Here is a 56,673-nt window from a genome sequence, read left to right as displayed (position 1 = left end):
AAGACTTTGCGACATGCCCTAAAAAATATATAGCCTAGCGAGTGAGTATCGCCGGCGGCCGGCGATCCACCTGCTGCCTCCAAGGCAATATTTCTGGCTGCGTGGGAATCCGCTCGGAAATGGCATCGCAAAAGGAAATCGCGGAACGGGCGAAAACGTCTTTGAAAACGGTTTCGCGCGTCATAAACGGCGATCCGCTCGTCAACGCCAGGACGCGTGCACGCATCGAGGCAATCATCGCCGAAATTGGCTATGAGCCATCGCAAGCCGCGCGCATGATGCGTTCGCAGAAGAGCAATATCATCGGCTTTCTCGCGGCCGGCGTCGCAACCACCTCGTCGTCGATCGAACTCATCCGGGGTGCACAGGATGTCGCTTGGGAACGCGGCAAGCAGATGATGCTGTTCAATATCGAGCGCGACAGTGCCACCGCGTCCCTGGCGCAGAGCCAGCTGGCAGCCTTCCGGGCCGAAGCGGTGATCTATGCCGCCATCTACCATCAGGAAGTGAGGGTTTCGCCGAGCAGCATTCCGCATGTGCTGTTGAACTGCTTCGATGCGGATGGGCGCCTGCCGTCGGTCATACCCGATGACCGCAAGCTTGGCTTCGATCTTGCCACAATAATCTTCGACAAGGGCTACCGCCGCCCGGCCTTTCTCAACCTGGCTGGCCACCTTGTCGCCAGTTCGTTGCGGGCCCAGGGCTTTATCGAGGCGGCGGCGGCCCGCGGGCTGGATGTCAAGCGCTCGATCCAGTCGGCCGCCAAGCCCGGCTACGACGACCAGCCGAGATATATCTCCGACCAGATCCTTCCGCGGCTGTTTTCCGGTCCTGAGCGGCCGGATCTCATCCTCTGCGGACAGGATACCCTCGCAATGGATGTCTATTCGGTGCTGTCCGAGATGGGGCTGAGGGTAGGCCGTGACGTCGCCGTCGCCAGTTTCGACAATCTCGAGCCGATCGCCAGCCTGCTGCGCCCGGGCCTTTCGACCATGGAACTGCCCTATTATGAGATGGGACGGCGCGCGATGATGCATGCCATCGACAGGCCGGGCGATGCCTTGACCCTCCGCCTTGCGGGCCATTTCATCGAGCGCGCATCCATGTAAAGCCGGCTACGTCGCGACAAAACGTCCTTGAAAACACCAATTGACAACGTGAGACAACTCTGACACTCAATTGTCTCACGTTGTCAATGGACGGCGGTCACTGGGGAGGTTCGTGATGAAACGCATTCTTTTTGCGGGCGTGGCTCTTGCCGCCTGCCTTTCGGCTTCGCATGCCTTTGCAGGCAAGATCACCGTCTGGGTGATCGATGGCGATACCGAAAAGCCCTATTTCCAGCAGCTCAAGGATATGTTCAACGCCAAATTCAAGGCTGAGGACGTGAGCGCCGATGTCGTGCCGGTGCCGAATATCAACAACGCGATCCAATCGGCCACGCAATCCGGCGACCTGCCCGACGTGGTCCTGATCGATGGGCCCAACATGGCGAGCATGGCCTGGGCCGGAACGCTTCAGCCAATCGGCTCGCTCATCGATCCCTCAGTGCTCGCCGATCTCCTGCCCTCCGTCAGGGAACAAGGGACCTACGCGCCGACCAACGCGCTCTACAGCATCAGCCCGTATGACTCCTCCGTCATCCTGTGGGGCAACAAGTCGATGCTCGAAAAAGCGGGCGTACGCATTCCCACCACGCCGGACAATGCCTGGAGCCGGGACGAATTCCGTGACGCGCTGGCCAAGCTCGCGACCGTGCCCGGTGTCCGCTGGCCCCTCGATCTGAAGCTCAACTACGGTGCCGGCGAATGGATGACCTATGGCTTCCTTCCGTTTGTGGAGTCCAATGGCGGCGATCTCGTCGACCGCAAGACCTGGGTCGCGGAAGGGACGATCAATTCCAAGGCCAATGTCGATGCTCTTTCCGAAGTCCAATCCTGGGTGAAGAAGGGATGGGTCGTTCCGGCCAGCGCCGGCGACAACACATTCTACGGCGACAAGACCTCGGCGCTCTCCTGGGTCGGCAACTGGATGTGGCCGGCCTATGCCAAGGGACTCGGCAAAGACCTGGTGCTGATTCCGGCGCCGAAATTCGGCCCTGACGGCGTGAAGTCGCCGAATGGCGGCTGGAGCTGGGCTGTTCCAGCCAAGGCGCAGGACCTGAAGGATATCAAGCTTTTCCTCAACTACGCCATGTCGACGGAACAGGTGGCCGCCTATGCCAACATTACCGGCTATGCGCCGTCGCGCACTTCGGCACTGCCCCTGACGGAGAATTTCAAGAAGGGTGCCCCGGGAGAGCTGTTTGCCGAGCAGGGCGCCTGCTGCGCAATGGTCCGACCCGTGCATCCGGCCTATCCGGTGATGACGTCGAGCTGGTCGCAAGCCATTGTCAACATCCTGACCGGCAATGCCGACGTCAAGGCCGAGCTCGACCGCGCCGCCAAGGCGATCGACCAGGATATCGCCGACAACAGTGGCTATCCGCCCTTCGGCAAGCAGTAATTCAGAATAGTCCGACCGGCGAGCGTGGTTCCCGCGCCCGCCGGTCCCGCCGAACGGAACCGAGGTCGTAATGTCTCTCAAATCCCGCAGCCAGCGACAGGAATGGGCAATGCTTCTGCCAGGATTCATCCTGCTGGTGGTCCTGGTGATCGTTCCCTTCCTGCTGTCCTTCTGGTTCTCCTTCACCGATCAACGCATCATGCCGCGACCGATCCCCACCAAATTCGTCGGGCTCGGCAATTATGGGCGCGTGCTGGTCGACCCTCTGTTCTGGCAGGCGATCGGCAATACCGTGCTGTTCGCGCTGCTCGTCGTGCCGCTCCAGCTGGCCATGTCGCTTGGCACCGCGCTGATCCTGAACAGCGCCATTCCGTTTCGCGCCTTTTTCCGCGCCGTGGCGATCCTGCCGCTATTGTTGCCGATGACGGTGATCGCGGCGATCTGGGCCGTGCTCTATCGCATCCCCAACGGCCCGTTCAACACGATCGTCCAATGGTTTGCCGGCGACAGCGCGTTTGTCGATTTCCTCGGCAATTCCACGACCGCCATGGGGGCAATCGTGCTTCTGTCGGCCTGGGCGACCTTTCCCTACCAGATGCTGATCTATCTCGCCGGCCTTCAGGATATACCGGAAGAACAGTATGAGGCCGCCCGCATCGATGGCGCCAATGCCTGGCATCGGTTTCGCTTCGTCACCTGGCCGGGCCTGCGCAACGTCAACATCTTCCTGCTGATCATCACCACGGTAGGCGCGCTGAAACTCTTCACCCAGGTGAACATCCTGACCAAAGGCGGTCCGAACGGCGCCACGACGACGATCATCCAATATCTCTATACCCAAGGCTTCGCCCAGCAAAAGGTCGGCTATGCCTCCTCCGTCGCCGTGATGTTCTTCCTCGCCGTGTCGGCGATTGCACTCCTCCAGCGCCGCTTGATCAGGAATGAGGGAGAAGCCTGATGTCCGTCGCCCGCCGTCGTCTCACGATGCCGTTCCTTTTCGCCTGTGCCCTTGCCGTCAGCGTCTTGCTGCCACTGATGATGGCCGTGACTATCAGCCTCAATCCCGACGAGCAGGATATTCTCGTGTCGATGGGCCGGCTCAGATCCTTTATTCCCGAAGTGGTCTCGCTCACCAACTATATCCAGGTCTGGACCGATCCGGTTCATCCCTTCGCCCGCTATCTTGCCAATACGGCGCTGATCGCCTTTTCGACACTGACCCTCTCCATCCTGCTCAACTCGATGGCCGCCTTCGTACTCGCGCAGGGAACCATCCGCCTGCGCCGGCCCCTGATGGTCATCATCCTGGCGACACTTGCCATTCCGTGGGAGAGCTTGGCTTTGCCGCAACTGATGATGGCGGGCTGGGCGCATCTGATCGATGGCTACACGGTCCAGATCGTGCCGGGCGTCGCCAATGCCATGTCGATCTTCCTGTTCTACCAGTTCTTCACCCGCTTTCCGAAAGAATTGATCGAGGCGGCGCGGATCGACGGCTTTTCCTTCTTCCAGATCTACCGCTATGTCGCCATGCCGCTTTCCCGGCCGGTCATCTCGGCCATTGCCGTGCTGCAGTTCCTGGAGATCTGGAACTCCTATCTCTGGCCGGTCATGGTGACGCGCGGCCCCGAACATCGGCCGCTATCGGTTGCGATGTCTGCTTATTACGGCACCAACCAGGCCTATTGGGGCAACATCATGGCTTTCGCCGTCTGCATGGCCGTGCCTGTCGTCCTGTTCTTTCTGATCATGCAACGCCAGTTCATCGCCTCGGTCATGGGCTCGGGCGTCAAGGGGTAATCCATGGACATTGCCGAGAAATACCGCCCTCGCCTGCATTTTTCGCCGGCGAGCGGTTGGATGAACGATCCCAATGGGTTGATCGTCGTCGACGGCCGATATCATCTGTTCTATCAGCACGATCCGCACAGCGTCAGCCATGGCCCGATGCATTGGGGGCATGCGTCCAGCGAAAACCTGGTCGATTGGCTGGAACACGCGGTCGCCCTTCGGCCCGACGCAGATGACGCCTGCTGGTCCGGCTCTGCCATCGAGACGGCTGAAAAAGAGGTCAAGCTCTTCTATACCGCGCACCGGCAGATGGCGGACGGACGCGATGTCGAGAGCCAGCGCCTCGTACATGCCGACCGGTCGCTTCAGACCTTCGCCGTCGATCCCGGAAATCCGGTCCTGGCCAATCCCGGCCTCGAGGTTTTCCGTGATCCCAAGGTGATCTGGCATGCCGAGAGCGCGCAATGGGTCATGCTGGTGACCATGGGCGAGACGATCGGTTTCTATGGGTCGACCAACCTGGTTGACTGGGAACCGTTGAGCACTTTCGGCGACCATGACGGCTGCCACGGCGGGGGGCCATGGGAGTGTCCCGACCTGATCAGGCTTGCCGCTCCCGACGGGTCCGAGCATTGGGCGCTGATCGTCGGCATAGGTGGCGGCGCTTATGCCGGAGGTTCCGGCACGCAGTATTTCATCGGCGCCTTCGACGGCAGGACCTTCAGCAACGCCAATCTGCCTTCCACCATTCTCTGGCTCGACCATGGCCGTGACTGCTACGCCGCCCAGACCTTCTTCGATGCCGAGGCGGGGCGGCCTCTCGCGCTCGCCTGGGCGAGCAACTGGCTTTATGCACGGGCGACGCCGACCACGGCATTTCGCGGCGTCATGACGCTACCGCGCGAAATCAGGCTGGTTGGCGACGCGGCACGCCTGCGCCTGGCCATGCACGTGCCGACCATGGTTCACCGCCGCTTTGCCTGTTACCGTCCGGATATCGCGAACGGAACCTACCGTTGGGAGGCGCTTGTCCGCCTCGAACCGGGCGAGGAGCAAGCCATCGCCTTGTTCGGCGAAGCGGCGCCGCATCTCACCCTCATCCGGGATACACATGCGCACGGCCGCATCCGCTCAAGCCGCGACGCGACGCATGCAATACCGGATTTCGCCCACGACTATGAAGTGGAGATCGACTGGCCGGAAGGCGGTCTCGATCTGACGCTCTATGTCGACCAGGGGGTGGTGGAGCTCTGCGCCGATCGGGGACGGGTCTGGATCACCAATCTCTTCTACCCCGAAGAGCCGGCAGGCGCGCTTTCCGTCACCCTTCGCGAGGCGGCCAGGCTCAAGGATGTCGCCTGAACCGCAGCCGCGACGCGGGCGCAAAACAACAGGAGGACAGAATGGCTGATGTCAATTTCAGATCCGTCGCCAAGCGATTTGGCGCTCATACGGTCATCCCGGAGCTCGACCTGACGATAGGCGACGGTTCCTTTACCGTCCTGGTCGGTCCGTCCGGCTGCGGCAAGTCGACATTGCTCCGAATGATTGCCGGGCTGGAGGAGGTGTCCTCCGGCTCGATTTCCATCGGCGGCGAGAACGTCACCGACCGGGATCCCTCCGAACGCGGCATCGCCATGGTTTTCCAGTCCTACGCGCTCTACCCGCATATGAGCGTCGCCGACAATATCGGCTTCGGGCTCAAACTGGCAGGACTGGCGAAAGTCGAGCTCGACGCGCGGGTGACCGAAGCCGCTTCGATCCTGCAACTGACATCGCTTCTCGACCGCAAGCCTCGCCAGCTCTCGGGCGGCCAGCGCCAACGCGTGGCCATCGGCCGTGCCATCGTTCGCAAACCCAAGGTCTTCCTGTTTGATGAGCCGCTGTCCAATCTCGACGCGGCCTTGCGTTCCCAGATGCGGGTCGAACTGGCCGAACTGCATGAGCGCCTGGGGGCGACCATGGTCTATGTCACCCACGACCAAGTGGAAGCGATGACCATGGCGGATCAGATCGTCGTGCTGAACGGCGGCCGGATCGAGCAGGTCGGTCCGCCGATGGATCTCTATTCCCGCCCGGCCACAGCATTCGTCGCCGGCTTCATCGGCTCACCAAAGATGAATTTCATTGAGGGGCCGGAGGCAGAGGTGCTTGGCGCCAAGCTGATCGGCATCCGCCCCGAACACCTGAAGATCGGTGGCGACGGCCGCTGGCACGGCAGTATCCGCCATGTCGAGCATCTAGGGTCGGAAACGCTGCTCTATGTCGAAACGGCCTCGGTCGGGACGCTAACCATCAAAATGGATGGCAATCACGACGTTCGCATCGGAAGCGTGACCGCGATCTGGTTCGACGACGCTAACCTGCATCGCTTCAATGACGAATCTCGCCTGGCATAGGGCTGGGTTGGAAATGGGCGTTTGCAACCCTAAACGTTTCCGCCTGCACAACCGACGTCAGGAGACGAGGCTTTTCGCTAAACAAGTCCAAGTTCGCGCTTGGCGGTCATGAAGCCGCGGGCATCGTTGATGCAGTCGACGGCGATCAGGTTGCCGGCGCGGAAATAGGAGACACGCAGACTATCCTCCGCCGGACCCGTGGCAGCCTCGGTGTGATCGAAGCCGCGGTTGAGGCCGGCGATCTGCAGTTTCGTCGCATATTGATCCGACCAGAACCATGGTCGCGGACGATAAGGACAATTCTCGCCGAGAATGTTGCAGGCGACCTGTTCGGCTTGCGCGATCGCATGCGGAACGGATTCGAGACGAATCCAATCGCCATCATGCAGGAAGCATGCGCAATCCCCTGCAGCCCAGATATGAGGATCCGATGTCCGGCCACTCGCGTCGACCATGACACCATTGCCAATCGTCAGCCCAGCACGCTCGGCGAGACCGCTATTGGGGCGAACACCAATCCCCACCACGACCGCATCGACGGATAGGCGCGTGCCGTCCGTCAACGCGGCCATGATCGCCGGCCCGTCCACGATCAGCGTGTCGAGACCGACCGCCTCGCGAATCGTGACGCCCTGGGAGGCATGAAGTTCGCGCAAATGTCTGGCCGTGGGCTCCGCAGCCACGCGGCCAAGGATGCGATCTGCCATTTCGATGAGCGTCACGGTCGCACCCGCCTGACGCCCGGCCGCAGCCACTTCGAGGCCGACATAGCCGCCACCGACAACGAGAATACGCGCTCCGTCATGCAGCATTGGCCGCAACCGGTCCGCATCGGCCATCGTTCGGAGATGGAACACCTTTGCCACGTCGCCGCGTATCCGAGCCGGGAGTTCGATCGGGCTCGCGCCTGTTGCCAGAACGAGGTGATCGTAAGGCAAACGACCCGCCTTGGTCACGACAAGCCGCAATTCCCGGTCGATTGCCAGGACCGGTTCGTTGACGCGGAGGTCGATCGCCACGCTCACGAAAAAATCGGACGCGCGGAAGGCCATGCGTTCCGGCTCGAGCTTGCCGAGCAGATAGGCCTTGCTCAGCGGCGGACGCTGATAGGGCACGACACCCTCATCGCCGAACAGCGTGATTGCTCCCGAAAAACCCTGCTGCCGCAGTTTCGCAGCGCAGGCAAATCCCGCCTGGCCGGCACCAACGATGACGACGCGATCAACCATGGCTCAACCGGCGGCGGGGATGGTGATCAGGCTGCCGTCGAGGCGGCCATCCACCCGGATCTGGCAGCTCAGGCGACTGCCGGCCTGTCGCGGCGCCTCGGTGAAATCGAGCATGTCGTTCTCGTGCTCGCTGATCGGGTCGAGCGCGGCGGAGAGATGATCATCGACGACGACATGGCAGGTGGCACAGGCCGCAGAACCGTTACATTCGGCGATGATGCCGGGAATGGAGTTCTGCAGCGCGACTTCCATCAGGCTTAGACCCTCCCTGGCCGTGCAGGACTGTTCCTTCCCATTGGGAAGGGCGAATGTAATCATCATCATCGTGATCTCCTCTCAGCAGTCCCAGACGACCGGAAGCGTTGTCGGGCCGCGGAAGACCCAGCCTTGGATGCGCACCGCATCCGGGTTCCGGAGCCGCAGGTTCGGCAGCCTCTCGAACAGTTTCGGCACGACGAGCCGGCCGACCATGTGCCGCGCGACCCAGGTGCCAGCGCAGAAATGCGCACCGGCGCCGAAGGCCAGATGCGACTTCTTCTCGCGGAACACATCGAAGCGGTCGGGCGCGTCGAAACGGTTCGGATCCCGATTGGCGGCGCCGACGCAGAGGCCGACCTGGTCGCCGGCCCGCAATTGCACGCCTGAGAATGCGATGTCGCGGGTCACGCGCCGCGGATACATGCCGATCGGCGAAATCCAGCGCACGGATTCTTCGAAGGCGGTGGGCCAAAGATTGGCATCCGCCATAATGCGCCCAAGCTGGTCAGGATTCTGCAACAGTCCGAGAACCATGGTCAGAATGGAATCGCGCGGCTCGTTCAGCCCGCCGCCGACGGCGACTTTGATATTGGCGTAGATCTGCTCGATCGTATGCGGCTGATCAGCATGAATCATCGACGCCAGGACGGATGTGTTGGGATTGTCGCGATGATAGGGCAAAGCGTGATCGACGGCTGCCTCGACCCCTTTCGCGGCCTCAGCCGCCTTGCGGGAAATGTCAGCGTCGCCGGAATAATTACCCGCGCCATCGATCAGGCACTGCGACCAGAGCGCCATGGTCTGCCAGTCGACATCGAGAAAGCCAAGCACTTCGGCCAATGCCCTGCCGGCCATGGGCGCTGCCAGCACATCGAAGAGATCGGCCTCGCCCTCCCTTTCGAACCCGGCCATGATCTCGTCGAAGATCGCCTCGAGCCGTGGCGCCCAGCAGGATTTGACCGCACCCGGCCGCAGGGCAGGCTCGACGGCCTTGCGCTCAATGGCATGGGCCTCGCCATCCTTGCGCATCATGGTGTGACCCATGACCTTGTTGACCAGGGACTGGGGATTTTCCGAAGAGAAAGTCTCGGGGTCGCGCTCCATTGCCATGATGTCGTCGTAGCGCGTCGCGACCATGATGTTGGCCGCCTCGATCCTGACCACCGCGGCCATGTCGCGGGCGCGCTCGAATGTCGGATATGGGTCTTTCAACAGGTCGGCAAAGGACACGTCCGAGATCACCGGAACGGCGCGCACGATTTCTGCCTGGGCTAAAGTTTCTCCCATTGCTTCCTCCAAAGCAAATTTCATGGATGGAGCGTAGCGTGAGGCTTCCCTTCTGCCAATTGGATGGATACGATGGAGGTCATCGACTTTTTCGATGACCTGGGACTATCGATGCTGCCTGAGGAACTGGGGCAAATTGATCTGCGTACGCTGCATATACTGGTGACAGTGTCGGATTGCGGCTCGTTTTCCGCCGCATCGGCCATGCTCGATGTCAGCCAGTCGACCGTCAGTTATACGATCGACCGGCTGCGCCGCGCCTTTAGCGATCCGCTGTTCGTCCGCCAGGGCAACCGTGTCGCAGAAACCGAGAAATGCCGCGATCTCGTGTCGCAGGCGCGCGAGATCGTCAATCGGATGCATGCGATCGCCGCGCCGAGCGATTTCGATCCGTCAACCGCGGAAGGCGCAGTCACGCTCTCCTGCAATCATCATGAGCGTTTTCTGCTGGTGCCGCCCTATCTCGCCGCGCTCCGTCGGAACGCGCCGCGCGTAGTCCTCCATCTCCTGGAATCGGCAGTCAACGGCAAGCGGCAATTGAAGGACAATAGTGCGGATATCGTCCTTGGCCCGGTGCAGATCCTGGGGGAAGGTTATTTCCGTCGGCATATCGTTTCGGATCACTATTCCTGCCTGATGGACCGCGCCAATCCACTTGCAGACGGTGAACTGACACTCGAGCGCTATCAAACGGCGGCGCATGTCGCGGTCACCTACAATGGCCAATGGCAGGCACTTTATTTCGAGGCGCTGCGCCTCCGCGACATCGCGCTCAAGCCGCAGCTGACGCTGCCGGGCCATGACAGCCTCGACCTGATGATCGCCGGCACCGACCTGATTGCGACCATTCCCAATCGCATGGCGAGCGCCTATCGGGATCGCCTGGCGGTTCGGCCCTTTCCGATCCACATCCCGATCGAGATCGACATGTACTGGACCGAGCGCACGCATCGCTCCGGCCTGCATCGCTGGGCGCGGCAGCTTTTGGCTGATATTGCGAGAACGCTGTCCCCCGAAGCAGAACCTGCCGAGTAGCAGATATCACACGACTAGCCGGGTGTCTTGAGCTCCCGCGTCAGTGTTGCCCTGGCCGAACCATGGCGCGAGCTGATCCAATAGAGTTGCGACTCCACCATCGTCTTCTGCCAGCCCGAAGACCACGCGATCGGGACGCACCAGGACAGCACGTGCGCCGAGGCCGGCAAGCCAGTTGCGCAGGACGCCGTCTGCTTCCGTCAGACCTTCGCCATCACTGCCGAATTCGAAGACGGCAATTTCAAGCCGGCTCGCCCGCTGACGATTGGTCTCGCCGATATCGAAGCCGTCGATCAGCAGTGCGAAACCATGACCGACAAGATCATCCAGCAGAACCGAACCATCCTCGACGCATATACGCGGCTGTGGGCAGGCCTCGCCGGCCCCTCGCATTGGTTCACTCGTCGAACGGCGCGCGATCAGACCATCTGCAATCGGCGGAAACAGATCCTGCCGCACCTGGGTGCCCTTGCCATCGCGGACAAGCGTCTTCATCTTCTCATCGCGCAGCCTGGCCTTGTCTTCGTCGGTCTCGCAGATCACCTCGCCCAGCCCCTTGGTGATCGCAATCACCTTGCGCACCAGCGGCCGCCGTTCCTGCTCGTAGGTGTCGAGCAGCAGAGATGATGCGCCGCCCAGGACATGCGCCAGCTTCCAGCCCAGATTGGCGGCATCCTTGATGCCCTGGACCATGCCCTGCGCCAGGAAGGGCGGCGTCATGTGGCAAGCGTCGCCGGCGAGGAAGACATTGCCGATACGCCAGCGCTCCGCCACCAGTGCGTGGAACCGGTAGGTGGCCGAGCGCCAGATCTCCGCCTGCCCCGGCTTGATAAAAGGCGAAAGCAGCTCCCAGATGCGCTCCGGCTGACTGATCTCCTCCGGCTCTTCCCCGGGGAGCATCATGAACTCCCAGCGTCTCAGATTGCCCGGCAGCACGACGAATGTATGCGGTCGTGCCGGATGGCAGAACTGCACATTGGTTTCCGGCAAATCATGCGCTTCATCGCCGAGAATGACATCAATGACCAACCAGGGCTGATCGAAGATCAGGTCCTCGAACCTGATTCCCAGACTGCGTCGGACGAAGCTCGGGCCGCCGTCGCAGCCGACCACGAAAGGGGCCGCCAAAGTGGCCGTGTCGCCCGTAGCGATGTCGTGTAGCGACAGATGCGGCTCGTCCGGGTCTTGCAGCGCGGTCAGTTCCACACCTGTCAGCAGCGAGACGCTTTCCCATATTTCTGCTTTTTCACGCAGGACCCGCTCCAGCTCAGGCTGGACGAAGGTCATATAGGCCGGCCAGCCCAGCTTGTGCGGCGGCGGTGGCGAGATGAACCGGCGCAACAGCGACCCATCGGCAGCGCGGTATTCCGAATCCCGATATTCGCCAACCGCGCCAGCCAGATCGCTGGCGACGCCTATATTCTGGAATGTCCGCATGACCTCGTGATCCATGCCGATGGCGCGCGGCAGAGGGTAGACATCCTCCCTTGCATCCACGCCCAACACCTTGACGCCCAGGCTTCCGAGGATGTTGCAGAGCGTGATCCCGACCGGTCCAAGGCCGACGATCACGACCTCGGGCGAGATGTCGGACAAATGTTCAAACTCGATTTTTCCCATCGTGCGCGCTCCACTCTCATGCCGTTCGCCTCGGCACCTTTAATGATGACCCAGGAACGCCTTTTTCACGGCCGGATCATTGCGGAGATTGTCGGCCGTATTCTCGCCGACGATCCGGCCGGCTTCCAGAAGATAGCCGCGGCTTGCGATCGACAGGCTGACGCGGACGTTCTGCTCGACCACCAGCATCGAAATCCCCGTGTCGCGAATGCGCTTGAGCGCCTGGAACAATTCTCCGACCACGATCGGCGCCAGACCGAGGCTTGGCTCGTCCAGCAGAAGCAGGTCGGGTTTGGACATCAAGGCCCGCGCGACCGCAACCATCTGCTGCTCGCCGCCGGACATGGTGCCGACCCGCTGCGCCCTGCGCTCGGCAAGCCTGGGAAAGAGTTTCAGCACCTCTTCACGGCGATCTCCCACGCCTTCACGGGCGCGTTTCGGGTTGGCGCCGAGCCAGAGGTTTTCGTCCACGGTCATTTCGGTGAAGACGCCCCGCCCCTCCGGAACATGCGCAATGCCGCATTCGACGACCTTGTGAGAAGCGAGACGGGTGATGTCCTTTGTCAGGAACGCCACCTTGCCTGCTCCCGAAAGCGGCACCATGGCTGTGAGCCCACGCAACAGCGTCGACTTGCCGGTACCGTTCGCGCCCAAAATGACGACGCACTCGCCCTTGTCGACCTTTATAGAAACGTCGTCCAGGGCGAGATGCTTGCCATAGCGGACCGAGAGATTGCGCGCCTCAAGCATAGTCGAACTCTCCCAGATAGGCAGCGACGACGTCAGCGTCCGACAGGACCGTCGCCGTGGGACCATCGGCGATGACGCTGCCGGCGCTCATCACCACGCAGCGTGGGCAGAGCTCGCGCACGGCCTCCATGATATGTTCCACCAACAGGATGGTCATTCCGGTATGACCGAGCGAGCGGATGAGCTCGATCCCGGTTCCAAGCTCGGTGGGATTCAGCCCGGCAAGCCACTCGTCGAGCAGGAGAATATCCGGCGCCGGCCCGATGGCACGGGCGAGTTCGAGCCGCTTCTGGTCGATGTAATTGAGATCATGCACCGAAGCCTGACCTCGGCCCGCCAGCCCCACCATTGCGAGCACCTCATCCGCACGCTCATGGGCCGCGTGACCCCAGAGCGGACGACGGCCGAAGGCGAGCGAAAGCACGACATTGTCCCGGACGCTGAGCGAGGCAGCGAGCCGCACCAGTTGGAACGTGCGGGCGATACCCTGCCGTGCGCGTAAATGAACCGGCATGTGGTGAACCGGCGCGCCGTTGAGCAGGACTTCGCCTCCGGTCGGACTGAGAGCCCCGGAAATCAGGTTCATCACCGTGGTCTTGCCCGATCCGTTCGGGCCGAGAAGGCCGACGACCTCGCCCTTTGTAACGGAGATGCCGACATTGTTGACGGCAACCAGGCCGCCGAACTCCTTCCTGAGGTTTTTGAGTTCAAGCAAGCTGCTCATGCGACACCTCTTGCGAACCGTTCGACTTGCCGCTTCGCGCGCTCAAATATTTCCAAAGCTGCTCCAGCCGGGCGAGCACGCCATCCGGAAACAGGAAGACGATGGCGATAAAGAGCAGGCCGAGAATGATGGAATAATGATCCGGAAAGCGGCCGGAGAGCCATTCGAACAGGAAGAACAACGGCACGGCGCCGCAGGCCGGCCCCCACAGCCGCGACGCGCCGCCGAGCAGCGCCATGATCAGCGTCAGGAAGGATATCGTCGGATTGAAGACGATGCTCGGTTCGACATAGGTCCAGCGCGGCGCCTCTATGGCACCGATGAGAGTGATGAGTACGGAGCTGATGGCGAACAGCACGAGCTTGACGCGGGTGACATCGACGCCGGCATGGCGCGCCACCACTTCATCGTCGCCGATGGCCCGTACGGCCAGTCCGAGCCTGCCCCGGTCGATCCACCAGCGGATCGCCAGCGCCACGGCCGATACCGCCAGCAGCAGGTAATAAATGCCTGATGTGTCGACATCGACGAAGATGTAGCGGCCGAGCGTGCCGGTGATGTTGACCTCATACCAGGTCAGCAATTGCCGGACCATTTCGGCGAGACCGAAGCTGAAGACGACGAAATAGACACCGGCCAGCCGCAGCGTCGCCAAGCCGACGACCAGCGATGCAACAAGCCCGATCAGCGCCGCGACGACGAGGATCAGATAGAACGGCAGGTCATCGGCGAGGACGGCGACCGTGTAGGCCCCCGCCCCGAAGAACGCCACGGTGGCGAGCGACACGTAGCGCGTCGGGCCTGAAAACAAAGCCCAGCTCGAGGTAAGCGCGACATAGCCCATCACGCCAATCGCGAGCCCCAGGCCATAATCCTCGACGAAGAACGGCACGGCGGCGAACCCGGCGAGGAGCAGACAGAGCAAAAGGGGAAAGCCGAACGTCTTCATGTGCGCCTCAACTGAAAAGCCCGTTCGGCCGCCAGAGCAGCACCGCGAGGAAAATGGCATAGGTTGCAGCGAGCGTCAGGCCGGGATCGACCGCCGCCGAGACACCGGCTTCGACCAGGCCCAGGATCAGGCCGGCGGCGATGGCGCCGGCGAGATTGCCGACGCCGCCCATGATCACCACGACCAGCGCCTTCATCGTCAGGAAGACGCCATCAGTGGGCGTGAACGGCTGATACATCGACAGGACCACGCCGCCGGCCGCGGCTAGCGCGCCGCCCAACGCGAAAGCGGCGCGTGCCTGCCGCTGGTTGTCGATACCCACGAGCGGCGCAAAGCCAGGCCGGGAAGCCACAGCGCGCATCGCCATGCCCCAGCGGGTTTTCCGCATCGCCAGATAGAGTGCACCGCCGATCGCCACCGCGAGCAGCGCGCCGACCAGACGGCCCGCCGAGATCTTGGTTCCGAGAATGTCGATGGGGATTTCGAGCCAGTTGTAACCCGTGAAGCCGCTGCCGAAGGACGATACGTAGACGCCCTGCAACAGGAACATCAGCCCGAAGCTCACCAGGATGGAGTCGACTTCCAGCCGCCCGGAGCCGCGCGACCGCTTTTCCAGCGGCCGCATGATAACAGTGTAGATGAGGTAGGATGCCAGATAACCCAGCGGCACGACGATCAGAAAGGCAAGGAACGGGTTCAAGCCGGCGGACGACACCGCAAGATAGGTCAGGAACGCGCCGCCGATCACCAGCTCGCCATAGGCCAGGTTCATGATGCGGGCGACGCCATATTGAATGGTCAAGCCAAGCGCCATGAGCGCGAAGGTTCCGCCGAGAACAAGACCGACGACGAGTGTGGTGATCAGCATCGAAAGTGCCCTCGCCTATGCCCAGGCGGGCTTCGGCACGACGGCCGGCAGCGCGCCCGGCCGGTCGGCCGGCGCTACGCCGACAAACACGCCGCCCTGCCATTGTCCGAGCAGCCAGAGATCCGTCATCCGATTCTCGGACAGCTTGATCGTGCCGATGATCGTGTCGAAGCTGCCGGTGGCGATTTCCTGCGTCACCGCATCGCGGTCGACGCCGCGGCGCGCGATCGCCTGCTGCAAGATCTGCAGGCTGGAATAGATGACCGAACTCGCCCAATAGTCGGGCGGCGCGCCGATGAGCTTCTTGTGCCGCTCGACATAGCCCTGCATTTCCTGTCGTGAAACGTCGATGCCGCCGAGGCTCATGACGCCTTCGACCTTGCCCTCGTTGATGTCGGAGAAAACTGGAAAACTCGTGCCGACGCCGGTATAAAAAATCTTCGGATTGTAGGAATTGAGCCGCGCCTGTTTGGTGATCGCGAATGTATCCGGCGGATAGGAAAGCGCCATGAAGATATCGGCACCGGAACCGGCGGCTTCATTCAGCAGCGAGGCAAAATCCTGCGTGCCGATCGGATAGGACTTGTCCATCACGATTTGCATGCCGGCCTCCGGCAGCTTGGCGCGCGCCTGCTTGACGAGCTCGATGCCGAAACCGTCGGCAACGGAGATGATGGCGACCTTTTTATTGGTCGCATCACCGGCCGATAAGGTCACCGCCGCAAGCGCCGAGGCATAATCCCCGGCAGATCCCAGGAACCAGAAGCTGCGCTTCCACTTGGCGTGGACATCGATCTCGTCGGGAATGAGCGACGTCCCGATAAGCTGGGGATAGCCGAACCGATCCATCAGCGGCGCGACCGCCAGATTGAACGCCGTCCCCCATGGCGACAGGATGAAATCGACCTTGTCCTGCCGCGCCAGCCGCTCGATGCCGCGCACGACTTCTTCGGTCTGCGACCGGTCGTCGTAGGCGACGATCTCCAGCGGCAGGCGGCTTCCATCCGGCATCGCCAGGCCACCTGCCGCTTTGACGTCCGCCGCCCACAACTCGTAATTCGGAATCGTCGTTGTGCCCGCACCCGGCGCGTTGACGCCGGTCTTGGAGACGATGTAGCCAATCCGGACGGATGTCCGGCTCTCGGCGCGCGCCGGAAAACCCGCCGCCAGTGCAACGGCAGCGGAACCAGCCGCCGCCAGCACATTTCGTCTTGTCAGTTCAACCATGATCTTCCTCCCTCGATCGCCATGACCATCCGTGGATTGATAGGCAAAATTCTCCTCACGCCGGCCCTGCCTGCTGCAGGGCCAGTCGAAATGCATTGCCGGCGAATGGGGTTTACTTCGCCTGCGCGCCGATCATGACGAAGGCGACCGTCGCCGACGCATTGCCGGGATTGCGCCAAGCGTGGCGTGGTCCGTGCTGAACGAAGGTATCGCCGGCATTGAGGGTGACGGTGGCGCCATCATCCAGTTCCAGCACGATCTGTCCGTTTAGCACCACGCCGTAATCCAGCGTAGGCGTGGTGTGCATGCCGGGACTTTCCATTTCGAAGGTCTCGGCAATGCCGGGTGCTGCTGCCGCATGTTCCGGGCCGGCGAGATCGGGGCGAAAATCCGGCGACATCATTACGGCATCGGGCGGAAACGTCACAACCAGGAACGTAGAGCCGCCGGCCGGATGCAGCAGCGTTCCATTGACGGCCATCGGATCGTTGCCGTCATGCGGCAGCGACGGCACGTTTGCAACGGTCCAGATCGGAGCCGCGACGAAGCCCGGCGTATGCTTTAGCGCCATCTCCCGGGGCGAAACCCCGTCGCTGACGACCACCGATTTGCCGGCGGCATTCTTAGCAGTCACAACACGTCTGAAAGTCATGATGTCCTCCCACATGACAGAATGTTCGGGCAGCCCGCGCTGGTCACGCGGGGGCAAGCAGATCAAGGATAGATCACGTAATTCGAGAAACCACCATGCCGCTGGGCAATGCCTGATATCGCCGTGTTGACCTCCGCAAGCGGGTAGCCATGGGTTTCCAATATCGAGAGGTCGGCGACGCCGGATGCGACCATATCGGCCATTTCCTGGCCTTCGAGCGTGGTGAACCATGCCGAACCGTAGAGCCGCTGATTGTGGTCCATCAGCCAGTGCACATCGAGCGCCACCGGGCCGGCAACGGCGCCGACATCGACGCCGATACCGCCGCGGCGCATGCCCCGCAGTCCTTGCAGGAAGGTTTCGTGCTTGGCACCCGGACCCAGGCAATCGATGAAGGCATCCGCGCCTTCGCCGTCGGTATGCGCCAGAGCGAAATCGGTGACGGAGCCGTCATCGATCGAGAAAACCTCGAAACGGTTCGGCGCCAGCGCCTTGATTTCTTCTAGAAGGTTCTTGTCGCGGCCCGTGCCGAGGATTTTGTTGACGCCCATGGCCAGGCCGAAGATCGCAGCGCCGATCCCGAGCGTGCCGCTGATGCCGTTGACGAGGATCGTGTCTCCCGGACCGGCATTGACTTTCTTCAGCGCCGAATAGGCCGTACCGAGATAGCCGAGGCGGGCAGCCTGATCAAAGCTCATATTGTCAGGAACTTTTACGATCGCCGAGGCCGGAGCCACCATATATTCGCTCAGGCCGCCGATCGGATAATCGGCAAAGGTCTGCATCGCATCGGCGCTGAAGCCGAAATAGCCCTGAAAGGCATAGTGCTTGCAGGAAATGCTATCGCCACGGCGGCAATGGCGGCAGGTGCCGCAGCTGCGGCCCGGATTGACATAGACCCGATCGCCGGCTTTCAGGCCATGCACCTGGCGGCCGACCGCCGCGATTTCGCCGGCGGGATCGAGGCCGAAAACGGCGGGCAGTGGCGGCAAAGGCATATGCGGGAACCATGTGGTCCAGTTGGCGAGAATATTGCCGAGATTGGGAACGATGCCGCAGGCCTTGACGCGAACCAGCACATCCATATCGCCCGGCTTGGGCGTGGGCAGCGTTTCGATCTTCAGCTCACCGCCGACCCTGTGCATGCGCGCAGCCGTCATTGTCTCCGGGATAGTCATGAATTCTTCCTCCACTACGAATTTTCCGGCCCTCTTCGACCGGGCCGATCCTCCATCGTGAAGACTACCTACTCCCAGAATTTCGAAAATTCAAGTGATTTCGTAAAAAATGGATTTCGTCTGATATTTGACGCGTTGGGCGCAGCAAACCGCACGCCGAAAAATCGGCATAAGCGAAGCCGAGGACCGATATTGATTTGACTGTACGGCAGGGTCCGCGACAGCGGCGAGCAGCAGGCTTTATTCGGCCGCGTCAGCGACCGCGCGCTTCCGGGGCTTAATCGCTGCCTTGGCATCCTCGAAAAGATGGCCGGCATGCTCAATGACATTTTCGCTGGTTTCGCGAATGTGCCTGTCGATCAGGCGCAACGCCTTTTCTTCATCGCGTGCCAGTGCCGCATCGGCGATCTGCTTGTGCTCGACGTCCTTTTCACGCCATTTCGTCCGGAACTGCGACGACATACGGCGATAGCGATGCGCCCGCTCGAAAAGCTTAGATCGGATTTCCAGCAGCACCGGGGAGCCGCAGGCCGAGACGAGCGAATAATGGAATTCACCGTGCACGCCGGTCCATTCCTCAGACAGGTAATATTCCCGGCCAAGCCGCTGCTGCAACTTGTCCATCCGGTGGAATGTCGAGAGGATGTTGGCCTCCCATCGGTCGTCACCCTTGCGGATGGACTTCGACAGGGCCTCGCGCTCAATCAGGACCCGCACATCGGTCAGGTCGTTGAGGTCGGCGATCGAGACCGGCGCCACGATGAAGCCGCGCTGGCCTTCGGAAATGACCAAGTTCTCGGCCGCCAGGCGCGATAACGCCTCGCGGAGTGTCGAGAAGCTGACCGCATACTTGGTTTTGAGGCTCTCGAAGCGAAGCTTTTCGCCCGGCCTGAGATCGCAGTTGATGATATCCAGCCGCATCCGCTGGAGGACATCGCCAGCTCTCGTTTCGCTGCCAAGCTTCTGTTCCAAACCTGCCTCCCGGAGTAAGCGTGCAAATGAGCCGGAACCCACCGGCTTTCAGGTGACTATAGAAAATTTCGAAAAAAATCAACTTTCTGATCTTCTCTACAAATTTTTCCCGCTATGCGCTTGCCACTCAAACGTCTCACTGTTTACGATAATATCATAAATTTCGAAATTATAGGAGATGACATGCGCTATTTGAGCTATATCCGCCAGGGCATAGCCGGTTACGGCTGCCTTGTCGGCGATGGAATATGCGATCTCGGTAAGCGGAGCGGACTGCCGGATCTGAAAACCTATATCGCCCACCATTTCGAGACTCCTGGCGCAGAGAGAGACGCCGCGCCCGACTACCCGCTTTCCGATATCCGCTATCTGCCGGTGATTCCCAATCCGGACAAGGTTCTCTGCGTCGCCACCAATTACCGCGAAACCGACGAAGTGATCTCTGACGCAGCAGAATATCCAATGGTGTTCACCCGATTCGGCATATCGCAGACCGGACATGGCGAACCGCTTCTGAAGCCAGGCCTCTCCGACCGATTCGACTACGAGGGCGAACTCGCGGTGATCATCGGCAGGCCGGGACACAGGATTGCCGAAGCGGATGCCTTGTGCCACGTCGCCGGCTACAGCTGCTTCAACGACGGCAGCGTGCGCGACTGGCAGAAACATTCCTCACAGTTCACACCCGGCAAGAATTTCATCCGCACAGCCGGATTTGGCCCCTGGATGGTTTCCGCCGACACCCTCCCCCTCCCCCTCGCCATCGATCTGTTAACGAGGGTGAACGGCGAAGTACGGCAAAGCACCAATACCAGACGCATGATATTTTCCATCCCCTGGCTCATTTCCTATCTCAGCCAGTTCACCGCGCTGGAGCCGGGAGATGTCATCGTCACAGGCACGCCCAAGGGTTTTGGATCGAGCCTGCAGCCGCCGCGATTCCTCACGGTCGGCGATGTGGTCGAAGTGGAGATCGAAGGGGTCGGATTGCTGCGCAATAGCGTCGGTGCGGCCACCTGAGATAATTTCGATAAAAACAAAATTTTCGAAATATATTGCCACCGTCCGCGATCTGTCGTATCTAAGCTCACCGAATTGCCCAAGCGGCACTCAATTTATGGGAGGAACTGATGACGCACATCGTGCATGCCGTCGGCCATATGAAGGTCAATGTTGTCGATCCGGACGCGGTTATTCGCGACGCGACCGAGATCCTCGGTCTGCAAGTCACCCACCGCGGCGACGGGCAGACCTGGCTGAGCTCCAATGGGCGCGCTGCCGAGCTTGTCCTCGTCCATTCCGAGGAAAATTCTGCCCATACGATCGGGCTGGAAGCACTGACGCCGGATCTGGTGGCGGAAGCCGCCTCGCGCATCGAGGCAGCCGGCTGCAAAATCCTGTCACGCGCGCCGAGCATGGACTGCATTGCCGCCGGCGTCACCTTTGCGACGCCGGAAGGCCTGCGCTTCGAAATTCATTCGCCGATCCGCAACGTCACCTATGGCCGCCGCTATCCGACCAAGGGCGTCGGCCCCAACCGCATCGACCACATCAACCTGATCACGCCCGATCCTGCCGCCACGCGCAGCCAGATGGAAGCGATCGGCGGCATGAAGCTGTCGGAGCGGATGATCAATGACGGTTTGAGCTGGATGTATGGCGGCAATCGCCAGCACCATGTTCTCGGACTGGTCCTCGGCACGGCTCCGGGCCTGCACCATGTGTCGTTCGAATTCCTGGAATTCAATCAGTATCTGCGTCTGGGCGACATTCTCGACACGTTCGACAAGCAGCTGATGTGGGGACCCGGCCGCCATCGTCCCGGCGACAATACCTATGCTTACTATACCGATGCCAGCGGCATGATGATCGAATGCTCCGGTGTCATGGCCCACATCGCCGACGATGCCGATTTCACGCCCCGCGTCATCACCAATCTGGAACGCCCCGGCAATGTCCGCGACATGAATGTCTGGGGCACGCCGGCGCCCGTCGAGTGGCGCGAATATTTCCACCCCTTCACCAAGATCGACTGACAGCGACAGGCGAACGACATGCAGCAGAAACTGACATTCCTTTCCGATGGATTGAAACTCTCCGCCGTCCTGCACGTTCCGGATGGGCGCAAGCCGGGCCAGAAACTGCCGGCCTTCATCGTCTGCCACGGCTTCGTTGGCTCAAAGGATGAAAGCCACGCCCAGATCCAGGCCGAGATGATGGAAGCCTTCGGCTATATTGCCTTGCGCTTCGATTTCCGCTCCTGCGGCGAAAGCGAGGGCGAGCGTGCCCAGGTGCGCTGCTTCGACCAGGTGGCGGATGCCAAGAATGCGCTGACCTTTCTTGCCGGACGCGAGGAAGTCGATCCCAGGCGGATCGGCATTACCGGTCACAGTTTTGGCGCTGCGGTTTCGGTCTATGCGGCCGGTGTCGACGAGCGCTTCGCCTGCTGCCTCTCCTCTTGCGGTTGGGGCAATGGCGAGCGCAAATTCCGCGGCCAGCACCCCACACCGGATGCCTGGGGAAAATTCACCGGCATTCTGGAAAATGGCCGCAAGCACAAGCAGGAAACCGGCGAAAGCCTGTGGATGTCACGCTTCGACGCAGTGCCTATCCCCGAACATCTGCGTAAGAATCTCTCGCCCAAGGCTATCATGGAGATCCCGGTCGAAACTGCCTGGTCGATGTATAATTTCCGTGCCGACGATGTCGTCGCCAATATCGCGCCACGCCCCCTGCTCCTGTTCCACACGGCCAATGACATCATCACCCCCACCGTGGAATCGATCCGCATGTTCGAAAAGGCCGGACAGCCGACCGAACTGATGCTGATCGACACGACCGCGCATTTTCCGCTGGCGCCGGGTGACGCGCCGCGCACCAAGGCCATGCTCAAGGGCTGGCTCGATAAGTTCTTCCCCTCTCCGCTCGGCGCTGCGTCATGAGTGATGGCAGCGGAAAGACGATGATTGCCAAGGACGCGCTGGAAACCTTTGCGGCAGCGCTCCTCGAAGCCGGCGGTTTTCGGCCGGACTACGCCCGACAGACCGCCGAACTCCTGGTCTGGGCCAATCTGCGCGGTGCCGAGTCCCATGGCGTCCTGCGTATTCCCCGTTATGTCGAAATGGTCGAACAGGGGATCGTCAACGGTCGCGCGGAGCCGAAATTCGCCCGGCAATTCGGCGCGATCGCCGTGATCGAGGGCGATCGGGTGCCTGGCGCCTCCGGCATGATCATGACCAGCGACCATGCCGTGGCGCTGGCCGGGCAATTCGGCATCGGTCTTTGCTCGATCATGCATACGAGCCATGCCGGAGCGGTGGGCTATTTCGCCGAACGCGTGACCAGAAGCGGCAAGATCGGCCTGGTCATGTCGGCGTCCAAGCCGCTGATGGTCTATCACGGATCGCGCACGGAGGGCGTCTCCACCAATCCGCTTGCAATCGGCGTACCGGCAGATGATCCGGACCGCCCCATCCTTCTCGACATGTCAACGGCCGCGGTGGCGCTCGGCAAGATCTTGGCTGCCAAGGATGCCGGCAAGCCTATACCCCAAGACTGGGCCGTGGACGCCAACGGCGTGGCCACGACGGACCCGGCCAAGGTCAAGGCCGTACTGCCGATGGCCGGGCCTAAGGGATCGGGCCTGTCATTGATGATCGAGATTCTGGTGAGCGTGTTGGGCGGCAATCCGCTGATTTCCAGGGCGCTGTTGGAAAAGCAGGATGCCGGCTTCAACGGACTCGTCGTGGCGATTGATCCGATGGCCTTTGGCCTGGAAAAGGCGTTTGGCGACGAAGTCGAGCAGCTCGCCCACGCGATCCGGTCGCTGCCGCCAGCAGACGATGCAGAGCAGATTTGGCTGCCGGGGGAACGCGGATATAAGGAGTCCTTGGGACGGCTCGCGAGAGGGATACCAATCGCGCCGGGCACTGTCGACCGCCTCATCAAGGAAGCGGGCAAGCGCCAGGTTCCGGTCCCGGATGAATTCCACGGGCATCACTGATCAGCGGACAGTCCACGTCGAGAGTCCGCAAAAGCCCAACATCTGAGACCAGTTCAATCCGCAGCTGTCCAGGCGATCATGTCTCAGCAGGAGCTAAATGCCGGGGGCTATACCCCGCACGCAAAAAGGCATCGATGCGGGCGGAAATTGATGCTTTTCGAGCGCATGCTTTTTGCCTATCCGAAGCAAGGAGCATCGCAAGTGGAGCATCGGCAATGGGCAAACCTTTCTTCTGGAACGAATTGACCAGCCCCGAATTTGCCTTGCTCGATGCCGACAAGACCATCGCCGTGCTGCCGATCGCCTCGACGGAGCAGCATGGCCCGCATCTGCCGATCTCGACGGATGTCAGCATCGCCAATGGCATGCTTGCCGAGGTCCGCAAGCATCTCCCCGACCATCTCGACATCCTGGTCCTGCCGACACAGGAGATCGGCAAGGCCAACGAGCACATTTATGGGCCGGGCACGCTATCGCTCGGCGCCGACATCCTGATACCGGCCTGGACTGCGATCGGCCAGAAAGTGTCGGAAGCCGGCATCCGCAAGATGGTGATCGTCAATTCGCATGGCGGCAATCTCGACATCATGAGCATTGTCGCCCGCGAACTGCGCGTGCGCTTCAACATGGCGGTCGTGTCGACGCAATGGGCTCGTTTCGGCCATCCCGAGGGCATGATCAGCGCCCACGAATCGGCTTACGGCATCCATGGCGGCGAGGTGGAAACCTCGATGATGCTGTATTTCCGGCCCGACCTGGTCCATATGGACCGCGCCAGGAATTTCCGCTCGAAGGCCGAGTGGATGAAGGAGAACACGACGTTTCTCCAGCCGCTGCCGCCGCACTCGCTGGCATGGATCGCCCATGACCTCAATCCGGACGGCGTGGTCGGCGATGCGGCAAGCGCCACGGTGGAAAAGGGCGAACTGATTGCGGCCCATCAGGCCAGGGGCTTTATCGGCCTGATCGAGGATATCAGCAACTATCCCCTCTCCAACCTCTATTCGCGCTGATCTGCCGGGACCGCCGGCCGCCCCTCCACTTCGCGAACAATCTCCACCAGCTCCCCGAGCAGGAATTCGACGAACACACTGGTTGCGGCGTCAAGCGGCGCGCGGGCGCGGGTGAAAAGTTTCATCGGCTGGTGCCGGACATAGGGGTCGGCGAGCGGCCGGTAGACGAGTTCCCCGCGCCGGCATTCACTCAGCACATCCAGCGGATTGAGCAGCGACAGTCCCGTCCCCAGCTTGACCAGTTGCTTGAGCATTTCCGACGAATTGGTCTCCAGGATCGGCTCGATCGGAACCGGCAACGGCGCCAGCGCCAGGTTGATCACCTCGCGCAGACTAGTGCCCGGCTGCGCGAGTACCAAAGGCTCCTCGATTATTTCGGTCAAACTGATGCGGTCCTGCGCCACCAGCCGATGTCCCGGTGGCAGCACGGCGCCAAGCGGCACGTCGAAATTGGCAAGCGTGCGGATGCCCGGCGTCGCCGGTATGTTGAAGCCCAGCCCAATATCCACCTCGCCTGAAACCACCGGCTGGATCGTCGTCGAGCCACCGTCGTTTCTGAGCGCAATGCGGACGCGCGGATGCGCTTCAATGAAACGGGCGAAGATTTCCGGCAGCGGCCCGGCCGCGAGACCCACCGTCGCCACCATCGACACCTTGCCGGCCTGCGGCATTTTCAGTCCGCGGATGCGGCCTTCCAGCCGCTCATAGTTCTTCAGCACGTCACGGATATGCTCGATGCAGAGTTCACCGGCGGCGGTGAGCCGCAACCCTCTTGGCAGGCGCTCGAAGATCGGTGTGCCAAGCTCCTCCTCCAGCGCGAGAATTTGCCGGTTGACGGCGGATGAGGCGACGTTGAGCCGTGCCGACGCCTTGCGGATAGAGCCGCAGCGGGCAATTTCGTTGATGTAGAGGAGCTTGCGTGAGTGCAGCATCCGACTATCCTCTGCCAAATCATTAGGCGTCATGCCCGTTTGGCGGCTTTTTCGCCGACCATTGCCAAAAAGGCATCATTGCGCACGAAATTTGATGCTTTTCAAGGCGCAATACAAGCGCTCAATTGCTCCAGCGGGACGTCGATAGCGGTGTTCCGGCGCTATAGAGGGGAACGACGCAAAATGCGCAACCTGTTGAAATGCAACGCGATGCTGGCACTCTTCGGCCTGGGGCTGGCATTCGGCTCGCATGCCATGGCTGCCGACGAGGTCAAATTCGGCACCAACTGGCTGGCCGAGGCCGAGCATGGCGGCTTCTACCAGGCCGTCGCCGACGGCACTTACGAGAAATATGGCCTGAAGGTCACGATCGTCCAGGGCGGACCGAACGCGGCCAACAGCGCATTGCTGATTGCCGGCAAGATCGACTTCTACATGGGCGGTCCCATGGAAGAAATCTCTGCCGTCGAGGGGGGCATTCCGATCGTCGACGTCGCCGCGATCTTCCAGAAGGATCCGCAGGTGCTGATCGCCCATCCCGACCAGGGAATCGAAAAGTTCGAGGATCTCGCCAAGCTGCCGACGCTGTTTCTCTCCAAGGACGGCTACATCACCTATTTCGAATGGATGAAAGCCAATTTCAAAGGTTTTCGTGACGACCAGTACAAGCCCTACAATTTCAGTCCTGCTCCCTTCCTCGCCGATGCCAAATCGGGCCAGCAGGGCTACCTGACCTCGGAGCCCTATGAAATCGAGAAACAGGCGGGCTGGAAGCCAAAAGTCTTCCTGATCGCCGATGCCGGCTACTCGCCCTATTCGACGATGATCACCACCCAGTCCTCGACCGTCGCCAAGAACCCGGACCTGGTGCAGCGCTTTGTCGATGCCTCGCTTATCGGCTGGTACAATTACCTCTACGGCGACAACAAGGCGGCCAACGATCTGATCAAGAAGGACAATCCGGACATGACCGACGGCCAGATCGCCTATTCCATCGCCAAGATCAAGGAATATGGCATCGTCGACTCCGGCGACACGCTGACGCAGGGCATCGGCTGCATGACCGAGGCGCATTACAAGAAGTTCTTCGACGAAATGGTGGCGATCAAGGTGTTCAAGGCCGACACGGACTTTAAGAAGGCCTTCGACACCAAGTTCGTCTGTAAGGCCGTCGGCCTGTCGCTGAAGAAATGACGATCACGATCGACACGACGTCCCGCCCCGGCGGGACGGATATCCCCTTGCTCAGGGCTTCGCATAGCATGGATGAACCGCAACAGGCCGAGCCCCAGGCGCGAACCAGCAAACCGCTGGTGACCATGGCAGCGGTCTCCAAGACCTTCTCCAGCGGCACGATTGCGTTGAGCGACATGTCGCTGGTGGTGCGCCCCGGCGAATTCGTCAGCCTGCTCGGACCGTCGGGATGTGGCAAGTCGACGGCGCTGAGGATCATTGCTGGCCTTGGTGGAGTCACGTCCGGCCAGATCGATTGGCCGAGCTCGCGCATTTCCAGCAAAGGCCTGCCTGAGGGCGATATCAGCTTCGTCTTCCAGGAGCCGACGCTGCTGCCCTGGCAGACGGTGTTCGGCAATGTTTACCTGCCGCTCCGCCTGCGCGGCATGCCGAAGACCGCGGCGCGACCGATGATCGCCGAGGCGCTGGCGACGGTCGGTCTCTTCGATTTTGCCAATGCCTATCCGCGCGAACTCTCCGGCGGGATGAAGATGCGCGTCTCCATCGCCCGCGCGCTGGTCACCAAGCCGAAACTGCTGCTGATGGACGAGCCCTTTGCGGCACTCGATGAGATCACGCGCCAAAAACTCAACGACGATGTGCTGGCACTCTGGAGGACGACCGGGATAGGCGTCATCTTCGTCACCCATTCGGTATTCGAATCCGCCTATCTGTCCACGCGCGTCGTGGTGATGAAGGCCAGGCCGGGCCGGGTCCACGCGGATTTCGAACTCGAACCGGTCGAGGAAAAAACCGCACACTATCGAACATCCGAAAGCTATCGCCTTGCCTGTGAGCGCGTGTCCCGTTCGCTGATGGACGCCATGGGCGGAGAGGAGCATTGATGGCTGGCCGGCAGACAGCGTCGTTGGAGGATATGCGGCGCAATGAATTGATGCTCAGGATCGTCATCCCGATCCTTGTGGTCGTCGCACTGGTGGCCGTCTGGGCCTTTGCGGTCTGGTTCAGCGACACTCCGGATTATTTCGTGCCGAGCCCCTGGGCCGTCGCCAAGGCGCTGGTCAGCGATTGGGGCATCCTCTTCCCCGCATTCCTGGTCACCGCGCGGATCACTTTCATCGCTCTCCTCCTGGCACTGCTGGGCGGCGTCGCCATGGCAATATTCCTGGTTCAGTCGCGCTGGATCGAGCTTGCCTTCTATCCCATCACGGTCATTTTGCAGGTGACGCCGATCGTGGCGATTTCGCCGCTGATCCTCGTCTATGCGCCGACGACACAGGTGGCCCTGCTGATCTGTGCCTTCCTCGTCGCCTTCTTTCCGATCCTGTCGAATATGGTGACGGGATTGAAAAGCGTCGACCATAACCTCCTCAATCTCTTCGAACTTTATGGCGCAAGCCCGATGCAGACGCTCCTCTATCTGAAGATCCCGGCCGCGCAGCCCTATTTCATGACCGGGCTGAGGATCGGCGGTGGTCTAGCGCTGATTGCTGCCGTGGTCGCCGAATTCGCCGCAGGCTCTGCCGGCGCCGGTTCGGGCCTGGCCTTCCGCCTGATCGAGGCCAATTTCCGCATGAAGATACCGCGCCTGTTTGCGGCGCTGCTGATGCTCTCGGTGCTCGGCGTGCTGATCTTTGCGGCAACGAGTTTCATTTCCTGGCTGGTGCTGCACCGCTGGCATGAGAGCAGCGTCAAGAGGGAAAACTGATGGTTTCGGCATCCACGACGCCATCCGGTGACCGTTATGTCCTGACCAATGCCACCGTCCCATCGGTGCTGCTCGCCGATCCCGTCGGCTCGGGCATTGAAGGCCTGGTGAGCGTCGATATCCTGGTCAGCGACGGCAAGATCGAAACGATCACCGCCGCCGGCGCAGGCCCTTCCGATGCTACCATCTTCGACCTGCGCAACGGCATGGTCTGGCCCTGCTTCACCGATATGCACACGCATATCGACAAGGGCCATATCTGGCCGCGCAAGGCCAATCCGGACGGCACGTTCATAGGTGCGCTCGAAGCCGTCGGCACCGACCGTGAGGCCCGCTGGTCGGCCGAGGACGTGGCGAAACGCATGGATTTCTCGCTCCGTTCGGCCTATGCGCACGGCACGCATCTGCTCCGCACCCATCTCGACAGCATTGCGCCGCAGCACCGCATCTCCTTCGAAGTCTTCGACTCCCTGCGCGAAACCTGGAAAGACAGGATCGCGCTGCAGGCAGTGGCGCTCTTCCCGCTCGATCTGATGGTTGACCAGGCCTATTTCGACGACCTGGTTTCGGTCGTGGCCCGGCATGCAGGGCTGCTGGGCGGCGTACCGAAAATGAACCCCGACGTTGCCAGCCAGCTCGACAGCCTCTTCCGCGCCGCCGCCGACCACGGCCTCAACATCGATCTGCATGTCGACGAAACCGACGACAAGCAGGCCCGCACGCTGGAGGCAATCGCCGAGGCCAAGTTGCGCAACCGCTTCGAAGGCACCGTCACCGTCGGCCATTGCTGCTCGCTCGCGCGGCAGGACGAAGCCGATGCCGGGGAAATCGTCGGAAAGGTGGCTGAGGCGAACCTCTCCGTCGTGTCGCTGCCGATGTGCAACATGTATCTGCAGGACCGCTATCCCGGCCGTACCCCACGCTGGCGCGGCGTGACGCTGTTCAAGGAGCTGGCCGCGGCCGGCGTAGCGACCGCCGTATCCTCCGACAATACCCGCGATCCGTTCTATGCCTATGGCGATCTCGACGCGGTGGAGGTCTTTCGCGAGGCAGTGCGCATCCTGCATCTCGACCACCCGCTGGACGATGCCGCGCGTGTCGTAACCGCAACGCCGGCATCGATCCTCGGCCGGCCGGAGCTCGGCCGCATCGCCGCCGGCCAGCCGGCCGACCTCGTTCTGTTCAGCGCCCGTCGCTGGACCGAATTCCTGTCGCGGCCACAATCCGATAGGATTGTCTTGCGCCGAGGGGCCGCGATCGACCGCGCCCTGCCCGACTATCGCGAACTCGACGACATCATGGGAAGCTGACAATGCCCGACTACCAGAAGATCAAAAGAGAACTTGAAGGCATTGCGATCGAGGATCATCCGGGCCTGGTCAAGCAGAAGAGCCGTGACTTCTACTGGTATTCGCCGGTGCTCAAGGCGCAGCTCGACAATGTTACCGCCGATCTCGTCGTTTCGCCCATAAGCGAAGAGGAGGTGATCCGCACGCTACGGGTCGCCTTCGCCCATGACGTGCCGGTCACGCCGCGCGGCGCCGGCACCGGCAATTACGGCCAAGCCATGCCGCTTTCGGGCGGCATCGTGCTCAACCTCGCCAATATGAACAAGGTGAAGGAGATCGCGCCGGGGCGCGTGGTCTCGGAGCCGGGAGTGATCATCGCCGATCTCGACCGCCAGACTGCGGCACATTCCGGCCAGGAGCTGCGCTTCCATCCCTCGACCGCGCAGACGGCGACGATCGGCGGTTTCATTGCCGGCGGTTCCGGCGGCGTCGGTTCGATCACCTGGGGCGGGCTGCGCGACCTCGGCAATATCCTGCGGCTGCGCGTCGTCACCATGGAGGCCGAGCCGCGCGTGCTCGATCTCACCGGCCGCGACCTGCAGAAGGTCAGCCACGCCTATGGCACGAACGGCATCATCACCGAAGTCGAGATGCCCCTGGCGCCTGCCTATGACTGGGTCGACGTTCTCGTCGGCTTCGACGACTTTATGGACGCCGTGCGCTTCTCCGACGCGCTGGCGCATGAAAACGGCATTCTCACCAAGGAGATCGCGCCGATCGCGGCACCCATTCCGCACCTCTATTTCCCGCGCCACAAACCGTGGATCAGGCAAGGTCAGTCCATCGTGGCGCTGATGATCGCACCCTTTGCCATGGACCCGTTCGAGGCCTTCTGCCGCAGTCACAAGGCGGAGATCACCTTCCGCTCCGACAAGGTCGAGAGCATGAAGGGCATTCCGCACGCCTATGAGCTCGCCTGGAACCATACGACATTGCGCGCCATCAAGGTCGAGCCGAGCTTCACCTATCTCCAGGTCCAATATCCCGGCCCCGACCATGTCGAGCGCGTCCGCAGGATGACAGAGATTTTCGGCGACGAAGTGCCCGGCCATCTCGAATTCATCAAGTTCAACGGCGCGATCCAGTGCGCCGGACTTCCCCTGGTGCGCTATACGACGGAGGTACGGCTGGAAGAGATCATTCGCATCCATGAGGAGAACGGCTGCCCGATCTTCAATCCGCACCGCTATACGCTGGAAGAAGGCGGCATGAAGCGCACCGACGCGGTTCAACTCGCCTTCAAGCATGAGACCGACCCCAAGGGCCTGCTCAATCCCGGCAAGATGATCGCCTGGGAAAATCCGAATTTCGACTTCAAATCCGGCAAAACCTATCTCTTCCCCGGACTGGAAGAACTGGGGGCGGCCTGATGCGTGTGCTTCTCCTGCACTCCCATCCGGTGGAATCGAGCTATGGCGCCGCTCTTCACAAACTCACGCGCGAAAGCCTGTCAAAGGCCGGCCATGATGTCGACGACTGCAATCTCTATGCCGAAGGTTTTGATCCGGTCATGTCGCGCCATGACCGGATCGTCTATCACGACTATCCGGAAAACACGAAGCTGGTCGGCAGCTATTGCGACCGGCTGAACGCGGCCGAGGCGTTGGTGATCGTCACGCCGGTGTGGAATTTCGGTTTCCCGGCCATGCTCAAGGGCTATTTCGACCGGGTCTGGCTGCCAGGCGTTTCCTTCGAACTGGTCGACGGCAAGGTCCAATCGCGGCTGAGGCATATCCGCAAGCTGGGCGCAGTGCTGACCTATGGCGCGACACCCTTCCGCGCCTGGGTGGCGGGCAATCCGCCCAAGAAGATCATCAAGCGGGTGATCCGTGCCCAGCTCAGCCTGACCGCATCGGTCACCTTTCTTGCGCATTACAACATGAACCAGGCGACGCAGCAGACGCGCGAGCAGTTCCTGGAAAAGGTGAAGACAACGATGGAGCGTTTCTGAGCGCTACTAAGCAGACTTTCGTTGGCAAGCCAACGATTCATCCGCTTAGTTCTATTGTTTTGTCGCAGGTTCCTGTCGGAAAACCGCGGGACACTTTTCCGGAACCTGCTTAGGCCTTCACCGCCGTAACCTCGACCTCGACCAGAAATTCCGGGCGGGTGAAGCCGCTGACGATGATCAGCGTCGATACCGGCAGCGGCGCTTTCGTGTAGCGGTCCCGTACGGCCATGTAGGCCGGGAAATCCTCGCGTTTCGTAACGAACCCGGCAATGCGGATCACGTCTTCGAAGCCCATCTGCGCTTCTTCGAGGATTGCACGGATCGCTTCGAAGCAGAGCACCGCCTGTTGCTCCATGGTTTCCGGCACGGCATCGTCGAGACCGATTCCGAGCTGACCCGATGTGACGAGAAGCCGGCCGCCCCGCGGCATGACAAGACCGTGATTATAGTTGCCGAAGGGGCGACGGACAGCTTTGGGGTTGATCGGCGTTTTCATTTTGATCGCGTGCTCACAGGGACATCGGCCAGCAAGCTACTTGCTGGCGGCAGCGAAATCCAGCGCGGAAGATGCGATCGGGAGGCGCATTTATCAGCAACGGGCTTCCGAAACGCGCCAGGAGCTCTCCACGGACTTACTCGATGTCGATTTTCTTCGACGATGTACTCGGCAGGCCGAAAGCCTGCTGGAAATAGCTGCGGAAGGCCAGCATGGCCGGGGTGAAGACGGAGCCCGCCCGCCAGGCAAGGCCGACATCCATCGGCGGAACCGGATCCTGGATATTGATGGTTTCGATCCGCCGTCCTTCGAGCGACCATGGACGGTGCACCATGTCCGACAGGATCGCGACACCCTGGTTGTTGGCCACCATGGATCGTACGGCTTCCACCGAGGAGGTGCGGAGAATGACATTGGGCTGATAGGTCGTCTTGCTCCAGTATTTCAGCGAGGATTGCGCCGCCTCGTCGACGGTGAGCATGATGTAGGGCTCCTGCGCCACCTCCCGCAGCCCGACACCGTCGCGTCGCAGAAGAGGATGCTGGGCCGGCACCCAGAGCCGCCGGACGGAGCTCAGAAGCGTCTCCGTGGTCAGCATCGGGTTGAGGATGTTGGAGGTGAGAAGCACCGACAGGTCGTATCTGTTGGTCAGCAGGCCTTCCTCGATCGACTCGCGATTGACCTCGTAGAGCTGGACCCTGAGCTTGGGGAACAGCCGTAGCATCCGTTCGACATGCATGGGCAGGAAATAGCCGATGACGGTGTAGGTCGCGGCGACGACGAGCTCCCCTTCGACATCGCTATCGATGAAATTGATGTGCAGCGCTTCATCGATCTTCGCCAGGATCTCATAGGCATGGGCGAGAAACTGCCGCCCCGAAGACGTCAGTTCCATGCCGTGCGGCGAGCGATTGAACAGCGGCACGCCGACGATCTGCTCGAGATCCTTGATCGCAGCGGTGATCGCCGACTGCGAAATATTCTGATTGACCGCCGCAAGCGAAACTTGCGCATATTCCGCCGTCGCAACGAAGTAGCGCAGCTGCCTCACACTGAAACTCATCCGACCTCATCCCTCCCGCCATAAGTTAATCAGAATTATCCTCAGAAAATGTGAAACTGCTTGCCTAAATAGGCGGCGGCCAGCGACTAATTTTTCCACATTCCGAAAATCTCATTGTTTTTGCTAGGTAATCACAAAGGCCGTTTTGAATTTCTGTATCAATTTTTCAGATAATATGACGCAGAATAATCTATTTTTCAAATGCAAAATTCCGCCCTAGCGTAGCCTCACGAGATGCGGACGGACAGGAAGAGGCAGGCCTTGAAGGATACGATCGATATCAATTGCGATATGGGGGAGGCTTTTGGCCGGTGGCGTATCGGCGACACCAGCGACCATCTCCTGATCCCGCATATCAGTTCGGCCAATATTGCCGCGGGCTTTCATGCCGGCGATCCGAACCTGATTGATGAAACGGTCAGGCTAGCAGCTGAACATGGCGTCGCCATCGGCGCACACCCGGGCTTCAAGGACCTGCAAGGTTTTGGCCGCCGCAGGATCTCCGGCAGCAGCAAGGAAATCATCAACGACGTGGTCTACCAGGTGGGCGCGGTGCGCGAATTCTGCCGCCGCCACGGTACCACGGTGGAGCATGTCAAACCGCATGGCGCGCTTTACATGGAACTGGCCGACAATGCCGACCTTTCCAATGTCTTCATCGAATACATGCGGCGGGCGGCGCCGAATGCGCCAGTGTTCTGCATGGGTGGCTCCGCCACGGATATCGCCGCGCGCCAGGCCGGTCATCCGGTAGTGCGCGAATTCTATGCCGACCGCGATTATGGCGACGACGGATGGATCGTCTTTACCCGTGACGCCGGCCGGCCGGACCCCAAGGCGATTGCCAAGAAGGTCCTGCGCGCCTGTGTCGAAGGCAAGGTGCGCACGGTGAGCGGCGCCGACATCCCGATCGAATTCGAGTCGATCTGTTTTCATTCCGATACTTTAGGAGCGCTCGACATCGTCGCCCGGATGCGTGAGGCACTGGTGGCGGAGGGAATTCGCATCAGCCCGGCCTCCCATCCGACCAATGGCAACGAAGCAAGGGGATCCCATGAGCAAGTCTGAAATCAAATCGCCGCTGCCAGGCACGTTCTACCGGTCCTCGTCGCCAGATCGCCCGCCGTTCAAGCAGGATGGTGACGACGTGTCGGCAGAGGAGACGATCGGCATTATCGAGGTGATGAAGACCTTTCACGAGGTCCAGGCCGGCATTGCCGGCAAGCGCATCACCTTCCTGGTCGACAATGAGGAGCCGATCATGGCGGGCCAAGTCATCGCGGAGGTCGAACAGTGACGATCAAGTCCGTCCTCGTCGCCAATCGCGGCGAGATCGCTGTTCGCATTATCCGTGCCGCAAAGGCGCTCGGAATCCGCACGGTTCAGGTCTATAGCGCCGCGGACGCCGATATGCTGGCTGTGCGGCTCGCCGACGAGGCGGTGAATATCGGCCCGCCGGCCGCGAAGAAATCCTATCTCAATATCGAAGCCGTCATCGCCGCAGCCAAGACCGCAGGCGTCGATGCCGTCCACCCCGGCTATGGTTTCCTCTCGGAGAATGGCGATTTTGCCGATGCGGTGGCCGCGACAGGAATGGTCTTCATCGGTCCGAGCGGCAATGCCATCCGATTGCTGGGCGACAAGGTCGCGGCCCGCGACGTAGCGGCACGTGCCGGCGTGCCCACTGTGCCGGGCAGCGGTGGCCGTATCTCGGACCTGTCGCAGGCACATGAGATTGCTGGGCGTACCGGCTTTCCGCTGATGATCAAGGCGGCGGCCGGCGGTGGCGGACGCGGCATCCGTATCGTCCATTCGCTGGCCGAACTGAACCAGCAGTTTCCGCTCGCCTCCGCCGAAGCCGCGGCCGCCTTCGGCGATGGTGGCCTCTATATCGAGAAGGTCATCGGCAATGCGCGCCATATCGAAGTCCAGATCTTTGGCGACGGCCGGAACTTCGTGCATTTCTACGAACGCGAATGCTCCCTGCAACGCCGCCGGCAGAAGGTCTGGGAGGAGGCGCAGGCCTTCCTGCTGCCGAACGACGTGCGTGAAAAGCTCTGCGCAAGCGCCGTAGCGCTGGCTCGCGACGTTGGTTACCGCGGCGCGGGCACCGTCGAATATCTCTACGACGAGCAGAGCCGCGAATTCTACTTCATCGAGGTCAACACCCGCATCCAAGTGGAGCACCCGGTCACCGAGATGATCACCGGCTTCGACCTGGTGAAGGAGATGTTCAACGTGGCCGGCGGCGCGGCCCTCTCCGTCGCGCAGGCCGATATCCGCCCGCGCGGCCATGCCATCGAGTGCCGCATCAATGCCGAGGATCCCTTCAAGGGTTTTGCGCCGGCGCCGGGCCAGATCACGCGGCTCGCTGTGCCGGATGAGGACGGCGTGCGCTTCGACACCATGCTTTACGAGGGATACACGATCCCGCCCTTCTATGACTCGCTTCTCGGCAAGCTGATCGTCTGGGCGGAAGACCGGCCCAAATGCCTGGCGAAGCTCGCCCACGCGCTCGACGGTCTCGTCATCGAAGGCGTGCCGACCACGATCCCGCTCCACAAGGCGCTTGCCGCGGATGCCGCAATTGCCAGGGGCGCATTCCATACCCGTTTTCTCGAGGGCTGGCTCGAAAGCGATTTCGCCGCCGCCCCCATATCCAGCACGGAGGTTGCCTGATGCCGGTGCGATACACATTTGGTGGCGACGAGCATCTCTTCGTCGAATGCAGTGACGAGATGTCGCTGGATGCCTTCTTCAAGAGCCTGTCGATGGCGACCGGCGTGCGCGAGAGCGGCATCAAGGGTGTGACGGAAATCTGCCCGGCCAATGCCTCCTTCCAGGTCAAATTCAACCCGGATGTGATTGCTCCGGACGACATCCTCAAAGAGGTCCGAGCGATCGAAGGCGCGGCCGAGAAGGCCGAGCCGGTGCTGAAGACACGCATTGTCGAAATCCCGGTCTTCTACAATGACCCCTGGACGCGTGAGACGCTGATGCGTTTCCGCGAACGACATCAGGAACCCGGCGGCACCGATCTCGACTATGCTTCGAAGATCAACGGCTACGGCAGCGTCGACGATTTCGTCTCGGCGCATGCCGGTTCGCCATGGTTCGTCTCCATGGTCGGCTTTGTCGCCGGCCTGCCCTTCATGTACCAGATGGTCGAGCGGCAGCGGCAGATCGAGGTGCCGAAATATCTCCGGCCCCGCACCGATACGCCGCGGCTGACGGTCGGCCATGGCGGCTGCTTCGGCTGCATCTATTCAGTGCGCGGCGCCGGCGGCTACCAGATGTTCGGCATCACGCCGATGCCGATCTTCGATGCCAGCCAGACGACGAGCTATCTCCACGATTTCATGGTGTTCTTCCGGCCGGGAGACATCGTCAAGTTCAAGCCTATCGGCCGTGAAGCCTATGACCAGGCTGTCGAGGATGTCGACAAGGGCCGCTTCGTGCCGCCCATCCGCGAAGTCAGCTTCGACCTCAGGGAATTCCAGAAGGACATAGACGGCTACAATTCCAAGCTGGAGGAGGTGCTCCATGGCCATTAAGGTTGTTCACCACGGCATGGCGACGACGGTCCAAGATCTCGGCCGCCCCGGCTATTTCCACCTCGGCATTCCCATGGGTGGGGCCATGGACCGCTATGCGCTGCGCGCCGCCAACCTGCTGGTCGGCAATGACGAGAGCGCGGCCGGGCTTGAAGCCGTTTTCATGGGGCCGAAACTCGAATTCACTGCGGATGCACTGGTTGCCGTTACCGGTGCCGACATGCCGGCGAAAGTCGATGGTGAGCCGGTGTCCAGCTGGACCGCCTTCAGGGTCAAGACCGGCCAGGTGCTGACCTTCGATTTTCTCAAGACCGGCGCCCGCATCTATATCGCCGTGGCCGGCGGAATCGACGTTCCCGCAGCGCTCGGCAGCCGCTCCACCTATCCGATCGGCGCGCTCGGGGGCTTCAAGGGCCGGGCGATCGCAGCGGGCGACGAATTGCCGGTCGGCCAGGGCTCGCTTGCCGGTGAGGGCCGGACGATCGACGAAAGCCTGCGCCGCAAGCCGGGCATGCCAGCCGACCTCCGCGTGCTCCCAGGCCTCTACTGGGACCGGCTGACGGACGGTGCCAAGGCGAATTTCTTCGCTGACACCTGGAAGGTGGCGCCCGAGGCGGACCGTATGGGCTATCGCTTCCGCGGCGGTCGCAAGCTCGAATTCGTCGAGCGAAAGCAGCCCTTCGGCGCGGGGTCGGATCCCTCCAACATCGTCGACAGCTGCTATCCCTACGGATCGATCCAGGTGCCCGGAGGGACCGAGCCGATCATCCTGCATCGCGATGCGGTGTCGGGCGGCGGCTATTTCATGGTCGGCACGGTGATTTCTGCCGACATGGACTTGATCGGCCAATTGCAGCCGCACACGCCGACACGCTTCGTCGAAGTGACGATGGACCAGGCACTCGCCGCCCGCAGGGAACGGGCGGACCTGCTCGGGAGGCTGCGCGCATCCTTCCATTGAATTCCAAACCACAAGCAAAGGGGAATGACATGAAAAATATGAGGACTTTGTTGTTAAGCTGCTCGGTCGCGATGCTCGGCCTCGCATCCCCGGTGCTGGCCGGCGACTGGTATCCCTATCCGGCACAGAAGGTCGAACCGCCCTTCGATCCGAACGGCAAATCGGTCGATGTCGAATATTCGCCGCTCGCCAAGGCGGAGAAGCCATGGAAGATCTGCGTCTCCTTCCCGCATATGAAGGACGCCTACTGGCTGGGCGTCGATTATGGCGTGGTCGCCGAGGCCAAGGACCTCGGCATCAAGCTCAACGTGGTCGAGGCCGGCGGCTATACCGAGCTTGCCAAGCAGATTTCGCAGATCGAAGACTGCGTCGCCGGTGGTGCCCAGGCAGTAGTGATCGGGGCGATCTCCTATGATGGCCTCAACAATCTCGTCACTGAAATCACCAAGAAGGGCATTCCGGTCATCGACGTGATCAATGGCATGTCGTCGCCCAATGTCACGGCGAAGTCGCTCGTCTCCTTCTATACGATGGGCTACGAGACCGGCACCTTCCTCGCCAAGAAGCATCCGGCCGGCACCGATCCGGTCAAGGTCGGCTGGTTCCCCGGCCCGGCGGGCGCAGGCTGGGTCGAAGCCGCCAACAAGGGCTTCATGGACGCCGTCAAAGGTTCGTCGCTCAAGGTCCTCGATCCGAAGTTCGGCGACACCGGCAAGGAAGTCCAGCTCAAGCTCGTCGAGGACGTGCTGCAAGCCGAGCCCGACCTGAAATATATCGCCGGCACCGCCGTGACCGCGGAAGCGGCGCAGGGCGTCATCCGCGAACGCGGCCTCAAGGGACAGGTCGACCTGCTCGCCTTCTACATGACCCCCGGCGTCTACGAAGGCATCAAGCGCGGCTTCATCGCCGCCGCCCCGGCCGACTCCATGGTCATCCAGGGCCGCATCGCCATCGACCAGGCGGTTCGCGCCATCGAGAAGAAGGACCTGATCAAGCATGTCGGTCCGAAGATTTTCGTGCTCGACCCGTCGAACATCAACACGACCGACAAGAGCACGATCCTGCCGCCGGACGGCTTCAAGCCCGAATTCAACGTGAACTGAACGCGGTCGCCCCGGTGCACGGTGCCGGGGCGTCCCGTTTCGGGAGAAGACGACCATGCAAGCAGAGACGCCGCTCGTCGAGATGACGCGCGTCAGCCGCACCTTTCCCGGTGTCACGGCGCTGGACAATGTGAATTTCGAGCTCTTGCCCGGCGAGGTCCATGTCCTGTTCGGCGAGAACGGCGCCGGCAAATCGACGCTGATCTCCATCCTCTCAGGCGTCTATCCGCAGAGTTCGGGCAGCGTGAAAATCGAGGGCGAGGAGGTTTCCTTCGCCTCCGTCGGCGAGGCCAAGAAGCGTGGCATCGCCGCCGTGTTCCAGGAATTCTCCCTGGTGCCGACGCTCAGCGTCGCCAAGAACATCTTTCTCGGCGCCGAGCCGATGATCGGCCCGTTCATCGACCGTGCCCGGATGGATCGAGAGGCGCGCAAGCTGTTTGCCGATCTTGGCTTCGATATCGATGTCCGCGCCTCCGTCGGCGCGCTGTCCCGCGCCGAACAGCAGATGACCGAGATCGCCAAGGCGATCCATTTGAATGCCCGCGTGCTGATCCTCGACGAGCCGACAGCCTCGCTCACCGAGCGCGAGACCAAGACCCTGTTCCGCATCGTCTCCGAGGCGAAGGCGCGCGGCGTCGGCATCATCTATATTTCGCATCGCATCCAGGAATTCTCGGTTATTGCCGACCGCGTCACCGTGCTGCGCGACGGCAAGCTGATCGGCACGGTGGATATCGGCGACACGACGCCGGAGAAGCTCGTCGAGATGATGACCGGTCGTGCGATCGGCCAGATCTATCCCGCCATCGCCCGCGCCGCCGAGACGCCGATTGCATTGTCACTGCGCGGCATCAAGGCTGAGGGCGTCAACGGTGTCGATATCGATGTCAGGCGCGGCGAAGTGCTCGGCGTTGCCGGGCTGGTGGGCAGCGGCAAGTCTCGCACCTGGCGCTCCGCGATCGGGCTTGCCGGTCTGCAGTCCGGCAAGGTCACGCTCGACGGCAAGGACATGACCGGCGCGCCGACACGCAAATTCCTCGCCCGCGGCGTTTTCTACCTGCCGCCGGACCGCAAGAACGAAGGCCTGATGCTGAGCGCCACGGCGCGGCAGAACATCAATCTCGGCCTGCTCTTTCGGGGCGACGTGGCGGGCGCGACTGGCCTCTCGCTGCGCAAGATCAATGCGCTGTCGACCGGCATCGGCCAGAAAGTCGAACTGACCAGCGCCTATATGTCCCGCCCGATCGCCAACCTCTCCGGCGGCAACCAGCAGAAGGTGCTGTTCGGCAAGGGTTTTGGCGACGACTATGACGTCTACATCTTCGACGAACCGACGGTGGGCGTCGACATGGGGACACGCGCGGCACTCTACAGGCTGGTCAAAGAACTGGCCGAGGCCGGCAAGGCGGTCGTGGTGATCTCGTCGGATCTTCCAGAGGCGATGAACCTCGCCCACCGGCTGCTGGTCTTCGCCAATGGTCGCATCTCCGCCGAACTCAGCGGCGCCGACATCAACGAAAACAATGTGCTCAAAGCATTCTTCACATCGGAAGGGGAAGCCGCATGAACGGCCGAGCGGAAACCATGAACGAGACCGAAGCGTCCGGCGCCTCGCCGCTGAGGTTCGTCAGGCAGGTCTTCCTGCGCGCCGGCGTCCTGCCCTTCTTTCTCATCGCGGCACTGGTCATCTTCACCATCGCCTCGGCACAATTCCTGACGCTGCAGAACCTTACCAACGTGGCGCGGCAATCGGTCTACCTGATCCTCGTTTCCCTCGGCCAGATGCTGGTGCTGATCACCGGCGGTTTCGATCTTTCGGTCGGCACGGCGATTGCGCTCACCTCCGTCGTTTCGTCCATGACGATGGTTGCCACGGCGGCGATGTTTCCGGATGCCGTCTGGCTGGCGATCACGCTCGGCCTCGCTGCGGGTTTCTGTGCAGCACTCATCATCGGCGTGGTCAATGGCATCGGCATTTCGATCTTCGGGGTTTCGCCCTTCATCATGACGCTCGGCGTGCAGTCGATTGGCGCCGGCGTGGCCTTGTTCCTGACCGGCGGCGTGCCGGTCGACAACCTGCCGTTCGAATTCGGCGACTTCTTCGGCTTCGGCATGGTGGCGGGCATACCCGTTCCCGTCCTGGTGGCGATCGTCGCCATCGTGGTCATGTGGTTCGTGATGAACCGGATGCGGCTGGGCACCAAGGTCTATGCCGTGGGCGGCAATATCAAAGCGGCCCACCTTTCCGGCATTCATACGAGCATGACGCTGTTCATCGCCTATCTCATCTGCGCTTTGCTCGCCTCGCTTGCCGGCATATTGCTGACGGCGCGGGTGGAAAGCGGCGAGACCAATCTCGGCGGCACGATCGCACTTGAATCCATTGCCGCCTGCGTGATCGCCGGCGTGTCGTTGCGCGGCGGCATCGGCCGCGTCGAGAATGTGGTGCTGGGCGCCTTCTTCATCGTGCTGGTGCAGAACGGCATGAACATCATGCAGATCGGCTCGTACATGCAGATGGTGCTGCTCGGCAGCTTGCTGGTTCTCGCCGTCGTCGTCGACCAGTTGCGCTACCGCATGCTGCTACAGAAGCACTGAATGCCTGACGTCGCCAAAAACGCCAACCAGATCAAATGGAGAGACCTATGACAAACATGACCCTGACAACAGGCTCCGACAGCCTTGAAACCATCGTCGGGCGCCATACATGGCGCATGGCGATGGCGACCGTCCTAGGCAGCCTCTTTCTTGCCGCTATGGCGCAAATCCAGGTGCCGTTCTTTCCCGTACCAATGACGCTGCAGACCTTGGCTGTGATGTTGATCGGCCTGACCTTCGGTTTCCGGCTGGCAACGGCGACTGTCGCGCTCTATCTAGCCGAAGGCGCGCTCGGCCTGCCGGTTTTTGCGGGCTTTGTCGGCGGTCCGGCGATTTTTCTTGCCGGCACGGCCGGTTATCTCGTCGGCTTCCTCGCCGCCGCGAGCGCTATGGGCCTGATGGTCGATTGCGGCGTGGCGAAGTCGTGGACCGGCCGTGTTCTCACCCTGGCGGTCGGCCAGACGCTGATCTTCGGGCTCGGCGTCGCCTATCTGGCATCGCTCTACGGCTTCTCCAAAGCATTGGACTACGGCTTCTACCCGTTCGTCGCCGGTGATTTGCTGAAGATGGCGATCGCAGCAATTTCCGGCACATATCTGCTTCAGGCATTCGCCCGCTTCGGTAAATAGTGGCAATGTCCGAAGTCTCATCGATCTCCGCAGCTCCGGCGCGCGGGGAGATCGATGAGCGAGACATATGACTTGGATGACAGCCGCTACCGCCCACTACGAGGACGGCGGCTTTCGGGGCTACGGTTCGGCAGAGCCTCCATTGCTTGCAGGCGCGCCCCCAGTCCTTCCAGCAGGATTTTCAGTTCCGCAATGCGTCGGCGCACCTCCGGCACAAATGCACTGGATGCGGAAAGCTCCGAGATTTCTCTGGCAACCGGCTCGCTCTATGGCAGCAGTGCATCTCTGTCTGAAACATCGTCGAGCATCGGGTCCTCCCACAGAATGACATCGCCGAATTATCATCGCTGATAGGCGCCTTTGCAACATCTCTAACCAAGGTAAGGCGGCTTTGCGCCGCTTTCTCGGCGATCCGTCGCCAGAGCATTCAGTATTTCTTTTCCTGAGGAACCCGCGGAGGCCCTTCGAAGTTGGACATCCCATGTGGTCCACAAGACCATGATGTAGGGAGAGGTTCCAATGACAGAGCAGCCTATTCGACTCGCCATACTCGGCACGGGCTCGATGGCCCGCCAGCACGCTGAACGGTTCAGCGCCATCGCGGGCGTCAGCGTGGTCGCGGGGATCGACGTCGACGCCGTACAAGCCGAGGCGTTTTGCCATAAGCACGGCATCGACCGTTCTTTCGGCGATGTTAAAGCGGCGCTCGAGTGGGGAGAGTTCGACGCTGTCGCCAATGTCACGCCGGATAACGCGCATCATGCCACGACGCTTAAGATCGCAGCGGCCGGCAAACACATATTTTGCGAGAAACCCCTGGCCGTAAACTACGGCCAGGCGGAGGAGATGACCCTGGCTGCCGAAAGCGCGCACGTGGTTGCGATGGTCAACCTCAGCTACCGCAATGTGCCGGCATTGCAAAAGGCGCGCGAACTTGTTCGGGGAGGCGCTGTCGGTGACGTGATCCACGTCGAAGCCTCCTATCTGCAGAGCTGGCTTTCAAGCCGCCATTGGGGCGATTGGAGAACCGAAAGCCGCCTGCTCTGGCGCCTGTCGAAGGCGCACGGATCCAATGGCGTCCTGGGCGACATCGGTATCCACATCCTGGACTTTGCCTCCTATGGAGTGGCATCGGCGGTCGAAAATGTCACCTGCCGGCTCAAGGCGTTTCCCAAGGCGCCCGGCGATCAGATCGATGATTTCACATTGGACGCCAATGACAGCTTCGTCATGGCGGTCGAATTCACCAATGGCGCATTGGGAACGATCCATGCCACACGCTGGGCGACCGGCTACAGCGACGACCTGCAACTGAAGATTTTTGGCACCAAGGGCGGCCTCGATGTAAGATATGGCGGCCGTGACGCGAACGGGCTTCGCATTCCAAGCCTGCAAGTCTGCCTGGGAGAGGATATCCAGACGCAGACATGGCGGCACTTTCCCCTGACGCCGGTGGAGACCAATTATGAGCGGTTCATCCGGGCCATCCGCCAGGGTGAAACGCTCGAACCATCATTTGCGCATGCCGCAAACCTGCAACGCATCCTCGACAAGGCGCTGGAGGCGGACATTGCGCTTCCGGGCGAAACCGTGGTCGTCAACACCTGACGCGTCAGGACGCCTCGGGCGCTTCTTGATCGTTGAGCAACATCAGCGTGGCCAAGGACGGAAGGTCCCAGGCATCAACGGTGTGAGCGCCGGACAACAGCGATCTACCTCACGAGCGCATGTGCCAATGCCGCCCCGCCTTCATAATAGGCGGCTTTCGTCGCGGTGAAGCGCTCGGAATAGTGCCCGATCGGGCGGACCGGCAGTTCGTCCAGAGCGTCCGTCAGCAGCGCGATTGCGGACTGGGTCCCGAACACCGTGCCCGGTGCAATGCCGCGGCCGGAATAGCCGAAGCAGGCCAGCGCGTTGGGGCCGAAGGCGACGATCTTGGGCACATGGTCTTTTGTCATGGCGATCCGGCCCCGCCAGGCATGCTCGAACGGCAGATCGCCGATTTCGGGAAACAGGCGACGCAGTTTGCGGCGCGCCCAGGAATAATGGATGGATGCCTCCGGTCCCTCGGAATTGCCGACGCCGCCGACAATCATGCGGCCCGCCTGGTCGATGCGGAAGGATGACATGACCAGTGCCGTGTCCCAGCAGCCTTCGCCACCGGCGAGAATTCTTTGGCGCGCATGGTCCGGCATCGGCACTGTCGCGAACTGACAATAGCTCATGGGCGTGAATTCGGGTTTGAAAGGGGTTTCGATCCCCATCTGATAGGCATTCGTTGCCATAAGCAGCGACTTCGCCCGCACACGGTGACCATTGGCCTCGATGACCCACGTGTCGGCCTGCCAGGCAATCGCGGTCACGGGCGAGTGCTCATGGATCACAGCACCTTTTGCCTGTGCGGCCTGTGCAAGGCCTCGACAGTAGGCGAAGGGCTGGATCGTGCCGGCTCGTGGATCGAAAAGCGAGCCGCGATAGACGGACGTACCGGTTCGGCGCGCCGTCTCCGTCGCATCGAGAACGGTGAGAGGTGCGCCATCGCGATTGCCTTGGCGGCAACGCTGCTCGATATCCTTCAAGCCTGCAGCAGAGTGGGCAAGATGCAGGGTGCCTTTATGGACAGCCTCGCAATCGATGCCTTCCTCGGCGATCAACGAAAAGACGCGCCGTGGACCATCCGCCAGGATATCGATCAGCCGTCGGCCAGCCGCTTCGCCCATCTGGGCGATCACCGTATCCGGTGGCAGCCAGAGGCCGGCATTGACCAGGCCGACATTGCGGCCCGACCCGCCATGACCGATGATCTCGGCTTCCAGCAGGCAGACGGAGGCGCCGCGCCTGGCCGCCTCGAGCGCCGCTGCCGTGCCGGTGAACCCGCCCCCGACGATGACCAGATCGACCGTCAGGTCACGATCGAGCGGCGAAGTTTGAAACGGCTGGCGAGCGCTTGTGCGCCAGAGAATGGAGGAAGGTCTGGTTGCCATGGCTCGATATCCTCACTGCAATGCGTCGCAGGCCTGCTTTATCCGCTTCAACGCCTCTTCCAACTCGAGTTCGGAGGTGGCGTAGGAGATGCGGAAATAGGGAGAGAGACCGAAGGCCGAGCCCGGAACGACGGCAACCAGGGCCTCTTCCAGAAGATAGTTGGCAAAGTCGTCGTCCGACTCGATCAATTGCCCCTTGGGTGTCGTCTTGCCGATAAGACCGCCGCAATCTGCGAAGGTATAAAACGCGCCCTCCGGCACCCGGCAGGCAATGCCGGGAATGGCATTAAGCGCAGCGACGACGAGATCGCGGCGGAGCCTAAAACTCTCGCGACGCTCTGCCAGGAAATCCTGCGAACCGTTCAGGGCCTCGATGGCGGCCGCCTGGCTGACGGAGGACGGGCAGGACGTCGACTGGCTCTGGACGACGGCCATGGCCTTGATCAGCACCTTCGGCCCGCCGGCATAGCCGATACGCCAGCCGGTCATGGCATAGGCTTTGGAGACGCCGTTGACGGTCAGCGTGCGGCCCTTCAGTGCCGGCTCGATCGCCACTGGCGTGACGAAGCGAAAGCCGTCATAGACGATGTGCTCATACATATCGTCGACCATCAGCCAAACATGCGGATGGCGCATCAGGACGTCAATCAGCGGCCGATAATCCGCCTCGCTATAGGCCGCACCCGAGGGATTTGACGGCGAATTGAGCAGCAGCCACCGTGTCTTCGGGGTGATCGCCTTCTCAAGCTGCTCAGCCTTCAGCCGAAAACCGGCTTCGCCATCACAGGGCACGAGCACCGGCACGCCGCCGCAGAGTTCGACGATGTCGGAATAGGTCGTCCAATAGGGCGTCGGGATGATGACCTCGTCACCAGCATCTATGGTCGCCATGAAGGCGTTGAACAGGATCTGCTTGGCGCCGGCGGAGACGGTGATCTCGTCGAGCGCATAATCGACGCCATTCTCGCGGTGAAATTTCTCCGCGATTGCCTTCTTCAGCTCCGGCGTGCCGTCGAGCGCGGTATATTTGGTCTCGCCGCGATCGATCGCCGCTTTTGCCGCCTGCTTGATAGTGTCAGGCGTGTCGAAATCCGGCTCCCCGGCGCAGAGAATGATCACCGGCAGGCCGTCGCGCTTCATCTGATTGGCACGCGCACCGATCTGCAGGATTTTTGACACGCCGATAGAGGCGAGGCGCGAAGCGGGCTTGAAACCCGCCTCCTCGATTTTGGCTACGATGGTCATGGCTATTCACGCGATATCGAAAGAGACGCCCTGGGCGAGCGGCAATGCCTTGGAATAGTTCACTGTGTTGGTGGCGCGGCGCATGTAGGCCTTCCACGCATCGGAGCCCGATTCACGACCGCCGCCGGTTTCCTTTTCACCACCGAAGGCGCCGCCGATTTCCGCGCCGGATGTGCCGATATTGACATTGGCGATGCCGCAGTCCGAACCGTCAGGCGCCAGGAAGCGCTCGGCCTCGCGCATGTCGAGGGTGAAGATCGAGGACGACAGACCGGCCGCGACCGCATTGTGTTCGTCGATCACCGTGTCGAAATCGGAATATTTCATCACGTAGAGGATGGGCGCGAAGGTCTCCTCAAGCACAGGACCGACCTGGGCAGGCATTTCGACAAGCGCCGGCTTTACATAGTAGGCTGTGTTCTTGCCGGCTTCTTCGACCCGTGCACCGCCGGTGACAACGCCACCCTCAGCCTTTGCAGCCGCGAGCGCCTTCTGCATGACGTCGTATGCCTGCTTGTCGACCAGCGGGCCGACCAGTGCGGAGGTTTCCAGCGGATTGCCGACCGATACGCTCTGATAGGCTTTCTTCAGCCGCGGCACGAGCTGGTCATAGACGCTGTCGTGGACGAAAAGACGGCGCAGCGTCGTGCACCGCTGGCCGGCAGTGCCCATGGCGCCGAAGGCAATGGCGCGCAGCGCCATGTCGAGATCGGCCGAGGGGCAGACCACGCCGGCATTGTTGCCGCCGAGTTCGAGGATCGAACGGGCAAAGCGCTTGGCAAGGCGCGGGCCGACTTCGCGGCCCATCCGGGTCGAGCCGGTGGCCGAAACCAAGGCGACCTTGGGATGATCGACCAGCGCTTCACCGATGCTGCGGTCGCCGATCAGAACCTGTGCCAGATTGGCCGGCGCGTCGCCGAAGCGGGCAATGGCGCGCTCCAGGATGGCTTGCGAGGCAAGCGCGGTGAGCGGCGTCTTCTCCGACGGCTTCCAGACGACCGCGTTGCCGCAGACGAGCGCCAGGGCTGCATTCCACGACCAGACGGCGACCGGGAAATTGAAGGCCGAGATAATGCCGACGACGCCGAGCGGGTGCCAGGTTTCCATCATCCGATGGCCGGGACGCTCGGTGGCGATCGTCAGGCCGTAAAGCTGGCGGGAAAGGCCGACGGCGAAATCGCAGATGTCGATCATTTCCTGCACTTCGCCGAGGCCTTCCGAGGCGATCTTGCCGGCTTCGATGGACACGAGGCGGCCGAGATCGGTCTTGACTGCGCGCAATTCCTCGCCCAACAAGCGGACCAATTCGCCACGCTTCGGCGCCGGCACCAGTCGCCAGGCGCGGAAAGCCTCATCGGCCTTGGCGATCACGTCAGCAGCTTGAGTGGCTGAAACCGTCTTCAGCGCGGCGATCTGCTCACCGGTGACCGGCGAATAGGAGGCCATGTCGCCGCCGACATAGAGTGCCTTGTCGACGCCGAGCTTTTCGAGAAGTGCTGCCGCTTCGGCCGGCACATTGATCTGCTTGACTGCAATATTCATGCGAAAACTCCTGTTCTGAATGGGCTAGAAACGGATGCTGCCGAGCGGGCCGGGCGATGTGATCGCCTTCAGCCCGGCTGCCAGCGTTCTGATCGGTTGCACGGTATAGAGATCGTAATAGGCCTGGTTCTTCCGGCCGATGCCGTGTTCGGCGCTGAAGCTGCCGCCGAATGTCTCGACCGCGATTGAAAACACCCAATCGCGCAGCCGCTTTTCGAAATCCGGATCGGCGGCATCGAGTGAATCCTTGTCGATGACGAGGTTGAAATGCACGCCGCCATCGCCGATATGGCCGAAGTCGCAGACAGTCACTTGAGGAAACGTCTTCGGCACTTCCACCTTCATATGGTCGCAGAAAGCCATAATGTCGCCGCGGCGGAAAGATAGATCGAATGCGATCAATCGTCCGCTATGTTTTACGCCCTCCGACAGGGCGTGCCGCAACAACCACATTTCCGTCGGCGGGCCGATGAAGGCGTCGGCAAGCAGTCCGCTTTCATCCTCAAACATCTCGGCAAGCACGCTTTCCAGCACCGCGTCGAGCGACAGCTCGCCGTCGCGCGGCTGCCAGCTGCGCGTGATTTCGGTGAGGATCACATAATCGGGGATTCGGCCTGCTTGAAACGGATTGCGGAGCGCCGGCACATGGGCAAGCGCGGCTGCGATTGCATTGCCGGACATGCCTTCGAAGGCGGAGAGGTAGGCGCCGAGTTGCTCTTCCATTCTCCGGAGCAACGGCATGACCTTCGTACCATCGGCCGGCACGAGATAAGCTGTCGCCGTCTGGGCCGGCAGGCGTTCGAGATTGAGCACGCATTCGGTAACGATACCGAATGCGCCCGACGTGCCGATGAACATCTGCTTCCAGTCGACGCCGGTATTGTTCTTGCGCAGATCCTGGGAGAGGTCGAGCACGGTGCCGGCCTCGTCTGCCAGAACGACCGTAAGGCCGAGCGTATTCTTGCGGACATCGCCATATTTCAGAAAGCGCGCGCCGCCGGTATTGGTTGCCACCATGCCGCCAATGCGCGGGTCGGCGCCCAGATCGATAGGGAAAAACAGGCCATGCGCCTCGAGGCGACGGTTCACCTCGGAAAGGCGGAAGCCGGCATCGACATGCAGTGCGCGATTGTCGAGATCGAGGTCGAAACGGCGCGTCACCCGGTCGAGGCTCAGCACGATCTCAGTGCCCGACATATCCGGCGTCGAGCCGGAAACCAGGCCGGTATTGCCGGATTGCGGCACCAGCCGGATGCCACTGCCGACGCAATAAGCAACGGCGGCGGAAACCTCCTCGGTCGAAACCGGCCGCAGCACAAGCGCGGCACGACCCTTGTCGTAACGCGCGCCTGTTTCGTAAGCCAGCATATCCGCAGGGGCATCGACAATGCCTCTGTCGCCAAGCAGGGCCTTCAGCGCCGCGATGTGGTTCGTGTCGATCATCGCCTGCCGCTCACTCCGCAGCCATGATGATGCCGAGCGCGGCAAGGCAATCGTCGATCGAGCCGCGTTCAATCGCCGCGTAATGGGCGAACTCGTCCAGCACGCTGGCGCCGAGGTCACGCTCGAACATCAGCTGGTTGGGACTGGCGACGAAAGCCTGCGTCGCTGCGTCGCCGAGATTCGACTGAAAGATGCCGGCGGCGCTGACGGGCAGGAAATCCTCGTAGACGAGCGGGTCGAACTGCACGATGCCTTCCACGATCGCTGTATCCAGATCGAGCCTGCCACTGGCGGCCTTCACTGCCTTGCCGGTCAGCGAATAGCTGAAATAGCCGAGGCCGGCCTTGCGGATTTCGTTCCAATCGTCCGGGAAGGCGCGAAAGGCATCGCCAAGCGCCTCTTCATAGACGGCGGCATTGGAGCCGTCCGCTGCGGGCGTCACGCGGGCACGGGCCTCATTGAGCAGTGCGTCGTAAAGCGCCCTGCCCTTCGGCGTAAGCGCAACACCGCGCTGTTCGATCTCGCCGAAGCGGGCCGTATGCGATCCGGCATGCCAGCTGCCATCATCGCTGCGGAACGACACGGCTTCTTCGAGCGCCTTGAACGAGGTCTGGCGGAGCAGGACCGGGCATTTGCGGGTCGGCGGTCCTTCGATCACCGCCTTGGGCACGATGCCGTGTTTCGGCATCAGCGCCTGCACCGCATCGATGTCGAGCGTGCGCGGCGTCAGGTGATTGATATGCGGCCCCTTGAAGGAGACGACATCGGCGACCAGCCGGTGAGCATCATGAAGACGTTTGTAGAGATCGGCGCTGACAATGGCCTTGTCATGCCAGCGGAAGGTTTCCAGCACTTGCTCGACCAAGCGCTTTCCGTCAGCCGCATTCAGGCCGCCATCGCGCTCCGCCTTTTCAACCAGATCGATGGCCGCATCGGTGAAAATCCTGCGGCTTGCCAGCACGCTCGCAGCCTCCTGGCGCAACGCCTCGTCTGCAATCAGGTCGAGCCGCAGCAGCGAGGTGAACACACGGAACGGATTACGCTTCAGGCTCGCATCGCCCACCGGGCGGAAGGCGGTGGAATGAACCGGAACGCCGGCAGTCGAAAGATCATAGTAACCGACGGGATGCATGCCCATGACAGCAAACACGCGGCGCATCATCGACAATTCCTCAGCGGTTCCCAGCCGGATCGCGCCGTGGCGCTCCTCGGAAATGCGGTCGAGGGAATCCGTCATATCCAGCCGCGTCCTGAGATGCGGATCTACCACAAGCGTTTGCCGGTTGACGGTGGCGACAAGCGACATCAATGTCCCGTAAGCCGGCACCTCGTCGCGATACATGGCCGACATCGCCGCAGAAAAATCCGACCGGATGGCATCGGCGGAAGCAAACTCGGCAGTCTTCATGAAATGTCTCCAGCTTGCAAAGCGATCATTCTATTTTCTCATCATAGATCAATCGAACGGCATTTTTATGCGACAAATTTGACTGACTTCATTCCAATTTAGAATGATCTTAGCGAAAGCAGCCGTTTGAAGAGACCTGCTCGCCGTGCACGGCAACCAAAGGCCCGATCCTCAGCCGCTTTCGTTCCGCTGAGCGGCCCTGCTCGCCGTTGCGACAAGGAATTATCCGGAGCCCCAGAGGCCGTCCGAGGCTGGATATCCAAGGCGCGCAGCAACCCTGGAAATCTGCTCGCACCGGGGAATGGCCGCTTGACACGAGCACTCGTTTCCTTTCATCTGATGTTGTCAGACATCTTACATGACGGGAAAGCTGCTCGAAAAGGAGGATTCGGTGAGGACACTGCTCAAATGGCTGGCGCTGGGCGCCACGTTCGTGACCCTGGCAACCGCTGCGCAAGCAGGGGAGACGCTCAATCGCGTGATGGAGAAGAAAGCGCTGGTGGTCGCCACCAATAGCGGCTGGCCGCCCCAGAGCTTCCTGGACGACAACAACGAACTGGTCGGCTTCGACATCGACGTGTCGCATGAGATCGCCAAGCGCCTCGGTGTTTCCGTCAGCTTCGAGACGCCGGAATGGGCGACGCTGACCGGTGGCCACTGGCAGGGCCGTTACGATCTCGGCGTCGGCTCCGTGACCCCGACCAAGGCGCGTGCCAATGTCATCGATTTCGCCGGCATTTATTACTACAGCCCCTATGTCTATGTCGTGCACAAGGACAGCAAGGCGAAGACGGTCGACGACCTCAACGGCAAGGTCATCGGCGTAGAAACGGCGACGACATCCGAGGATTTCATCAATCGCCAGCTCCAGATCGACGCACCCGGCATGCCGCCGATCGTCTACAAGGTAACGCCCGGCGAGGTGAAGACCTATGCCGACTCGATGCTGCCCTTCGATGATCTTCGCCTGGGTGAAGGCGTCCGTGTCGATGTGGTGATCGCGCCGGAACAGACCGCCCAGAACGCCATCAAGAACGGCTATCCGGTGCGCATCATCGAAGGCGAATATGCTTTTCGCGAGCCGCTGGTGGTGATCGCAGAGAAGAACGATCCGGAATGGACGGCCAAGATCGGCGGACTGATCGCCGACATGAAGAAGGACGGCACGCTCAGCAAGCTAACCACGAAATGGTATGGCAAGGACTACAGTGCCGACTGATGCAATCCGGCGCGGGCGGCACCCATCGCCCGCGCCACCTCTCGCGGATGATCTTCGATGGCCTATCCTGACACATATTACAAACGCACCATGGCAGACGAAACGGTGCGCCCCGCTTTATCGGACAGCGCCGAATGCGACACCGTCATCATCGGCGGCGGCCTTGCTGGTCTGACAACTGCGCTTCAGCTTTGCCGCGCCGGCCAGACCGTGGTTGTGCTCGAAGCCGAGAGTGTCGGCTTCGGCGCCTCGGGACGCAATGGCGGTTTCGTTGGTCCCGGCTACGCCACGGGCGGCGACGAGATTGCCCGCATTGCCGGCAAGGACATCGCCCGCAAACTGCATTTGCTGTCGATCGAAGGTGTCGACTTCGTCGGCGACACGATCCGCGATCTCGGTATCGAAAGCGCCGATCCCCACCCCGGCATTCTCAGTGTCATGCGCTATGACGACGGCGCGTCGCTCAAGGCCTATCGCGATCAGGTCGCCAGGGAATATGGCTATGAACTAGAGTATCTGGAGCGCGACGAAGTGCGCGCCGTGCTGAAATCCGAACGCTACTTCCAGGGCCTGCGCAGCCCCTCGGCATTCCATATGCATCCCTTGAACTATCTGCGCGGCGTTGCCTCAGAGATCGAGCGGCTGGGCGGAAAAATTTACGAACGGACCGCCGCGACCGGTACGGATTTCACCGCGCCGGAAAAGCGCGTTCGCACCACAAGCGGCGAGGTAAGAGCCCGCAATGTCGTGTTCACCACCGGCGGCTATACCGGCAATCTGGAACCGCGGCTGAAACGCGCCTTCCTGCCGATCGCCACCTATGTGATGGTGAGCGAGGAAGCGCCGGACCTGATCGCCACGGCCATCGCCACCACCGATGCGATCGGCGACAATCGCCGCGCCGGTGATTACTATCGACTGGTCGATGGCGGCAAGCGCATCCTCTGGGGCGGGCGGATCACGACGCGGGCAGCATCGACCGCCGGCCTCGTGCAGGAACTCCGCGACGAGATGACCACGACCTATCCGCAACTGATCGCGCTGAAGACGGAGCTCGCCTGGTCCGGCCTCATGTCCTATGCCCGCCATCTCATGCCCCAGATCGGACAGGTCGAACCCGGTGTCTGGCATTGCACGGCGTTCGGCGGCCATGGCCTCAACACGACCGCTGCCGGCGGCAAGGTGGTGGCGGAAGGCATTCTCGGCCAATCGGACCGCTACACGCTGTTCAAGCCCTTCGGCCTGGTCTGGGCAGGTGGCCTGGCGGGCCTCGCCGTCGCACAACTTACCTATTGGAAACTGCAGGCGCAGGACTGGTGGCGCGAGCGCGCCGCCTGAACAAGACTTTGCCGGAAGGAACATCATGATCGGCCGTTTGATTCTGACCTATCCCGATGCGTCGCGTCGTCTCGGCAGCGTCCTCGTCCTGGCCGTCATCGTGCTCGCTCTCTACCTGATGGGCATCAGCTCGAAATGGCTGGGCTATCTGCTGCCGATCAGCAATGGCTGGCTGTCAGACAATCCGGCCGGCGGGCGGCTGGTCTCCTGCGTGCTGATCGCGCTCATCGCGGCGGTGAACTGGAAGCTGCTGCGGTTCCTGCCGCGCTCCTATCAGATCGCCGGCGTCTGGATCGAGCTCTTCGTTCTCCTGATGCTGTTCTTCTATTCGTTCGACCTGTCCTTCTCCTTCATCGCCCGCAAGATCGGCTTCCTGATCACCCAGGGCGTGACGACGACACTCTACATTTCCGCGATCTCGATCGCCGTCGCCACCGCCGTCGCCCTGGTCGGCGCCATCGCCAAGCTGTCGCAAAACGGCGTCGTCTACGGGCTGGCGACGTTCTATACCTCGCTGTTCCGTGGCCTGCCGCTCCTCATGCAGATCTACATCATCTATCTCGGCCTGCCGCAGGTGGGCTATGTGATCGGCGCCGTACCCGCTGGCATCCTGGCGCTGTCGCTTTGCTACGGCGCCTACATGACCGAGATTTTCCGCGCCGGCATCGAGAGCATTTCACGCGGCCAGACGGAGGGAGCGGCCGCTCTCGGACTTAGCCCCAGCCAGACCATGGCGCTCGTCATCCTGCCGCAGGCGATGCGGGTTATCATCCCGCCGACCGGCAATCAATTTATTGCAATGTTAAAGGATTCCTCGCTTGTCTCGGTCGTTGGCGTGTGGGAGATCATGTATCTCGCCCGCACCCAAGGCCAGACGGAATTCCGTCACATTGAAATGCTGATAACCGCCTCCATGATCTACTGGCTTCTCTCCATCGGACTCGAATACGCCCAGGCGCGCATCGAAGAACGGTTCGGCCGCTTCAATGTCCGCTGAAACATCGCTGAACCTGCCCGAAGCCGCGGCTCCCGGGCGGTCCAATATGCGTGCCGCCGGCATTGCGACTATTTCCTTTGCCGTGTTCTCGGGCGCCGACGCCTTGATCAAGCTGCTCGCCATCGACCTGCCGGCGCCGCAGATCACCTTCATGACCACGGTTGTTGGCCTGGTGCTGCTGCTTGCATATGCGCTGGCCAAAGGCACCCTGCGCAATCTCGTGCCGGTCCATCCGGGGCTTGCCGTGCTGCGCGCCTTGTTGCTGGCGGGCGAAACGCTGCTCATTCACTACGCTTTCAAGCGTCTGCCGCTGTCGGAAGCCTATACGATCGCCTTCCTGACACCGACGCTTGTTGCTGTGCTCAGCTTCTTTCTGCTCGGGGAAAGGCTGTCGCGCCTTGCCTGGCTGGGCGTGGTTCTGGGCTTCGTCGGGGTGACGGTGGCGCTGAGACCGGGCGCCGCAACGCTCAATATCGGCCATGCCGCTGCGTTCGGATCGACATTTTTGTTCTCGCTGTCTCTGCTGCTGCTCAGGCGCGCCAAGACGGCGGAGCGGGACGAAGCGCTGGTCGGCAGCCTGTTGACGGTGATGACCCCGGTAACCTTCCTCACCGTGCTGGGCAGCACCGGATTTTCGGCGATCAGCGGCAACCAGCTCGGCATTACCCTGATCGCCGGCATTCTCGGTCTTGGCGGCCATGCGCTCCTGGTGCGCGCCTTCCGTGTCGGGGAAGCCTCGGTGGTCGCGCCGTTCCAGTATAGCCAGATCATCTGGGGCTGCCTTTATGGCGCATTGCTGTTCGCATCGCCGGTCGATCCCTATACGATCGCAGGCGCCGTGATCATCATCCTGTCGGGCTGGCTGGTGCTGAAATAGGCCAGCTCCGCTCTATAGTGGCGCAGCCGTTCAAAGCGGCTGCGGTTCCTGTGGAAATCCGCCGACATGGGCGCAGGTGAGCGCCGCCCGCTCTCGCCCGCATTCGATCGCCTCTTGCAGCGAACCCTCCGCGACGTAAACGGACAGAAAGCCGGCGATGAAACTGTCGCCAGCGCCTGTCGTATCGATGACGTCAACAGGCGTGATGCCGGTTTTCGCCTTGGCGATTGCCGTGGCTGCATAAGAGCCGTCGGCGCCACAGGTCACCACCGCGACCTCGGCGCCACGTATAAGCAAGTCCGCCGCTGTGCGTCCGGCCAGTTCTCCGTCGCCATCGGCGGAACCGAACGCGACGGTCAGCCCATCAATGCCCAGATTGGCGGGATCGGCATTGACGGAGATGTCCTGCGACGCGCTCACTCCGGCAGCCGCAAGCGTGCGACGCAAAGCACCGCCGTCGTCGAGCCAGCCGATATGGACATGGTCCATCGTCTTCAGCACGGCGATATCCGCATTTGACGGCGCATAGCCGGCGCAGACGCCGAAATCCTCGAAGACGAAGACTCGATCGCCGGATGGCAAGGTCTCTATATCGGTATGCGCCGTCTTGCCCGGCCGCTCCACCATGTGCGCGACGCCGACGCCATTCGCCATCAACGCTTGCCGCGTGCGAAACCCGTCGGCATCCCGACCGACAGCACCGAAATAGAAGGCGTCGTGGCCCAGCCGGGCAAGTTGCACAGCGACATTGACAGCATTGCCGCCGACCAGCGACAGATTGACGGGTGGCCGGAACTTATCGACGCAATTGTCGCCGACCGCCGCAATGCGAAGCTTTTTCATAGCTCTTCCCCACCGGGTCGCCGACTGAGGTGCAGATCAGTAGGTGACCCGCTTGTAGTAACGGCGCGTGGTTAGCGGATGGTTACGCATGACCTCGAGATGGGCGCTGATGCGTTCGAGCACCGTGGCAAGCAGGACCGGCGAGATCAGGCAACGCACTTCGGTGGAGAACCCGGGGAGATCGAAGCCGGCCGTATCCAGCACCGTAAGCTTGTCGTTATAGTTTGTGGCAAAATTTTCGACCCGCTCGGCAAGCGGCCTGAGCGCATCTTCGCCCTTGAACAGGATGACGGAGACACCCTTCTCCACCAGTTCAAGCGTACCATGAAAGAAGTCGGACGCATGCACCGGCCGCGTGCGGATCCACTGCATCTCCTCGAGGATGCACATGCCGTAATAGAACGCTTGCGGCCAAACATTCCCCGCGCCGGTGATGATATGATAGTCGGAACCAGCCAGACTGCCGGCAAACGCCGCGGCCTTCGGTTCATAGGCACGCTTCACATCGAGTAGCAGGCCCGGCAGCGCATCGAGTTGCGCTGCGATTTCCTCGTAGTTGGCGATCTCGCCGCGATGACGCAGGATCGACAGCGCGATGAACAGTGACTGCAGGTAAAAGGACTCGCAAGACGTATCATCCTCGGCGAAATTGACGAAGACATGATCGCCACCCTTGCCGAGCGCGGTTTCTGCATGACCGACCAGCGTGATCACCGTTGCGCCGGCCTGTTTGGCGGCGGCGAGAAGAGCCACGCTTTCCCTGGTCGTCCCCGATAGTG

The 56,673-nt window shown here is 61.5% G+C and carries 54 protein-coding genes (1 of these 54 cut by a window edge); 32 read left to right on the top strand and 22 right to left on the bottom strand.

Annotated features, from left to right (window positions below; genetic code table 11):
- Window positions 1-119: 119 nt before the first annotated feature.
- The 6 genes from AC1D06_RS00785 (at window position 120) to AC1D06_RS00760 (ending at window position 6,695) form a co-directional block, all read left to right on the top strand.
- Complete coding sequence (locus tag AC1D06_RS00785) at window positions 120-1,109, top strand: LacI family DNA-binding transcriptional regulator (protein ID WP_477875360.1); 990 nt, start codon at window positions 120-122, stop codon at window positions 1,107-1,109.
- Window positions 1,110-1,224: 115 nt separating this feature from the next.
- Window positions 1,225-2,505, top strand: coding sequence for an ABC transporter substrate-binding protein (locus tag AC1D06_RS00780; protein WP_477984256.1), 1,281 nt, complete (start codon window positions 1,225-1,227; stop codon window positions 2,503-2,505).
- Window positions 2,506-2,614: 109 nt separating this feature from the next.
- On the top strand, window positions 2,615-3,463 hold the full coding sequence (locus AC1D06_RS00775) for a carbohydrate ABC transporter permease (RefSeq protein WP_477984254.1): 849 nt from the start codon (window positions 2,615-2,617) through the stop codon (window positions 3,461-3,463).
- Window positions 3,463-4,305, top strand: coding sequence for a carbohydrate ABC transporter permease (locus AC1D06_RS00770; protein ID WP_477875357.1), 843 nt, complete (start codon window positions 3,463-3,465; stop codon window positions 4,303-4,305). Before AC1D06_RS00775 ends, AC1D06_RS00770 begins: the two co-directional genes overlap by 1 nt.
- Window positions 4,306-4,308: 3 nt before the next feature.
- The gene (locus AC1D06_RS00765; RefSeq protein ID WP_477984252.1) at window positions 4,309-5,658 is read left to right on the top strand and encodes a glycoside hydrolase family 32 protein; all 1,350 of its coding nucleotides are present in this window, start codon (window positions 4,309-4,311) and stop codon (window positions 5,656-5,658) included.
- Window positions 5,659-5,699: 41 nt separating this feature from the next.
- Entirely contained in the window at window positions 5,700-6,695 is a 996-nt protein-coding gene (locus AC1D06_RS00760; RefSeq protein WP_477984250.1) for an ABC transporter ATP-binding protein, read from the top strand.
- A 77-nt stretch (window positions 6,696-6,772) separates the two neighbouring features.
- Here the strand turns inward: AC1D06_RS00760 and AC1D06_RS00755 are convergent, their stop codons facing one another.
- Genes AC1D06_RS00755 through AC1D06_RS00745 form a run of 3 tightly spaced genes read right to left on the bottom strand, consistent with a single transcriptional unit; the run spans window position 6,773 to window position 9,469 of the window.
- On the bottom strand, window positions 6,773-7,924 hold the full coding sequence (locus AC1D06_RS00755; protein ID WP_477984248.1) for an NAD(P)/FAD-dependent oxidoreductase: 1,152 nt from the start codon (window positions 7,922-7,924) through the stop codon (window positions 6,773-6,775).
- A gap of 3 nt (window positions 7,925-7,927) precedes the next feature.
- A complete protein-coding gene (locus AC1D06_RS00750) occupies window positions 7,928-8,248 on the bottom strand; it encodes a 2Fe-2S iron-sulfur cluster-binding protein (RefSeq protein WP_477984246.1) in 321 nt (106 codons plus the stop codon).
- Window positions 8,249-8,260: 12 nt separating this feature from the next.
- Entirely contained in the window at window positions 8,261-9,469 is a 1,209-nt protein-coding gene (locus tag AC1D06_RS00745; protein ID WP_477984244.1) for a cytochrome P450, read from the bottom strand.
- Between the two features lie 72 nt (window positions 9,470-9,541).
- On the opposite strand from AC1D06_RS00745, the gene AC1D06_RS00740 reads away from it, so the two are divergent.
- The gene (locus AC1D06_RS00740; protein WP_477984242.1) at window positions 9,542-10,504 is read left to right on the top strand and encodes a LysR family transcriptional regulator; all 963 of its coding nucleotides are present in this window, start codon (window positions 9,542-9,544) and stop codon (window positions 10,502-10,504) included.
- A 6-nt stretch (window positions 10,505-10,510) separates the two neighbouring features.
- Here AC1D06_RS00740 and mhpA read toward each other — a convergent pair whose 3' ends face one another.
- The 9 genes from mhpA to AC1D06_RS00695 form a co-directional block, all read right to left on the bottom strand.
- Window positions 10,511-12,124 carry a bifunctional 3-(3-hydroxy-phenyl)propionate/3-hydroxycinnamic acid hydroxylase MhpA gene (gene mhpA, locus AC1D06_RS00735; RefSeq protein WP_477984240.1) on the bottom strand — a complete coding sequence of 538 codons (1,614 nt, stop codon included), beginning with the start codon at window positions 12,122-12,124 and terminating at the stop codon, window positions 10,511-10,513.
- 39 nt (window positions 12,125-12,163) lie between these two features.
- Complete coding sequence (locus tag AC1D06_RS00730; RefSeq protein WP_477984238.1) at window positions 12,164-12,874, bottom strand: ABC transporter ATP-binding protein; 711 nt, start codon at window positions 12,872-12,874, stop codon at window positions 12,164-12,166.
- On the bottom strand, window positions 12,867-13,598 hold the full coding sequence (locus AC1D06_RS00725; RefSeq protein WP_477984236.1) for an ABC transporter ATP-binding protein: 732 nt from the start codon (window positions 13,596-13,598) through the stop codon (window positions 12,867-12,869). The genes AC1D06_RS00730 and AC1D06_RS00725 overlap by 8 nt, the downstream gene beginning before the upstream one ends.
- The gene (locus AC1D06_RS00720; RefSeq protein WP_477984234.1) at window positions 13,582-14,547 is read right to left on the bottom strand and encodes a branched-chain amino acid ABC transporter permease; all 966 of its coding nucleotides are present in this window, start codon (window positions 14,545-14,547) and stop codon (window positions 13,582-13,584) included. The genes AC1D06_RS00725 and AC1D06_RS00720 overlap by 17 nt, the downstream gene beginning before the upstream one ends.
- A 7-nt stretch (window positions 14,548-14,554) precedes the next feature.
- Window positions 14,555-15,415, bottom strand: a complete 861-nt coding sequence (locus AC1D06_RS00715; protein WP_477984232.1) for a branched-chain amino acid ABC transporter permease — start codon at window positions 15,413-15,415, stop codon at window positions 14,555-14,557.
- 15 nt (window positions 15,416-15,430) lie between these two features.
- A complete protein-coding gene (locus AC1D06_RS00710) occupies window positions 15,431-16,642 on the bottom strand; it encodes an amino acid ABC transporter substrate-binding protein (RefSeq protein ID WP_477984230.1) in 1,212 nt (403 codons plus the stop codon).
- A 112-nt stretch (window positions 16,643-16,754) separates the two neighbouring features.
- Window positions 16,755-17,294, bottom strand: coding sequence for a cupin domain-containing protein (locus tag AC1D06_RS00705; protein ID WP_477875344.1), 540 nt, complete (start codon window positions 17,292-17,294; stop codon window positions 16,755-16,757).
- Window positions 17,295-17,356: 62 nt separating this feature from the next.
- Window positions 17,357-18,472 (bottom strand): alcohol dehydrogenase catalytic domain-containing protein, encoded by a 1,116-nt coding sequence (locus tag AC1D06_RS00700; protein ID WP_477984228.1) that lies wholly within the window; start codon window positions 18,470-18,472, stop codon window positions 17,357-17,359.
- Between the two features lie 240 nt (window positions 18,473-18,712).
- Window positions 18,713-19,444 carry a GntR family transcriptional regulator gene (locus tag AC1D06_RS00695; protein WP_477984226.1) on the bottom strand — a complete coding sequence of 244 codons (732 nt, stop codon included), beginning with the start codon at window positions 19,442-19,444 and terminating at the stop codon, window positions 18,713-18,715.
- A gap of 183 nt (window positions 19,445-19,627) precedes the next feature.
- On the opposite strand from AC1D06_RS00695, the gene AC1D06_RS00690 reads away from it, so the two are divergent.
- From AC1D06_RS00690 to AC1D06_RS00670, 5 genes are all read left to right on the top strand, one after another.
- Window positions 19,628-20,464 (top strand): fumarylacetoacetate hydrolase family protein, encoded by an 837-nt coding sequence (locus AC1D06_RS00690; protein ID WP_477984224.1) that lies wholly within the window; start codon window positions 19,628-19,630, stop codon window positions 20,462-20,464.
- Between the two features lie 110 nt (window positions 20,465-20,574).
- Window positions 20,575-21,480, top strand: coding sequence for a VOC family protein (locus AC1D06_RS00685; RefSeq protein ID WP_477875340.1), 906 nt, complete (start codon window positions 20,575-20,577; stop codon window positions 21,478-21,480).
- 18 nt (window positions 21,481-21,498) lie between these two features.
- Window positions 21,499-22,386, top strand: coding sequence for an alpha/beta hydrolase (locus tag AC1D06_RS00680; protein WP_477875339.1), 888 nt, complete (start codon window positions 21,499-21,501; stop codon window positions 22,384-22,386).
- Window positions 22,383-23,447: an Ldh family oxidoreductase gene (locus tag AC1D06_RS00675; RefSeq protein WP_477875338.1), complete on the top strand. Its 1,065-nt coding sequence runs from the start codon at window positions 22,383-22,385 to the stop codon at window positions 23,445-23,447. Before AC1D06_RS00680 ends, AC1D06_RS00675 begins: the two co-directional genes overlap by 4 nt.
- A gap of 215 nt (window positions 23,448-23,662) precedes the next feature.
- Window positions 23,663-24,460 carry a creatininase family protein gene (locus tag AC1D06_RS00670; protein ID WP_477984222.1) on the top strand — a complete coding sequence of 266 codons (798 nt, stop codon included), beginning with the start codon at window positions 23,663-23,665 and terminating at the stop codon, window positions 24,458-24,460.
- Here AC1D06_RS00670 and AC1D06_RS00665 read toward each other — a convergent pair.
- The gene (locus tag AC1D06_RS00665) at window positions 24,448-25,392 is read right to left on the bottom strand and encodes a LysR family transcriptional regulator (RefSeq protein ID WP_477875336.1); all 945 of its coding nucleotides are present in this window, start codon (window positions 25,390-25,392) and stop codon (window positions 24,448-24,450) included. The two genes, AC1D06_RS00670 and AC1D06_RS00665, sit on opposite strands and share 13 nt — an antisense overlap.
- 183 nt (window positions 25,393-25,575) lie before the next feature.
- On the opposite strand from AC1D06_RS00665, the gene AC1D06_RS00660 reads away from it, so the two are divergent.
- The 6 genes from AC1D06_RS00660 to AC1D06_RS00635 all read left to right on the top strand — a co-directional run bounded on the left by AC1D06_RS00660 (window position 25,576) and on the right by AC1D06_RS00635 (window position 31,594).
- Window positions 25,576-26,586 carry an ABC transporter substrate-binding protein gene (locus AC1D06_RS00660; protein ID WP_477984220.1) on the top strand — a complete coding sequence of 337 codons (1,011 nt, stop codon included), beginning with the start codon at window positions 25,576-25,578 and terminating at the stop codon, window positions 26,584-26,586.
- A gap of 68 nt (window positions 26,587-26,654) precedes the next feature.
- The gene (locus AC1D06_RS00655; protein WP_477984682.1) at window positions 26,655-27,470 is read left to right on the top strand and encodes an ABC transporter ATP-binding protein; all 816 of its coding nucleotides are present in this window, start codon (window positions 26,655-26,657) and stop codon (window positions 27,468-27,470) included.
- Window positions 27,470-28,294, top strand: coding sequence for an ABC transporter permease (locus tag AC1D06_RS00650; protein WP_477875333.1), 825 nt, complete (start codon window positions 27,470-27,472; stop codon window positions 28,292-28,294). The genes AC1D06_RS00655 and AC1D06_RS00650 overlap by 1 nt, the downstream gene beginning before the upstream one ends.
- Window positions 28,291-29,604 (top strand): cytosine deaminase, encoded by a 1,314-nt coding sequence (locus tag AC1D06_RS00645; protein WP_477984680.1) that lies wholly within the window; start codon window positions 28,291-28,293, stop codon window positions 29,602-29,604. The genes AC1D06_RS00650 and AC1D06_RS00645 overlap by 4 nt, the downstream gene beginning before the upstream one ends.
- 2 nt (window positions 29,605-29,606) lie before the next feature.
- A complete protein-coding gene (locus tag AC1D06_RS00640; protein WP_477984218.1) occupies window positions 29,607-31,013 on the top strand; it encodes an FAD-binding oxidoreductase in 1,407 nt (468 codons plus the stop codon).
- Entirely contained in the window at window positions 31,013-31,594 is a 582-nt protein-coding gene (locus tag AC1D06_RS00635) for an NAD(P)H-dependent oxidoreductase (RefSeq protein WP_477984216.1), read from the top strand. Before AC1D06_RS00640 ends, AC1D06_RS00635 begins: the two co-directional genes overlap by 1 nt.
- 109 nt (window positions 31,595-31,703) lie before the next feature.
- On the opposite strand, the gene AC1D06_RS00630 is transcribed toward AC1D06_RS00635, so the two are convergent.
- Together AC1D06_RS00630 and AC1D06_RS00625 are read right to left on the bottom strand one after the other, a co-directional pair.
- Window positions 31,704-32,090 (bottom strand): RidA family protein, encoded by a 387-nt coding sequence (locus AC1D06_RS00630; protein ID WP_477984214.1) that lies wholly within the window; start codon window positions 32,088-32,090, stop codon window positions 31,704-31,706.
- A gap of 136 nt (window positions 32,091-32,226) precedes the next feature.
- Entirely contained in the window at window positions 32,227-33,153 is a 927-nt protein-coding gene (locus AC1D06_RS00625; RefSeq protein ID WP_477984212.1) for a LysR family transcriptional regulator, read from the bottom strand.
- Window positions 33,154-33,414: 261 nt separating this feature from the next.
- On the opposite strand from AC1D06_RS00625, the gene AC1D06_RS00620 reads away from it, so the two are divergent.
- From AC1D06_RS00620 to AC1D06_RS00575, 10 genes are all read left to right on the top strand, one after another.
- Window positions 33,415-34,221, top strand: a complete 807-nt coding sequence (locus AC1D06_RS00620) for a 5-oxoprolinase subunit PxpA (RefSeq protein ID WP_477875327.1) — start codon at window positions 33,415-33,417, stop codon at window positions 34,219-34,221.
- Window positions 34,208-34,450, top strand: coding sequence for an acetyl-CoA carboxylase (locus AC1D06_RS00615; protein WP_477875326.1), 243 nt, complete (start codon window positions 34,208-34,210; stop codon window positions 34,448-34,450). The genes AC1D06_RS00620 and AC1D06_RS00615 overlap by 14 nt, the downstream gene beginning before the upstream one ends.
- The gene (locus AC1D06_RS00610) at window positions 34,447-35,832 is read left to right on the top strand and encodes an acetyl-CoA carboxylase biotin carboxylase subunit (RefSeq protein ID WP_477875325.1); all 1,386 of its coding nucleotides are present in this window, start codon (window positions 34,447-34,449) and stop codon (window positions 35,830-35,832) included. Before AC1D06_RS00615 ends, AC1D06_RS00610 begins: the two co-directional genes overlap by 4 nt.
- The gene (locus tag AC1D06_RS00605) at window positions 35,832-36,707 is read left to right on the top strand and encodes a 5-oxoprolinase subunit B family protein (protein ID WP_477875324.1); all 876 of its coding nucleotides are present in this window, start codon (window positions 35,832-35,834) and stop codon (window positions 36,705-36,707) included. The genes AC1D06_RS00610 and AC1D06_RS00605 overlap by 1 nt, the downstream gene beginning before the upstream one ends.
- Window positions 36,697-37,668 carry a 5-oxoprolinase subunit C family protein gene (locus AC1D06_RS00600; protein ID WP_477984210.1) on the top strand — a complete coding sequence of 324 codons (972 nt, stop codon included), beginning with the start codon at window positions 36,697-36,699 and terminating at the stop codon, window positions 37,666-37,668. Before AC1D06_RS00605 ends, AC1D06_RS00600 begins: the two co-directional genes overlap by 11 nt.
- 29 nt (window positions 37,669-37,697) lie before the next feature.
- Entirely contained in the window at window positions 37,698-38,771 is a 1,074-nt protein-coding gene (gene torT / locus AC1D06_RS00595; protein ID WP_477875322.1) for a TMAO reductase system periplasmic protein TorT, read from the top strand.
- A gap of 55 nt (window positions 38,772-38,826) precedes the next feature.
- Entirely contained in the window at window positions 38,827-40,338 is a 1,512-nt protein-coding gene (locus AC1D06_RS00590; protein WP_477984208.1) for a sugar ABC transporter ATP-binding protein, read from the top strand.
- Window positions 40,339-40,355: 17 nt separating this feature from the next.
- Complete coding sequence (locus tag AC1D06_RS00585; RefSeq protein WP_477984678.1) at window positions 40,356-41,369, top strand: ABC transporter permease; 1,014 nt, start codon at window positions 40,356-40,358, stop codon at window positions 41,367-41,369.
- Between the two features lie 47 nt (window positions 41,370-41,416).
- Window positions 41,417-41,998, top strand: a complete 582-nt coding sequence (locus tag AC1D06_RS00580) for a biotin transporter BioY (RefSeq protein WP_477984206.1) — start codon at window positions 41,417-41,419, stop codon at window positions 41,996-41,998.
- Window positions 41,999-42,532: 534 nt separating this feature from the next.
- Complete coding sequence (locus AC1D06_RS00575; protein ID WP_477984677.1) at window positions 42,533-43,606, top strand: Gfo/Idh/MocA family protein; 1,074 nt, start codon at window positions 42,533-42,535, stop codon at window positions 43,604-43,606.
- 104 nt (window positions 43,607-43,710) lie between these two features.
- Here the strand turns inward: AC1D06_RS00575 and AC1D06_RS00570 are convergent, their stop codons facing one another.
- The 5 genes from AC1D06_RS00570 to hglS are packed head-to-tail and all read right to left on the bottom strand — an operon-like array spanning window position 43,711 to window position 50,620.
- Entirely contained in the window at window positions 43,711-44,982 is a 1,272-nt protein-coding gene (locus AC1D06_RS00570; protein ID WP_477984204.1) for an NAD(P)/FAD-dependent oxidoreductase, read from the bottom strand.
- 12 nt (window positions 44,983-44,994) lie between these two features.
- Window positions 44,995-46,227 (bottom strand): pyridoxal phosphate-dependent aminotransferase, encoded by a 1,233-nt coding sequence (locus AC1D06_RS00565; RefSeq protein ID WP_477984202.1) that lies wholly within the window; start codon window positions 46,225-46,227, stop codon window positions 44,995-44,997.
- 6 nt (window positions 46,228-46,233) lie between these two features.
- Window positions 46,234-47,769 carry an L-piperidine-6-carboxylate dehydrogenase gene (amaB, locus tag AC1D06_RS00560; protein WP_477984200.1) on the bottom strand — a complete coding sequence of 512 codons (1,536 nt, stop codon included), beginning with the start codon at window positions 47,767-47,769 and terminating at the stop codon, window positions 46,234-46,236.
- Between the two features lie 24 nt (window positions 47,770-47,793).
- On the bottom strand, window positions 47,794-49,212 hold the full coding sequence (locus AC1D06_RS00555; RefSeq protein WP_477984198.1) for an FAD-binding oxidoreductase: 1,419 nt from the start codon (window positions 49,210-49,212) through the stop codon (window positions 47,794-47,796).
- A gap of 10 nt (window positions 49,213-49,222) precedes the next feature.
- Window positions 49,223-50,620 carry a 2-oxoadipate dioxygenase/decarboxylase HglS gene (gene hglS / locus AC1D06_RS00550; RefSeq protein WP_477984196.1) on the bottom strand — a complete coding sequence of 466 codons (1,398 nt, stop codon included), beginning with the start codon at window positions 50,618-50,620 and terminating at the stop codon, window positions 49,223-49,225.
- Window positions 50,621-50,978: 358 nt separating this feature from the next.
- Here hglS and AC1D06_RS00545 point away from each other — a divergent pair, with 358 nt between their 5' ends.
- The 4 genes from AC1D06_RS00545 to AC1D06_RS00530 are packed head-to-tail and all read left to right on the top strand — an operon-like array spanning window position 50,979 to window position 55,051.
- The gene (locus AC1D06_RS00545; RefSeq protein ID WP_477984193.1) at window positions 50,979-51,839 is read left to right on the top strand and encodes a transporter substrate-binding domain-containing protein; all 861 of its coding nucleotides are present in this window, start codon (window positions 50,979-50,981) and stop codon (window positions 51,837-51,839) included.
- A 57-nt stretch (window positions 51,840-51,896) separates the two neighbouring features.
- The gene (locus tag AC1D06_RS00540) at window positions 51,897-53,177 is read left to right on the top strand and encodes an NAD(P)/FAD-dependent oxidoreductase (RefSeq protein WP_477984191.1); all 1,281 of its coding nucleotides are present in this window, start codon (window positions 51,897-51,899) and stop codon (window positions 53,175-53,177) included.
- A gap of 25 nt (window positions 53,178-53,202) precedes the next feature.
- The gene (locus AC1D06_RS00535) at window positions 53,203-54,174 is read left to right on the top strand and encodes an amino acid ABC transporter permease (RefSeq protein ID WP_477875312.1); all 972 of its coding nucleotides are present in this window, start codon (window positions 53,203-53,205) and stop codon (window positions 54,172-54,174) included.
- Entirely contained in the window at window positions 54,164-55,051 is an 888-nt protein-coding gene (locus AC1D06_RS00530) for a DMT family transporter (RefSeq protein WP_477984189.1), read from the top strand. Before AC1D06_RS00535 ends, AC1D06_RS00530 begins: the two co-directional genes overlap by 11 nt.
- 30 nt (window positions 55,052-55,081) lie before the next feature.
- Here the strand turns inward: AC1D06_RS00530 and AC1D06_RS00525 are convergent, their stop codons facing one another.
- Entirely contained in the window at window positions 55,082-55,894 is an 813-nt protein-coding gene (locus tag AC1D06_RS00525) for a PfkB family carbohydrate kinase (RefSeq protein WP_477984187.1), read from the bottom strand.
- Between the two features lie 36 nt (window positions 55,895-55,930).
- Window positions 55,931-56,673, bottom strand: the 3' portion of a protein-coding gene (locus AC1D06_RS00520) for an SIS domain-containing protein (protein ID WP_477984185.1). 271 nt of this gene lie beyond the right edge of the window; only the last 743 of its 1,014 coding nucleotides appear in the window; its start codon lies off the right edge, out of view — the gene reads right to left on this strand; its stop codon occupies window positions 55,931-55,933.

Source organism: Rhizobium sp. P2_G2 (assembly GCF_056403555.1).
The sequence above is the reverse complement of the archived record's forward strand: the minus strand, read 5'-3'. Positions and strand labels throughout refer to the sequence as shown.

Bases quoted from the DNA above. Each gene is read 5' to 3' on its own strand.
- AC1D06_RS00535 (WP_477875312.1), top strand. From the start codon at position 53,203: ATGATCGGCCGTTTGATTCTGACCTATCCCGATGCGTCGCGTCGTCTC.
- AC1D06_RS00655 (WP_477984682.1), top strand. From the start codon at position 26,655: ATGGATGAACCGCAACAGGCCGAGCCCCAGGCGCGAACCAGCAAACCG.
- AC1D06_RS00725 (WP_477984236.1), bottom strand. From the start codon at position 13,598: ATGAGCAGCTTGCTTGAACTCAAAAACCTCAGGAAGGAGTTCGGCGGC.
- AC1D06_RS00545 (WP_477984193.1), top strand. From the start codon at position 50,979: ATGACGGGAAAGCTGCTCGAAAAGGAGGATTCGGTGAGGACACTGCTC.
- AC1D06_RS00605 (WP_477875324.1), top strand. From the start codon at position 35,832: ATGCCGGTGCGATACACATTTGGTGGCGACGAGCATCTCTTCGTCGAA.
- AC1D06_RS00580 (WP_477984206.1), top strand. From the start codon at position 41,417: ATGACAAACATGACCCTGACAACAGGCTCCGACAGCCTTGAAACCATC.
- AC1D06_RS00600 (WP_477984210.1), top strand. From the start codon at position 36,697: ATGGCCATTAAGGTTGTTCACCACGGCATGGCGACGACGGTCCAAGAT.
- AC1D06_RS00660 (WP_477984220.1), top strand. From the start codon at position 25,576: ATGCGCAACCTGTTGAAATGCAACGCGATGCTGGCACTCTTCGGCCTG.
- AC1D06_RS00745 (WP_477984244.1), bottom strand. From the start codon at position 9,469: ATGGGAGAAACTTTAGCCCAGGCAGAAATCGTGCGCGCCGTTCCGGTG.
- AC1D06_RS00525 (WP_477984187.1), bottom strand. From the start codon at position 55,894: ATGAAAAAGCTTCGCATTGCGGCGGTCGGCGACAATTGCGTCGATAAG.
- AC1D06_RS00570 (WP_477984204.1), bottom strand. From the start codon at position 44,982: ATGGCAACCAGACCTTCCTCCATTCTCTGGCGCACAAGCGCTCGCCAG.
- AC1D06_RS00615 (WP_477875326.1), top strand. From the start codon at position 34,208: ATGAGCAAGTCTGAAATCAAATCGCCGCTGCCAGGCACGTTCTACCGG.
- amaB (WP_477984200.1), bottom strand. From the start codon at position 47,769: ATGAATATTGCAGTCAAGCAGATCAATGTGCCGGCCGAAGCGGCAGCA.
- AC1D06_RS00540 (WP_477984191.1), top strand. From the start codon at position 51,897: ATGGCCTATCCTGACACATATTACAAACGCACCATGGCAGACGAAACG.
- torT (WP_477875322.1), top strand. From the start codon at position 37,698: ATGAAAAATATGAGGACTTTGTTGTTAAGCTGCTCGGTCGCGATGCTC.
- AC1D06_RS00530 (WP_477984189.1), top strand. From the start codon at position 54,164: ATGTCCGCTGAAACATCGCTGAACCTGCCCGAAGCCGCGGCTCCCGGG.
- AC1D06_RS00670 (WP_477984222.1), top strand. From the start codon at position 23,663: ATGGGCAAACCTTTCTTCTGGAACGAATTGACCAGCCCCGAATTTGCC.
- AC1D06_RS00625 (WP_477984212.1), bottom strand. From the start codon at position 33,153: ATGAGTTTCAGTGTGAGGCAGCTGCGCTACTTCGTTGCGACGGCGGAA.
- AC1D06_RS00680 (WP_477875339.1), top strand. From the start codon at position 21,499: ATGCAGCAGAAACTGACATTCCTTTCCGATGGATTGAAACTCTCCGCC.
- AC1D06_RS00585 (WP_477984678.1), top strand. From the start codon at position 40,356: ATGAACGAGACCGAAGCGTCCGGCGCCTCGCCGCTGAGGTTCGTCAGG.
- AC1D06_RS00785 (WP_477875360.1), top strand. From the start codon at position 120: ATGGCATCGCAAAAGGAAATCGCGGAACGGGCGAAAACGTCTTTGAAA.
- AC1D06_RS00755 (WP_477984248.1), bottom strand. From the start codon at position 7,924: ATGGTTGATCGCGTCGTCATCGTTGGTGCCGGCCAGGCGGGATTTGCC.
- AC1D06_RS00730 (WP_477984238.1), bottom strand. From the start codon at position 12,874: ATGCTTGAGGCGCGCAATCTCTCGGTCCGCTATGGCAAGCATCTCGCC.
- mhpA (WP_477984240.1), bottom strand. From the start codon at position 12,124: ATGGGAAAAATCGAGTTTGAACATTTGTCCGACATCTCGCCCGAGGTC.
- AC1D06_RS00650 (WP_477875333.1), top strand. From the start codon at position 27,470: ATGGCTGGCCGGCAGACAGCGTCGTTGGAGGATATGCGGCGCAATGAA.
- AC1D06_RS00705 (WP_477875344.1), bottom strand. From the start codon at position 17,294: ATGACTTTCAGACGTGTTGTGACTGCTAAGAATGCCGCCGGCAAATCG.
- AC1D06_RS00640 (WP_477984218.1), top strand. From the start codon at position 29,607: ATGCCCGACTACCAGAAGATCAAAAGAGAACTTGAAGGCATTGCGATC.
- AC1D06_RS00630 (WP_477984214.1), bottom strand. From the start codon at position 32,090: ATGAAAACGCCGATCAACCCCAAAGCTGTCCGTCGCCCCTTCGGCAAC.
- AC1D06_RS00665 (WP_477875336.1), bottom strand. From the start codon at position 25,392: ATGCTGCACTCACGCAAGCTCCTCTACATCAACGAAATTGCCCGCTGC.
- AC1D06_RS00770 (WP_477875357.1), top strand. From the start codon at position 3,463: ATGTCCGTCGCCCGCCGTCGTCTCACGATGCCGTTCCTTTTCGCCTGT.
- AC1D06_RS00690 (WP_477984224.1), top strand. From the start codon at position 19,628: ATGCGCTATTTGAGCTATATCCGCCAGGGCATAGCCGGTTACGGCTGC.
- AC1D06_RS00710 (WP_477984230.1), bottom strand. From the start codon at position 16,642: ATGGTTGAACTGACAAGACGAAATGTGCTGGCGGCGGCTGGTTCCGCT.
- AC1D06_RS00750 (WP_477984246.1), bottom strand. From the start codon at position 8,248: ATGATGATGATTACATTCGCCCTTCCCAATGGGAAGGAACAGTCCTGC.
- AC1D06_RS00775 (WP_477984254.1), top strand. From the start codon at position 2,615: ATGCTTCTGCCAGGATTCATCCTGCTGGTGGTCCTGGTGATCGTTCCC.
- AC1D06_RS00780 (WP_477984256.1), top strand. From the start codon at position 1,225: ATGAAACGCATTCTTTTTGCGGGCGTGGCTCTTGCCGCCTGCCTTTCG.
- AC1D06_RS00685 (WP_477875340.1), top strand. From the start codon at position 20,575: ATGACGCACATCGTGCATGCCGTCGGCCATATGAAGGTCAATGTTGTC.
- AC1D06_RS00715 (WP_477984232.1), bottom strand. From the start codon at position 15,415: ATGCTGATCACCACACTCGTCGTCGGTCTTGTTCTCGGCGGAACCTTC.
- AC1D06_RS00700 (WP_477984228.1), bottom strand. From the start codon at position 18,472: ATGACTATCCCGGAGACAATGACGGCTGCGCGCATGCACAGGGTCGGC.
- AC1D06_RS00760 (WP_477984250.1), top strand. From the start codon at position 5,700: ATGGCTGATGTCAATTTCAGATCCGTCGCCAAGCGATTTGGCGCTCAT.
- AC1D06_RS00635 (WP_477984216.1), top strand. From the start codon at position 31,013: ATGCGTGTGCTTCTCCTGCACTCCCATCCGGTGGAATCGAGCTATGGC.
- AC1D06_RS00590 (WP_477984208.1), top strand. From the start codon at position 38,827: ATGCAAGCAGAGACGCCGCTCGTCGAGATGACGCGCGTCAGCCGCACC.
- AC1D06_RS00765 (WP_477984252.1), top strand. From the start codon at position 4,309: ATGGACATTGCCGAGAAATACCGCCCTCGCCTGCATTTTTCGCCGGCG.
- AC1D06_RS00720 (WP_477984234.1), bottom strand. From the start codon at position 14,547: ATGAAGACGTTCGGCTTTCCCCTTTTGCTCTGTCTGCTCCTCGCCGGG.
- AC1D06_RS00740 (WP_477984242.1), top strand. From the start codon at position 9,542: ATGGAGGTCATCGACTTTTTCGATGACCTGGGACTATCGATGCTGCCT.
- hglS (WP_477984196.1), bottom strand. From the start codon at position 50,620: ATGAAGACTGCCGAGTTTGCTTCCGCCGATGCCATCCGGTCGGATTTT.
- AC1D06_RS00565 (WP_477984202.1), bottom strand. From the start codon at position 46,227: ATGACCATCGTAGCCAAAATCGAGGAGGCGGGTTTCAAGCCCGCTTCG.
- AC1D06_RS00675 (WP_477875338.1), top strand. From the start codon at position 22,383: ATGAGTGATGGCAGCGGAAAGACGATGATTGCCAAGGACGCGCTGGAA.
- AC1D06_RS00555 (WP_477984198.1), bottom strand. From the start codon at position 49,212: ATGATCGACACGAACCACATCGCGGCGCTGAAGGCCCTGCTTGGCGAC.